Origin of the sequence: Allobosea psychrotolerans (assembly GCF_002917105.1) — a bacterium.
In the GTDB taxonomy this organism is placed as follows: Bacteria; Pseudomonadota; Alphaproteobacteria; order Rhizobiales; family Beijerinckiaceae; genus Allobosea; species Allobosea psychrotolerans.
Genome location: NZ_PQFZ01000014.1, coordinates 115344 through 164520 on the forward strand (window position 1 = coordinate 115344; position 49177 = coordinate 164520).

Consider the following 49177-nt stretch of genomic DNA (forward strand, 5'->3'; position numbering starts at 1 on the left):
CCGCCGGCCCGGGAGCTCGACCAGCGCCTGGTCGCCTGCCACTACGCCGAGCGCTTCCTCGCCCAAGCCGCCTGAACCGAGAGACCGAGCCCATACGAAAAAGGCGGCGCGGTTCATCCGCGCCGCCTTCTTGTTTCAGGCCCAAGCCTGCCAGCGGAAGAGTTACTTCCGCTTGGTGCCGACTTCCTCGTCCCAACGGCGGAAGGCCACGACCATCTTGTCCGGCGTCAATGGCGTCTCGATCGGATTGTTGGCGATGAGGTCGGCATATTCCGGCCGCCCGAATTCGGCGATCGCCTTCTGGCTCTCGGGCGGCGCCATGGAGAGCGGCACGTCCTTCACCGCCGGCCCCGGATAGAAATAGCCCTCGTCATAGGTATAGGCCTGCTGCTGGGGCGAGAGGACGTGGTTCATCAGATCGAGCACCACGGCGAGCTTCTCATTCGAGATGCCCTTGGGGACATACATGTACTGGGCGTCGGAGACCCAATGAAAACCCTTCAGCGCCTGGATCTTGGCTTCCTTCGGCACGATGCCGAGCGCGCGCGGGTTGATGTCCCAGCCGGTGGTGGAGACGATGATGTCGCGCGAGCCGTCGCCCAGCTCCTTCATCGTCGCCCCGGTGCCGGTCGGATAATATTCGATGTTCTGGCCGAGCTCCTTGAGATAGGCCCAGGTCTTGTCCCAGCCATTGACCGGATCCTTGGGATCTTTGTCGCCGAGCAGATAGGGCAGCCCCATCAGCCAGGTCCGGCCAGGGCCGGAATTGGCCGGGCGGGCATAGAGGAAGCGGTTGGGGTTCTGCTTGGTCCAGGTCAGCAATTCCTCGGCCGTGGTCGGCGGCGTCTTGACCTTGGCCGGCAGATATTCGAGCAGCGGGCCGGAGGGATAATAGACCATGCACATGCCCTGGCCCTGGCCGAGATTGTGCATGTCGAGCGCGGCCTTGAGATAGATCTTTGCTGGGTCGGGCAGGGAGGCGGAGTGCTGCGGAAGCAGCGGGACCCAGAGGTTCTGCTCGATGCCGGCGGCAAGCGCATCGAGCCCGCCGATGACGAGGTCGATATCGACCCGATTGGCCTCCTGCATCGCCTTGATCTTGCCCGGGAGCTCCGGCGCCGGCGCCTTGGTGAAGGTCATACGCGAGACCAGATTCTTCTTGGCGTCGCGATAATTCTCGAGCGGCTTCTGGACGAGGGCGAGCGCGCCGCCGACATCGATGATGCTGATCGCAACCGGCGACTTCGGCAGCGCCGGTGCCTGCGCGAAGGCGCCCGTCGCACCCAGCGCCGGCAGGGTCGCCAGCATGGCCGCACCGCCTTCGACGAATTGCCTGCGCGAAGCACCCGGCTTTCTTGTCCTCTGATCGTCTGTCATCATGTGTCTCCCTTGCTTGGTTGTTTCGTCAGGCCGGAACTCGATCGCGTCAGGCCTGACGTCCTTGGCCGCAGCGCCGAAGCGGATGCGGAAATGAAATGGCGCGTGGCCGGGACGCGCACTTGTCGAAGCTCGCGGCGTCCCGATACATCGCCTTCGAGATGCCCCGACGCCGGGGCCTGCAAAGGACGACGTCATGCCTGCCGACACCGCCGACACGCTTTCCGGCTGGCTGAGGGACACGCTGCTGCCGGGCTGGCTCGGGCGCGTCTACGACCCCGCACGACCCGGCTTCGTCGAGATGCTCGAGCCCGGCGGGGCGGCCTCCGACAGCGATATCCGCAGCACGCTGGTGACGGCGCGCCTGACATATGTCTTCAGCCACGCGCATCTGCTGGGCGTGCCCGGAGCACTCGACGCCGCGCGCCACGGCATGACCTTCCTCTGGGAAACCTGCCGGCGCCCCGATGGCCGCTTCTGCCATCGCTGCAGGACGAGCGGAGAGGCCGTCGATGCGCGCTCCGATTGCTACGACCTCGCCTTCGTGCTGTTTTCGCTCGGCTGGTTCGCCAGGGCGAGCGGCGATGGCCAGGCTGTCGCGCGGGCCGAAGAGGTGATGGGCTTCATCGAGACGCAGCTCGCCCATCCCGATGGCGGCTTCAGGGAGGATACGCTGGGCACCCTGCCGCGCCGGCAGAACCCGCATATGCACCTGCTCGAAGCCTGCCACGCTTTGGCCGAAGCGAGCGGCGACAGACGCTGGCGCGCGCGCGCAGATGCCATCGTCGCGCTGATGCGCGCACGCATGCTCGATAAGGCGACGGATTCGCTCGGGGAGTTCTTCAGCGAGGATTGGAGCGCCTGGCCGGAACCGCGCGGGCTCGTCCGCGAGCCCGGCCACCACTACGAATGGACCTGGCTGCTCTACCACCATGAGCGATTGACGCATTCCGCCAGCGCCCGCGTCGACGCACGCCGGCTCTACGGCTTCGCCGAGCGGCACCGGAGCGCCGGCACCACGCATCCCATTATCAACGAGATCGACCCCGGCGGAGCGGTTCTGAACGGCGCGGCGCTGCTCTGGCCCCAGACCGAGTATCTCAAGGCGCTTGTCGCGCGGATCGAGTTCGAAGGCGACGAGGTTGCCATCGATCGGCTCGACGGCCATCTGCGCCTGATGTTCGACCGCTTCGTCGATCGCAAGACCGGGCTTTGGGTCAACCAGATCGACAGCGCCGGGCAAGCGATCATCGAACCGGTTCCGGTGCGCGTGCTCTACCATCTGCTGCTCGCCTGCACCGAGATCGTGCGGCTGCGACCGGAGACCCGGCTGCCGTAGAACATGTGAGCAGCGACGCGAGCCCGGGCTCATGAGACCGCTCCCTCGCCAGCCTTCCAGCCGGCTGCCGCGAGGATATCGTCGACGAGCCGCTGCGATGCCAGCGCCTCCTCGCCGGTCACGACCGGATCGCGGCCCTGCATGATCGCATCGAGGAAATCCGCGATCACGGCGCGATGGGCGTCATGCGGGAAATCCATGATGTTGGCGCCGCTGCCGGTCGAGCCCTCGGCCTCGACGATCTCGGAGCGACCGTCGAGGAACGACAATTCCAGCCGGCCACCCACCAATGCGGCAAATCCCTTGCTGCCGATGATCTCGATGCGCTCGGGATAGCCGGGATAGGCGGCCGTGGTCGCGACCAATGTCGCGGGCGCACCACTGCCGGTTTCGAGCAGGGCCGAAACGTAGTCCTCCGTCTCCATTCTGTGCAACGCCGTCGTTCGGGCCTGCGCCGCCACGACCCTGGAGACGCCGACCAGCGAACGGAACAGGTCGAGCGAATGGATCGCCTGCGTCAGCAAGACGCCGCCGCCATCGCGCGCCAGCGAACCGCGCCCCGGCTCGTCGTAATAGGATTGCGGCCGCCACCACGGCACGCGCAGGAAAGCGGCCTCGACGCTGCCGAGTTCGCCGCCATCCAGCGCCGCCTTGAGGCGAAGGCTCGCCGGCCTGAAGCGGTGCTGCAGCACGACGCCGAAGACCTTGCCGGCCTTGCGCGCCGCCTTGACGAGGCGGGCGCCGCGCGCGCTGGTCAATTCCAGCGGCTTCTCGACCAGGACATGCTTGCCGGCCTCAAGGCAGCGCGCCGACGCATCGAGATGGCTGCTCGGCGGCGTCAGAACGATCGCCGCATCGACAGCGGGATCGGCGAGGACAGCGTCTAGGTCCGTCGTCACCGGAAAGGGAAACTGCCTGGCAAAGGCTTCCGTGCGCTCCTGGGAGCGGCTGACCGCCCAGCGCACCTTGCTGCGCTCCGCGAGATCGAGCAGGCTCTTGGAATGCGGCAGCGAAGCCGGCCCAAGCCCGATGATGGCGATGCCGATCTTGCCCGTCACGCGCGTGCACTCCCTGGCATGGCCCGGCCCGGTTCGCCTTGCAGGCGCACGGCCCGGGCCTGCGCCTCCAACGCCAAACGGCAGACCGTGAAGACATGCGCCTGCGCCATGGCCGTCTGCGTCCGCGCGCCGATATCGGCGACGAGGTCGCGGAAATAGGTCAACGGCTCCTGCGAGGCGTCGATATGGCGGGTGCCGACCTTGTCGACGAGGAAGACATGGTCGGTCCCCGGTCGGCCTGCGACATCGACATATTTGCGCAGCTCGATCGTGCCCTCGGTCCCCAGGATGGTGAGCCGCCCGTCGCCCCATGTCGGCAGGCCGTCGGCGGTGAACCAGTCGACGCGGATATAGCCGCCGGCCTGCGGGCTGCGCAGCAGGATCTCGCCGAAATCCTCGAAGTCGGGCAGATCATTCGCGCCGAAATGGCCGGTTGCGGAAGCCACGATCTCGGCCTCGCGCGAGCCGGTGAAGTGCAGGAACTGGTCGATCTGATGCGAGGCGATATCGGTCAGGATGCCGCCGAACCTGGCCTTGTCGAAGAACCAGCCGGGCCGGATCGCGCGATTGAGCCGATGCGGGCCGAGCCCGATCGTCTGCACGACACGCCCGATCGCTCCGTCCGCGATCAACTTGCCGGCGATGATGGTCGCGGGAACGATGAAGCGCTCGGAGAAGCAGACCGAGAAGATGCGCCCGGTCTCCGCCACGACCGCCTCGACCTCGGCCAGTTGCGCCGGCGTGGTGACGCCGGGCTTGTCGACCATGACATCCTTGCCGGCTCGCATCGCCCGGACCGCGAGCGCAGCGCGCTCATCGGGAATGCCGGCGCAAACGATCAGCTCGATCGAGGGGTCGTCGAGAAGCTCGTCCGTACCGCGCGGCGCGAGCGCGGGAAAGCGCTCGCGGAAGCCTGAAAGCACGCGCTCGTCGCCGGTCCGCAGATCGAAGCCGACGCAGTGCGCGCCGGCCTCGATGAGTCCGCCCACCATGTGGAAGATATGGCGGTGGTCCAGCCCTGTGGCGGCGAAGCGCATCCTATTTCGGTGCTCCGTGCCCGACGCCGATCTCCTGGTCCCAGCGCCGGAAGGCGGCAACGAGACGCTCCGGCGTCAAGGGCGGCCTGGTCGGCAGCTTGGCGATGAGATCGTCATATTCCGGGCGGCCATATTCAGTGAGAACGTCGCGGCTTTCCTGCGGCGCCATGGCGAGCGTCACGCCCTTCACTGCCGGCCCCGGGTAGAAATAGCCCTTGTCATAGGTCGCGGCCTGCGCCTCGGGCTTCAGCATATGCGACATCAGCGCCAGCAGCACGGCGATCTTGTCGGCGGGCACGCCCTTGGGGATGCACATGAACTGAGTGTCGGGAATCCAGTGCGTGTTGGCCAGCACGAAGACCTTGGCCTCCTTCGGCACGATGCCGAGCGCACGCGGATTGATGTCCCAGCCCAAGGTCGAGACGATGACGTCGCGCGTGCCTTCGCCGAGCTCCTTCATCGTCGGCGTGGTGCCGCCCGGATAGTAGTCGATGCCGGTGCCGAGCTCCTTGAGATAGGCCCAGCTCTTGTCCCAGCCCTTCATCGGGTCGGACGGATCGGCATCGCCGAGGATGTAGGGCAGGCCTTGCAGGAAGGTCCAGCCGGGGCCGGAATTGACCGGCCGGGCATAGGTGAAGCGCTTCGGGTTCTGCTTGACGTAAGCCAGGAACTCCTCGGCCGTCTTGGGCACGACCTTGAGGCGTTCGGGCGCATATTCGAAGAGCGGGCCCGACGGCGAATAGACGACGGCGACGCCTTCGTTCTGGCCGAAATTACGCTGCATCATCAGCGCCTGCTCGTGATAGACCTCCTCGGCCTTGGGCAGTTTCGCCGTATGCGATTTCCAGACATCGACCCACAGGCCCTGCTGGATGCCGTCCGACATCGCGCCCGGCCCGGTCAGGACGAGGTCGATATCGACGCGGTTGGCCTCCTGCTGCGCCTTGAGCTTCGCCGGCAGTTCCGGTGAGGGAGCCCGCGAAAAATTCAATCGCGAGATCAGCTTGGGATTGTCTTTGCCGAAGCGCTCGATCGCGGCCTGCGTCAATTGCAGATTGCCCGCGACATCGATGATGTTGAGCGCCACCGGCGCGGCCTGGGCATGGGCCCCCGTCGCTGCGAGCGCGGCAAGTCCCGCCGCGCCGGCCACGACGCGTCTGCGTGTCGGATATGTCGAATCTGTCATGGCTCTCTCCCTGAAGGTTCGACCCTCTATCCGCGTCCCGAGACTGGGCGCGCCGGGGCCTTGCATGCATCCCGTCGCAGCCGGCTTCGAGCCGGCTGCGCTAGTTCCCCCGTCAGCGCCGCCCTCCCCGCCCGACGATCTGCGTCGGGTTGACGAAGCGCAGTGCGATCACGAGCCAGATCAGCGTCGTGACCATGTAAACCACCGCCATCGCGTCGATCGATTGGACGGCGCGCACGCCGGCCGCGAAGACGGCGTAGTAGAGCGCCACCACCAGCGTCTGGCTGGTCGGGCCGGCGGTGAGGAAGGTCAGTTCGAACATCGCGATGGTGCGCACCAGCACGAGCAGTAGCGAGGCGAGAATGCCCGGCATCAGCAAGGGCAGGAGCACATGCACGAAAAGCTTGAAGGTGTTGGCGCCGAAGACGCGCGCCGCCGCCTCGATCTTGGTGTCGATCTGCTCGATGAAGGGGATCATCACCAGGATGACGAAGGGCACTGTCGGCACCAGATTGGCGAGCACGACGCCCGACATCGAACCCGCCAGGCCAGTGCGGTAGAGCACTGTCGCCAGCGGAATGCCGAAGGTGATCGGCGGCACCAGGAGCGGCAGCAGGAACAGCAGCATGACGAGCCGCTTGCCGGGGAACTCGCGCCGCGCCAACGCATAGGCCGCCGGCACGCCGATCAATCCCGACAGCAGGACCACCAGGAACACGATCTGGAAGGTGACGCTGAGCACCTCGTCGAGCTGGAACTCGGCCCAGGCGGCCGAGTACCAGCGCGTGGTCCAGCCGGCCGGGAACCAGGTGCCGAGCCAGCGCGTGGCGAAGGAGCTCGTCACCACGGTGGCGATCATCGCCAGCAGGTTGAGCAGGAAGAAGCCGATGACAGCCCAGTTGGCGGCGGCCCAGAGCTTCGTCGAGAGGCGGGTATCTGCAACCATGATCGTCAGCCCTTCCCGCCGCCGGCCGGGCCGCGATAAAGCAGGCCACGTGCGCTCAGGACCAGGACGACGATCCCGAGCTGAACGACGCCCATGATCATCGCCACCGCCGAGGCCATCGAATAATCATACTCCTCGAAGGCGGCCTGGTAGGCCGCGATCGAGATCACCCGCGTCGGCCCCGCCGGCGCGCCCAGCAGCACGGCCGAGGGAAACACCGAGAAGGCCTGCACGAAGCTGAGACAGAAGGTGATCGCCAGCCCCGGCAGCAGCAGCGGGAACATGATGGTCTTGAAGCGCTGCCAGGGGCCTGCCCCCAGCGTCGCAGCCGCCCGCTCCAGTGCCGGATCGATGCCCGAGAGATAGGACAGCGTCAGCAGGAAGGTGAAGGGGAAACCGGTGATCACCAGCGAGATCACGACGCCCCAATAATTGTGCAGGAGCTTGATCGGGGTCGAGATCAGGCCGAGCGTCAGCAGGGTCCGGTTGAACCAGCCCTGTGGGCCGAGATAGTTCAGCAGCCCCTGCGCGACCAGCACGGTGCCGAGCGTGATCGGGATCACCAATAGCGTCGTCAGCAGGCGCTGATGCTGCAGCAGCCTGACGCGGAAGGCGATCGGAACCGCAAAGAGCAAGGTCAGGAACGTCACCGGCAGCGCGAGCCAGAGCGTCGTCGCGATCGTGCCGTACAGGAACGAGTCGGAGAAGAACTTGATGTAGTTCGCCAGCGCGCCGCCGTTCTTGGGGTTGAAGGACAAGACCAGGCCGTACAGGAACGGGTAGACGAACAGCGCCAGCAGGAACAGCACCGCCGGCAGGACCAGCAGGGTCAAGCCGTCGACGCCGCGCGCCGCGAGCCGCTGCTTGAGCGGGATCGTGTCGGGAACAGCGCTCATGCCGCCCCCCCGCCGAAGACGAGCACGCGGTCGGGATCGGCTCCCAGCGTGACGCTCGTGCCGGGTTCCAGCTTGGTGTGAGCCAGGAAGGACAGGTCGGTGCCGTCCTGCATGCGCGCGAAGCCGACGAATTCGCGGCCGCGGAACTCGGTCGAGATGATCGTCGCCTTGAGCCCGCCTTCGCTGCTCGGATTCAGGTCTTCCGGCCGGATCGCGACATGGCAGGCCACACCCGCAGTGACCGCGCCGCGAACCCGCCCGGTCACGCTGGCAGAGCCGACCGCGACTTGCGCCACGCCGCCATCGACGGAGGTGACGCGCCCAGCCACGACGTTGCGGAAGCCCATGAACTCGGCGACGTCGAGATGATCGGGCCGCGAGAACAGATCCTCCGGCACCCCGACCTGGCGGACCTCGCCATCGCGCATCACCACGATGCGGTCGGCGAGCGACAGGGCCTCCTCCTGGTCATGCGTAACGTAGATCGTGGTCGCGCCGAGCGTGTTGTGGATGCGGCGGATTTCGGCGCGCATCTCGAGGCGCAGCTTGGCGTCGAGGTTGGACAAGGGCTCGTCCATCAGCACCAGCGGCGGCTCGACCACGATGGCGCGGGCGATCGCGACGCGCTGCTGCTGGCCGCCTGAAAGCTGGCCGGGAAGCTTGTCGACCTGGCTCTGCAGACGGACAAGCGCAGCCGCCTCGTCGACGCGCTTGTCGATCTCGGCCTTGGGCAGGCCGCGCATCTTGAGCCCGAAGCCGATATTGCGGCGGACATTCATATGCGGGAACAGCGCATAGTTCTGGAACACCATGCCGAAGCCGCGCTCTTCGGGCCGCAGCGGGTCGATGCGCTTGTCGTCGAGCCAGATGCCGCCGCCCGTGGCGGGCAGGAGACCGGCGATCAGGTTCAGCGTCGTCGATTTGCCGCAGCCCGATGGTCCGAGAAGCGCGATGAACTCGCCCTTCTTGATCGTCAGGGAGACGTCCTTCAGCGCGTTGTGCGTGCCGAAATCGCGACTGAGTCGATCGAGCCTGAGCTCGTGGAAATTCGCTGCGTGTATTGTCATGGAAGCCACAGGATTGAGGGCAGGCGCAGGCCGCCTGGAGCAGGCGGGAGCGAAGCGTCGAACAAGGGAATGGAGCCGAGCGAAAACACGGGCGGGATCATGCGCTGAGAGGCGAGACGGCAAGCGCTGCTGCTGGGAGATCGCGCTCGAAGCGAGATGCATCCGCGCTGGTTCTGTCCCGTGCCATGGCCTCTTCCCCGACAATGTCCGCCGCTGTTTTGTTTCATTCGGACATCGCGCGGGGGTCTCCCCCTTTGCAATCTCCGTGACGTCTTCCGCCCGACGACGGTTGACGCTCTGATCGCGGCATTGGTATGCTAGTATACTAGCGAGTGAGAATGCAATGACCTTCTCCACGGCGGGACAAAGCGCCGATCAGATTTACCGTGCGCTTCGGGCCAATATCCTCGACGCCGCGATCTTGCCGGGCGAGGCGATGTCGGAGGCGCGCATGGCGGCGCAGTTCGGGGTCAGCCGCACGCCGGTGCGAGAAGCTTTCAAACGATTGGTCGATGAGGGCTTCCTCCTGGTGCGGCCGCAAGCCGGCACCTTCGTCGCGCCGATCGACCTCGCGGCCGTCCACGACAGCCAGTTCGTGCGCGAGACGCTGGAATGCCGCACCGTCGTCCTGGCGGCCGAGCGCATCGACGCCGCCGGCAAGGCGCGGCTCGACGCCCTCGTCGCGCAGCAGGGCCAGGCCATGGCGGCAGGCGACCGCAAGAGCTTCTTTCGCCTGGATGAGAGCTTCCATGCCGAATTGTCGCGCCTTGCCGGCTACCCTTCGGTCTGGAGCATGATCGAGGCCGTCAAGGCGCAGCTCGACCGGGTGCGCTGCCTCTCGCTGGAGACGCCGTCCTGGTCGGACATGATCCTCAGGGAGCACCGCGAGATCGCGGCTTGTGTCGGCCGCGGCGATGCGAGCGGCGCGGAAGCTGCGATGCGCGCCCATCTGCGCACCGTTTTCGACGCGATCGAGGCGATCGCACAAGCGCATGTCGACGCCTTCGACAAAAGCAGGCTCGGCCCGCCACGGGACTGAGACAAGACACTGGCAGCGTAGCAAGCGCCCGCAGGGAGAGACGTTATGGAAGAGACTTGGCGCTGGTTCGGCCCGAAGGACGCGGTCGGGCTGTCGCAGATCAGGCAGACGGGCGCGCGCGGGATCGTCACCTCCCTGCATGATATCCCCTATGGCGAGGTCTGGAGCATTGCCGCAATCGAGGAGCGCAAGGCGCTGATCGCCGCCGACCCGTCGCTCGGCCTGCGCTGGAGCGTGGTCGAGAGCCTGCCGATCCATGAGCGGATCAAGCTGAACGAAGGCGACCTCACCCCGCTTTTCGACAATTATCGCGCCTCGATGCGCAATCTCGCCGCCTGCGGCGTCAAGACGATCTGCTACAACTTCATGCCGGTGCTGGACTGGACGCGCACCGAGCTCGCCCATCCCCTGCCCGGCGGCGGCCGCGCCTTGCGCTTCGGCATCGTCGAATTCGCGGCCTTCGACTGCTACATGCTGGAGCGGCCGGGCGCGGAAGCCGAATTCTCCCCCGCCACCTTGGACGCCGCGCGGCATTGGGCCAAGAGCGCCTCCGAAAGCACCAAGGCGCAATTGCTGGCGACGATCATGGCCGGGTTGCCCGGCGCCTTCGACCGCTACGACATCCCCGGCCTCCGGCGCATGCTGGACCGCTATAGCGGCATCACCCCGGCGATCCTGCGCGAGAATCTGGCGCGCTTCCTGCGCGAGATCATCCCGACCGCCGAGGAACTCGGCATGCGCTTCGCCATCCACCCCGACGATCCCCCACGCTCGCTGATGGGTCTGCCGCGCATCGTCTCGGGCGGTGACGACATCGCCTTCGTGCTCGGGGCGGTGGATAGCATCGCCAACGGCCTGACCCTGTGCTCGGGCTCGCTCGGCGCCGGCCCGCATAACGACGTGCCCGCCATCGCCAAGCGCTTCGCCAGCCGCATCCATTTCGCCCATCTGCGCAATGTCGCCAAGGAGCCAGACGGCTCCTTCATGGAAGCCGACCATCTCGACGGCGACACCGACATGGTCGCGCTGGTCTCGGTCCTGCTGGAGGAGCAGGAACGCCGCCGCCTCGCGGGCGACGAAAACTGGCGCATCCCGATGCGGCCCGACCATGGCCATGAGTTGCTCGACGACATCGGCAAGCCGACCCATCCCGGCTACCCGATCATCGGCCGGCTGAAAGGCCTGGCGGAACTGCGCGGCGTGATGCGGGCCGTGTCCTCGCCCAAGGGCTGGCCGCTGTCCTGAGGCTCTCTTATCCCGGCCCCTTCAGGAGGGCCTCGGTGGCGCGGCGGAGCAATGGCGCCGCCGCGCCCTGGATCTCGTGATCCTGGCTCGCGCGCACACTGGTCAGTTGCGGCACGGCGAGCCCTTCCATCGCACCCTCCGCCCGGAACAGCGCATCGAAATGCGCCCAGAGCCGGGCATTGGCGACCAGCGGGCCGCTGACGATGACGCGCTGGGGAAAGAGCAGGCGGCAGGCATTGGCCAGCGCCCGCGCCAGGATGCGCGCGGCCGCGTCGATCTCGGGCACGCTCATCAGGTCACGGCTGGAAAACCGCTCGGCGAGGTCGGCCTCATCCTCGTCGAGCTCGGGCCAGTGGCCGCGCAGGATCGGCAGCAGGGCCCACAGCGCCGCGCCGGTCTCCAGGCAAGCCGTGTTGCCGCAACCGCAGCGCCGCTCGCCGAGCACCGAGAAACGCCAATGGCCGATCTCCCCGAACGGGCCCCCCGCCGGCGCCAGGGGCTCGCCATCGACCGCATGGGCGAGGCCGATGCCCCAGCCCCAATGCAGCAGCAGCGTACCGCCCGAGAAGCGGCCGGGATCGCGCGCGACGCGGGCGCGCAATTCGGCATCGAGATTGCGGCAGATCTCGACCGGGCCGGCGACGGGATCGAGCAGCGCCTGGATGTCGAGATTGCGCATGCGCGGCCAGCGCGAGGCCATCAGCCAGCGCTTCTCCCTGAGATCGAGCAGGCCCGATAGCGAAACCACCGTACCGGCATGGGCCATGCCCAGCGGCGTCGCCGCCTTCAGCTCGGCCGCCAGGCCGCACATCGCGCGCGACATCGCCGCATTATCCACCTCAGCCGAGAGCGCGACCGCGCGCTCGGCGATGATCTGGCCGTTGAGGTCGACCAAGGCACCCATCAGCGACTGGCTGACGACATGGATCACACTGCCGCCGATGCGCCGCGCATTGGCGAGCAGCACGCCTGCCGGCCGGCCCCTCCCTGCCGTTTCCCCAATGCTTTCGACGACGAGGCGGCGCGCCACGAGATCGGCGACGACACGCGAGACGGTGGTGGAGCGCAAACCCGAGAGCCGCCCGGCCTCGGCGCGCGACTGGGCCAGCCCCGCAGCGACCAGCCCGTAGATCCGGGCGCGGTCGCGCTCATGGGCAGTGGAGAAGACGCTCTCGTCGAGGCTCGCAAGCGCCATCGCACTCCCTTTTAGAACCATATCGTTCAAAAATATTCATTGCCTTTATCGTGCGCCTTTCTAAACTCGAACGACAGGTTTTCAAACAAAATCAAGCGCAAACGGTTCAAAAATACCATGCTCGATATCCGCATCGTTCCCGACAAGGCGACCCTCGGCGCCCAGGCAGCCGCGCTTGGCGCGGATGCGATCCGTGAGGCGCTGGAGCGCCATGGCGAGGCGACGATCATCGTCGCCACCGGGGCGAGCCAGTTCGAGGTGCTGCAGCATCTCGTTGCGGCCGAGGGCATCGACTGGTCGAAGGTGACAGCCTTTCATCTCGACGAATATGTCGGCCTGAGCGAGGCCCATCCGGCAAGCTTCCGGCGCTATCTGCGTGAGCGTTTCGTTGCTCCGCTGGGCGGAGCGGTCACATTCATCCCCGTCGACGGCGAAAACGACCCGCAAGCCGAGACGCAACGGCTGAACACGCTCATCGCCGGCCGCCGCATCGATGTCTGCTTTGCCGGCATCGGCGAGAACTGCCACCTCGCCTTCAACGATCCGCCGGCCGATTTCGAGACGACCGAGCCTTATATCGTGGTGACGCTGGACGAAGCCTGCCGCCGCCAGCAATTCGGCGAGGGCTGGTTCGAGAGCTTTGAGGCCGTGCCGCAGCGCGCGATCTCGATGAGCGTGCGGCAGATCATGACGAGCAAGCTGATCGTCCTCTCCGTGCCCGACGAGCGTAAGGCCAGGGCGACCCGCGACGCCGTCGAAGGCCCGGTAAGCCCGCTGCACCCGGCCTCGATCCTGCAGACCCACCCCAACACGGTGCTGTTCCTCGACCCGCCGGCGGCGTCGCTGCTGGCCAAGGCCTGAGGCGGCGCGATGCGGATCTCGGCCGGTCTCGTCGATCTTCAGGTCAACGGCTTCGCCGGCGTCGATTTCAATTCCGGCGCGATCACCGCCGCCGAACTGGACCAGGCGCTCGAAGCGATGCTCGCAACCGGCGTCACCACCTGCCTGCCGACGATCATCACCGCCCATCCCGATGAATTGGAAGCGCGCTTCAAGGCGCTCGATGCCGCCGTCGCCGCCAGCAGGCTGGGGCCGGCGATGTGCCCCGGCTACCATCTCGAAGGCCCGTTCCTGAATCCCGCCGCCGGCTATGCCGGCTGCCACCCGCCCGATGCGATGACGGCAGCCGATTCCGGACTCGTCGAGCGCCTGCAGGAAGGGCTCAAGCGGCGGATCCTGATGGTGACGGTCGCGCCGGAAATCGCCGGTGCCGCAGCATTGATCGAAGCCACGGTCCGGCAAGGGCGCATCGTCGCGCTCGGCCATACCGCCGCCGATTTCGATCAGGTCGCGGCGGCGGCCGAAGCCGGCGCAACGCTCTCGACCCATCTCGGCAATGGCATGCCACAGACCGCCCACAAGCTCGCCAACCCGATCTTCGCCCAGCTCGCCGAGGACCGGATGTGGGCAAGCTTCATCGCCGACGGCATCCATATCCATCCCAAGGCCCTGCAATCGCTGATCCGGGCCAAGGGATTGGCGCGCTCGATCCTCGTCACCGACGCGGTGGTCGGCGCGGCAGCCCAGCCAGGCCGCTACGATTTCGCTGGCATGAGCGTCGAGCGCCTCGCCGACGGTTCGGTTCGGCAGACCGGCACCGCCCTGCTCGCGGGCTCGGCGCTGTGCCTCGATGCGGCAATCCGCAACGTCGTCGCCTGGGGGCTGGCAACCCCGGATGAAGCGATCGCGATGGCTTCGCGCCACCCGCTCGCCGTGCTCGCGCCGGCCTTGGCTGCGCGGGGTATCGCGCTCGCGGACAGCGAGGTCGAATGGTCCGACGATCTGAGGGTCCGGCGCGTGCGCGTCGACGGAACCGAACGCCGTTTCGGCATGGCAGAGACGGTGCACTAAAGCGTTTTCGAGCGAAGTGGATACCGGTTCGCGTGAAGAAAACGCGTTAAAACAACGATTTAGAGCAGTCACGACAACAGGGGAGAGACCGGATGAAACAGGATCTTACGAGCATCAACCGCCGCACGGTGCTGGGCGGTCTGGGCGCAATCGCAGCCGGTGCGCCCGGCGCTTTTGCGGCGTCGCCGGCGCTGCCGAGCGCGCCGGTCACGATCAGCATCATCGATGTCGGCGGCGCGCTCGCCCTGATGCAGAAAGCCTTCGAAGATTACCGCACGGCCAACCCCAAGCTGGTCTCGCGCATCGCCTTCGTGAAGGCGCCTGCTCCCGAGCTCGCCAGCAAGATCAAGGCGCAGCAGGAAGCCGGCCGCGCCGATCTCGACCTCGTCCTCACCGGCAGCGACGGCCTCGCGGCCGGGCTCGACCAGAAGCTCTGGCTGAAGATCCTGCCCGATTTCACCGACAAGTTTCCAAAGATCGAAGAGAACTACGAGCCGGCGGCGCTCAACCTGCACAAGGTCCAGGGCGACGGCTTCGGCGTCGTGGTCAACTACTACCCGTCAGGCCCGCTGCTCGAATACGCCCCCGAGCGGGTGAAGACCGTGCCGACGACGGCCGAAGAGCTGCTCGCCTGGGCCAAGGCCAATCCGGGCCGCTTCATGTATGCTCGCCCGACCAATTCGGGACCGGGCCGCACCTTCATGATGGGCCTGCCCTATATCCTCGGCGACAAGGACCCGCAGGACCCGGTCGGTGGCTGGGACAAGACCTGGGCCTATCTCCAGGAACTCGGCCAATACGTCGAATATTACCCGGCCGGCACCGGCGCGACGATGAAGGAGTTCGGCGACGGCTCGCGCGATATCATCATCTCGACCACCGGCTGGGACATCAATCCGCGCGCGCTCGGCATCGTCCCGAAAGAGGCCAAGATCCAGACGCTGAAAGGCTTCCACTGGGTCTCGGACGCCTTCTTCATGTGCGTGCCCAAGGGCGTCCCCAATGACCGCCTCGCCGTGGTGCTCGACATGATGGCCTATGTGCTGACGCCCAAGGCGCAGGCCTATGCCTATGACGAGGGCTATCTCTATCCGGGCCCGGCGGTGAAGAACGTGCCGCTCTCGCTCGCCCCGGAAAGCAGCCAGAAGGTCATCGCCGAATTCGGCCGCCCGGAATATGCCGACCTCATCGCCAAGAATCCGATCGAGCTGCCGCTGAAGCCCGAGAAGATGGTCGTGGCCTTCCGCAAATGGGACGAGCTGGTCGGCGCAAAGCGCGCACGGTAGGACGTAAAGTCTCCGCTCGTAACCCGACCGTCATCCTGGACAAGCGGCGAAGCCGCGCAGAGCCGGGATCCATCGTAGAGCGCAACACTCTACGATGGATCCTTGTGCCCCGCGGGGTTTGTTCTAGGGCCGATCGAAAATCGAACCCGAGGGCTAGAGCCCGGACTACGCGACGGTTCTGCGCATAGGTAACCGCCTCGTCAGAGCCTGTTGGCAACCTCTTGAGCCCTCATCCTGAGGAGTGCTCCGCAGGAGCGCGTCTCGAAGGATGCTCCAGGAGGCTCCGGAACCATCTGGAGCATCCTTCGAGACGCCGCTTCGCGGCTCCTCAGGATGAGGGCTAGAGTTTCCAAACAGGTTCTCAGGCCGCCGCCAGCGGCATGACATCGCTCTGGTCGAAGCCGACCGCCACGCTCTGGCCGGGCTTGAGCGCGGCGATCTCGTCGCTGCCCTCGGCCAGCGCCATGATCTCGCGCCCACCGGCGCTGAGCAGGATGCGGTAGCCCCGGCCGATGAAGATCACCGACAGTATCTCGGCCTGGATCATGCGGTCGCAGACCCTCGCCTGCTCGCCGAGGCGCGTCTTCTCCGGCCTGACGGCGACCTCGCCTGCCTCCATCGCGATGAAATTGCACTCGCCGAGGAAGCTTGCGACGAAACGGTTCGCCGGCTTCGCATAGAGCTCCTGCGGGCTCGCCGTCTGAACGATGCGGCCCTTGTCCATCAGCGCGATCCTGTCGGAGAGGAAGAGCGCCTCCTCCTGGTCATGCGTGACATAGACGACGGTCGCGCCGACGGCCGCATGCAGCCGCTTGAGTTCGAGCTGGATCGACTGGCGCAGATTCTTGTCGAGCGCGCCGAGCGGCTCGTCCATCAGCAGGATGTCGGGGCGGATGACGAGCGCGCGCGCCAGCGCCACACGTTGCTGCTGCCCGCCCGAAAGCTGGCGCGGCTGCCGCTCGGCCAGCGCCGCAAGGTCGACCAGCGCCAGCGCCTCCTCGACGCGGGCTTCGACTTCCCGTTTCGCCAGGCGCCGCATCTCCAGGCCGAAGGCGACGTTGCGGCGCACGCTCATATGCGGGAACAGCGCGTAATTCTGGAAGACCATGCCGATATTGCGCTTCGACACCGGGATGGGGCCGATATCCGCGCCGCCGACCAGGATCGCGCCGGCATCATAGCTCTCGAAGCCGGCGATGGTCTTGAGCAGCGTCGTCTTGCCCGAGCCGGAGGCACCGAGCAGCGTGCAGAACTCGCCGGCGGCGATCTCCAGCGAGACGCCGTCCAGCGCTTTGGTGCGGCCGTAATGCTTGTCGAGCGTGCGGATCGAGACGGCCTTGCCGAGAGCGGGAATGGTCATGTCATGTGCGCTTCGAGACGAGGAGGTTGGCGCCGAGCACCAGGATCGTCACCAGGATAATGAGGCAGGAGGCGGCGATGATGGTCGGGTCGATCTCATGCGCGACGCCCTCATACATCAGCTTCGGCAGGGTCCGGCTGCGGATATTGGTCAGGAACAGCGCGATGACGACGTCGTCGAAGGAGGTGATGAAGGCGAAGATGGCGCCGGCCGCGATGCCAGGCGCAATGCCCGGCAGCATGACCCGGCGAAACATCGTCGGCCATGACGCGCCCAGGCCCAGCGCGGCGAGTTCGAGATTGCCGTCGAAGGATTTCAGCGCGGCCCGCACGGTGATGAAGACATAGGGCGTCGCCAGCACGACATGGCCGAGCGTCACGCCCCAGATCGAACCGACGAGGCCCGTCGGCGCCAGCAGGTAGTAGAGCCCGACCGCCAGGATGATCACCGGCACGATCATCGGCAGGATGAACAGCGTCTCGACCAGGGCGCGCCAGCGCGGCCGCATCCGCGAGACCCCGAGCGCAGCCAGCGTGCCGAGCCCGACCGAGATCACCACCACCAGCGCCGCGATCTGCAGCGAGCGCGTCAGCGCCGCCATCCATTTGCTGGTCGAGAAGAAGTTCTCGTACCAGACCAGGCTGTAGCTGTCGGGCGGGAAGCTGAGGAAGGGCGAGGAGCCGAGGCTCATCGGGAAGACGATCACGATCGGCGCGATCAGGAAGGCTGCGACCAGCACAGCCGCGACGACCGTCGCCCAGCCGCCCCATGAGCGCCCGCGCGAGGTCACGGTGAAAGGCTCGCCCGCCTTGCCGCCGCCGCCCTCGATCAGGCGGTCGAGGCCGAAGCGGCGCTGGAACAGCGCCAGCAGCGAGACCGTCGCGACCAGCAGGACGCTCGCCAGCGCCGCGGCGAAAGGCCAGTCGAGCTCCTTGTTGATGTTGGTGGCGATCATCTGGGCGATCATCGTCTGCCCCGGCCCGCCCATCAGCGCCGGCGTCAGGTAGAAGCCGATCGCGTTCATGAAGACGATCATCGCGCCCGCGACCACGCCCGGCGCCGTCAGCGGCAGGATGATGCGGCTGAAGATGGTGAGCGGTCCGGCGCCCAGGCTCTCGGCCGCCTGGACCGTCGAGAGCTCGAGATTGCGGAAGGCGGCATAGAGCGGCAGCACGACGAAGGGCATCAGCACATGCGTCATGCCGATCAGCACGCCCGAGAGATTATAGACGAAGGCGATCGGCGACGCGGTCAGGCCGCCCGCCATCAGGAGCTGGTTCACCACGCCATTGCTCTGCAGCAGGATGATCCACGCCGTGGTGCGCACCAACGCGCTCGTCCAGAACGGCAGCAGGACGAGGATCAGGAGCAGGTTGCGCGTGCGCGGCCCGACCGTCGCCATGACATAGGCCAGCGGGTAGCTCACAAGCACCGAGAGCCCGGTGACAAGACCCGCGATGCCGAAGGTCGTGCCCAGCACCGAGCGATAGACCGGCACGTCGATCAGGCGCTGGAATTGCGCCAGCGTGAAGGCGCCCTCGCCGAAGGCGAGCCGCAGCAGGGACAGGACCGGCGCGGCAAACAGGACGGCGAGCACGAGCGCGAAGGGCGCGAGGCCGAGCCAGACCGGGAACCCCTGCCCGACCGCGCTGCGGCTGCGCCCTTCGCTGGTGGCGATCACGGTCACGCGGCCAGCCTCACGACACGAACAGCCGGCGCGGGAAGTTGGTCAATCGCTCGCAGCCATGATCCGTGACGGTAATGGTCTCGGACATGCCGAACCCCTTCGCCAGCACATAGGTGTGGAAGGTCATGCCGGGCACGAAGGACCAGCTCGCCTTGGGCTCGGCTTCCAGCGGCTCGCCGCCATTGGGCTGCAGCATCAGCCCGACCGAGTAGAAGGTCTTGTTGGTATAGGTCTCGCGCAGTCCCGCCGCGAGCACGCCCTCGCGATAGATCGCATCCGGCACGGTCGCCGCCACGCCCGGTTTCACCGCCGCGATCGCCGCGTCCTGGATGGCGATCAGCTTCTCCACGATGGCATGCTCGGCGTCGGTCGCCTGCGCCACCTTGATCGGCCGCATGAAGCGGGCGTGGTAGTGCCGGACATTGGGCGTCGTCTCCAACTGGACGATGTCGCCCCGCTCGAGCACGCGGTCGGAATAGCCGCCATGCAGGTGATAGGCGCGCTCGCCGGAGGAGAGCACGCCCGGCCCCGGCAGGTCGCTGCCGGCGCGGATCATCGCGGCGCAGATCTCGGCCGCCATCTCACGCTCGCTTGCCCCGGCCTTGGCCGAGGCGATGCCGGCCGCCATGCCCGCTTCCGCGGCCTTGCCGGCAGAGCGCTGATAGGCGATCTCGGAGCTGGATTTGATGAAGCGCATTTCGGTGGCGAAACGCGAGGCGTCGCTCCATTGCGCCTCCGGCAACGCCGCGCGCAAGGCATGATAGCGCGACACGCTCAGCGGCCAGGCCTGCATCTCGACGGCGAGCCGCGCCTTCGCGCCGACTGCTTCGCGGATGGCGCGGGCCGCAACCGCATGACGATCGTCGGAATCGGTCCACATCACCCGCTTCGGGAAGACGCAGGTCGCGTCGAGGTAATATTCCTCGACATCGCGACAGAACAGCACCGGCTCGCCATCGGCGGGGATGATCGCGAACTGGAAGCTCGTATAGCCGCGCGTGAAGAAGCCGGTGAGATAGGTCACCGTCTCCGGCAGGAAGGCGATGAACGCATCCTGCCCCGTCCGCACCAGCTCGGCCCGGATCTTGTCGACCCGCGCGAGATAATCCTCGCGCGGGAACCAGTAGCTGGGGGTCGCCATCGTCATTCCTTGAGCATCGCCTTGTAGGCTTCCGTCACCTTCGCGCCGTTCTCGGCCCACCATTCGATGTCGAGGAAGAGCGCGTTCTTGAGGCGTTCGGGCGTGGAAGGCAGGTTGGCGGCGCGGCTTGCGTCGATCGAGGCCCAGGCCTGTTCGGTCACCGGGCCATAGGCGACATATTCGCTCAGCCGGGCGTTGTTCTCGGGCTTGACCATGTAGTTCAGGAAGGCGACGGCCTCGGCCTTGTTGGGCGCGCCCTTGGGGATCATGAAGAAGCCGACCTGCGGGATCTGCTGGTCCCAGGCCATCGCGATCGGCAGCTTCGAGTCGATGCCGGCCTGGAAGCGGCCGTTCCAGCCGAGCGCCATGACGACGTCGCCCGAGCCCAGCGCCTGGACGGGCTGCGCCCCGCTCGACCACCAGACCGCGACCTGCGGCTTCAGGGCGCGGATCTTGTCGAGCGCGCGCTTGAGGCCAGCTTCGCTCGAAAGCGTCTTGTAGACATCGGCCATCGGCACGCCATCGGCGAGCAGCGCCGCCTCGACCACCGTCTCGGGCGCATCGGGCAGCGTGCGCTTGCCCGGGAATTTCGCGGTGTCCCAGAAATCGGCGAAGCTCTTGGGCTGCGCGCCCGTGGCCGGGAAGGCCTTGGTCGAATAGCCGATCAGGGTCGAGAAGATCTCGGAGGGAATGGCGTAGTCGTTGCGCGCACCGGGCAGGACATGGTCGGTCTTGACCATGTCGGGCGTGATCTTCTCGAACAGGCCGAGCTTGACGCCGCGCATGAGCCCGCCGCCACCGCCGGTGACCACGTCCCAGGTCACCGATTTGGTGTCGACCATCGCCTTGATCTTGGCGGTATCGGGGCCGGTATCCTCCTCGACCTTGATGCCGCTCTCCTTCGAGAACGGGGTGATCCAGGCCTTGCGGATCGCCTCCTGATAGGCCCCGCCCCATGAGGCGAAGGTCATCTCCTTGGCGGATGCCGCGACCGGAGCGAGCAGAGCCGCCACGGCCGCTGCGATGAGCAGCTTCTTCATCACGCTTCTCCTCATATTGGACGCGGGCTACGCGGCCGTGGCGCCGCACAGGGCGGCGAATTTGCTGAGCATGGTCTTGGCGGGCAGCGCCTCGTCGGCGGTCGCCTTGAGCTGTTCGATATCGGCGCCGTCGCGCTCCATCGTGGCGCGGCTTTGTTCGAACCAGACCCGCGCCTGCGCCTGCGTCACCTCGGGATGGCCCTGGATCCCCCAGATTTTCCGGTCGCGATAGCGCCAGATCTGGTTGGGGCAGAGATCGCTGGACGCCAGGATCGTCATGTCCGGATGGTCGGCGCGCACCTCGTCATTGTGCCAGACGAACATGTAGACGCGCTCGCCGATCGCGTCGGCGATCAGGTCGGTCCGCGCCGCCGGCGCGACATCGAGCCATTTGTTGCCGACCTCGCAGAAGGAGCGGCGAAACACCTGGTCGCGCCCGCACAGCGCCGAGCCCAGGATCTGGCTGCCGAAGCAGACGCCGAGCATCGGGATGTCGAGGCTCTCGGCCTCGCGGATCAGGTCGTGCTCGCGACGGATGAAGGGCACGTCCTCATAGGCGCCATGCGGGCTGCCCGAGAGAAAGATGCCGTCATAACCGTCGAGCCGTTCGGGGAAGTCGCCGTCATAGGCCCAGCGCGCATCGACATCGAGCCCCCAGGAGGCGAAGCGCTCGGGCAGCTGCGCGACCGAGTCCCGGCTCGGCCCGTTCTGCAGGAAGAGCAATCGTCCGCTCATCTCGTCGTCCTTTCCCGGCTTGCGCGCCATGAGCTGATGCTGAGCCGCTTCACCGCGCATCCCTCGCCAGCGTTCCCGCCAGCAGGTCGAGGATGCCCTGGCGGGCATTGTCGATATGGCTTTGCATGGCCCGCGTGGCAGCCTCCGCATCGCCGGCCTCGATCGCGGCCAGAATGGCGAGGTGCTCGCCCTTGCCCGGATCGAAGCGGCGCGGAATCCGGGCCAGGCCGAACATCCGGGTCCGCTCGCGCAGATCCTTGACCATGCGCGCCATCAGCCCGTTGCCGCCGGCCTCGGCGATGGAGAGATGCACCAGATCGTCCACCGACCAGTGCTTGTCATGCGAGACGGCCGCCGCGCTGACCATGCCCTCGACGGCGGCACGGATCTCGGCGATGCGCGCCGGCGCGAGCCGGCCGGTCGCCAGCCGCGCCGTCTCGCCTTCGAGGACGCGACGGGTCGCCAGGATTTCCATGACGTCCTCGATCGAGACCGAATGAACGGTGAGGATCCGCCGGTCGCGGCGCAGATAGCCCTCGCCCGCCAGCCGGCCCAGCGCTTCACGAACCGGCGTCCGCGACAGGCCGAGCTTCTCGGCCAGGCGGCGATCCTGGACGACCGCGCCGCCAGGCAATTCCCCGACGAGGATCATCTGCCGGATCTGCTGCTTGGCGCGCTCGGCGAGCGACTCGTCGTTGTCGTCGGCAAGGCTCGCGCCGGAAAGGCTTGATGACGTGGTCAAAGGCATTGGCTCCTTGTGGGATATTTTTGGTATACCAATGGGACACGTCAAGAGCCTATAGGCGCAAAAGCGCCCAATCAGCGAGCGGGATCAGCTAAAAATTAGGCAGAGGATGTCAGCACAGGCCTGCGTGACCAGCGCAGGGAATGAGCGGCGCTGAGATGACGGGGCCACGCCTGTCGAAAACGGAACAGGAAGCGCAATAATCTCAATATGATATAGTCAAAAATCAAGCACGCGATCATCCCGGGCGGAGCGAAGCGCAGACCCGGGAGCCATGCCGGAGCGCCGCCTGGTTAGGCTCTGGAATGGATCCCGGGTCTCCCTGCGGTCGCCCGGGATGACCGCGTGGTTATATGGAGAGCCCAATCACCCGAATTGAGCCCGATTGTTTCAGGCCAATCCCCTCAGGTGATGCGGCGCACGCTCTCGGCGATCTCCTCCGGCTCGAAGAGCCGCTTCCAATCCGGCTTGAGGATCGTGTCCTTGCCGAAGACGATCGCCTTGTTGCAGGCGTCGGAGAACACGCCCTGGACCTGCTCGAAGGTGACGGCGGCGAGGATGTTCATATGGCCGAGCAGGAAGTCGCGCGCCGCCTCGCGCGGCACGCCGCGTGCGATCGCCTCTTCCATCGCCTCGCGCATCGCATCCAGCAGCGTGGCGCAGACGGTTTCCGACAGGCCGGGTTCCAGGATCGCCATCTGCTCGACCGTGACCCGGTGCGAGCGCATCACCGGCGCCCAGATCGCACGCGCGACCTCCTCGCCGAGCGCGTAATGCGCGTCGGGCCCCTGCATCAATGCGTTGACGATATGCTGCTTGGCGGCGATGCCGCCGAAATGGTCCGCCTTTGCCGCCGGATCGGTCTCGTCGTTGAAGATCGGCGGATGGCAGGGATGGGTGACGAAATAGGTGATGTCGGCGCGCTCGGGCAGATGGCCGGCATGCGGGGCGGCGGCGTCGAGGATGACGACCATGGTGCCGGGGGTAAGCTTCGGCACGAGATCATGCGCGACCGCGCCCACCGCGGTATCCGGCACCGCCAACACGACGACATCGGCGCCCTGGATGGCCGCAGCCGCATCGACGCAATCCACGCCATAGGCCTGCTTCACGCGCTCGCGGCCGGCCGGGCTGACCTCGACATGGCGCGTCTGGAAGCGCGACCTGGCGAGGTTGCGCCCAAGCCGCATCCCCATCTTTCCACCAGCGCCGAACAATGCAACGACCGTCATGCTTCTCTCCCGATAGCCGCCTGCTTGAGCAGGCTGTTTGACATGCTGGCTGATTGATACGATTGAACCCGGCGCATCCCGCGAGACGCCCTCCCCGGATCAAAGCCGCTGCGCCCACCCCTGGCAAGCCATGGAAAGCCGGGACCAGCAGCTAGCGCTCGATCCGCGTCGACAGGATGATCGAGGACATCGTCCGCTCGACACCCTCCAAAGCGCCGATCCGATCGATGAGCTGGTCAAGCTCACCGATCGAGGGCGCCACCACGATCGCGATCATGTCGAAATGCCCGCTGACGGAATGCAGCGTGCGGACCTCCGGAATCCGGCGCAGTTCCGCCTCGACCTTGGGCGCGAGCTTCGGCATCGCCGTGATCAGCACATGCGCCTTGACCAGCCCCCTCTCGTGATCGTCGGAAAGGCGAGCAGTATAACCGGCAATGACGCCGCGCCGCTCCAGCCGCTCGATCCGGCTTTGCACGGTGGTGCGCGACAAGCCGAGCTTGCGGCCAAGCTCGGCGACCGGCGCGCGGGCGTTCTCGGTCAAGAGCACGAGCAGGAGGCGGTCGGTCTGGTCTATCGTCATCTTGCGCAATGCTTACGGCGATCTGCCGAAAAATACCATATGAATCGTCGTGTTCGCGGCTTCTATCCGATGAAGCTGCGGGCGACCATCGCTTTCAAGGACAGTAGCCGAGGGCGAAGACGATGCGCGACGTGGTGGTGGTTGGTGCGGGCAAGATCGGGGCGACGATCGCCGACCTGCTGGGTGGAAGCGGCGATTATCGCGTCATCGTGGCGGATCGCTCCGACGTCCAGCTCGCCGGCACCCGCAAGAGCGCGACCGTCTCGACCCAGACGATCGACATCGCAGATAGCACCGCCCTGAACCAACTGCTCGCCGGCCGCTTCGCCGTGCTCAGCGCCGCGCCCTATGATCTGACGACGCGGATCGCAGAAGCCGCCGCCCCGCTCGGCGTGCATTATCTCGACCTGACCGAGGATGTCGCGAGCACGAAGCGCGTCAAGGAGCTGGCTGTCGACGCCAAGGCGGCGCTGATCCCGCAATGCGGTCTCGCGCCCGGCTTCATCTCGATCGTCGCCGCCGACCTGGCGCGCGATTTCGACACGCTGGATTCGCTCAAGCTCAGGGTCGGCGCCCTGCCGCAATATCCCTCCAACGCGCTCGGCTACAACCTGACCTGGAGCACGGACGGGATCATCAACGAATATTGCGAGCCCTGCGAGGCGATCGCCAATGGCGAGCATGTGCTGGTCCCGGCGCTGGAGGAGCGCGAGGAGTTTTCGCTCGACGGCGTCACCTATGAGGCCTTCAACACCTCAGGCGGGCTCGGCACGCTCTGCGAGACGCTGGCCGGCAAGGTCCGCACGCTGAACTACCGCACCATCCGCTACCCCGGCCATTGCGCTCTCATGAAGATGCTGCTGCAGGATTTGCGCCTGGCCGATCGTCGCGACGTGCTGAAGGACATCTTCGAGAATGCGCTGCCAAGCACCTTGCAGGACGTCGTCATCGTCTTCGTCACGGTGAGCGGACGCAAAGGCGGCCGCCTCGTGCAGGAGACCTACGCCCACAAGATCTATAGCGGCCTGGTCGACGGCGTGATGCGCAGCGCCATCCAGATCACCACCGCGGCCGGCATCTGCACGGTGCTCGATCTGCTCGCCGACGGAGCCCTCCCGCAAAGCGGCTTCGTCCGGCAGGAGGACATCACGCTTCAGGCCTTCCTCGCCAACCGCTTCGGCCAGGTCTATGCCCGGGCGCAAGACCATGGCGACATGCCGGCAAGCCAGACCAGCCGCGCCGCCTGACAAGGCGGCGAGCATATCCGTCCGGGCTCGGCAAGCGCCCGGATGCAGGGAGCACATGCACGCAAGGGAATTGGCAGCACCCCGAACGACCGGCCACAAGAGTCGAAAAGGGTATTGGGACAGGAAACGACCAGAGCAGGATGCGAGAAGGCCGGCTTCGGCTTTCGCGTGAAACCTGCTCTTCATCCGGCTCTGGGAGGGCAACGAGGCGATGGGGCGACGCGTACTGATCGCGGAATTCATGCATGAGACGAACACCTTCAGTGTTCAGCTCACCGGCCAGGACGCCTTCGAGGCGCATGGCGTCTATCTCGGCAACGCTATCCCGCAAGCCTTTCGTGGCACGCGAACCGCGATGGGCGCAGCCTTCGAGGCCGCCGAGACCTTCGGCTGGAGCCTCGTTCACCCGCTCGTGACGGGCGCCAACCCCTCCGGCCGCGTCTTGGACGCGGCTTTCGAGCTCTTCGCCGGCCATATCCTCGACGCCAGCGCCGGCGTCGATGGCGTGCTGCTGCATCTCCACGGCGCGATGGCGACGGAAAGCTCCGATGATGGCGAAGGCGAGTTGCTCGCCCGGCTGCGAAAGCGGCTTGGCCCCGACATCCCGATTGTCGCCGTCCTCGACCTTCACGCCACCTTGACGCAGCTCATGGCCGACGGCGCCAATGCGCTGATCTCCTACCGCACCTATCCCCATATCGATCAGTACGAACGGAGCTGGCAGGGCGCGCGCTTGCTCGAAAGGGCGATGGCCGGCGAGATCAGGCCGAAGGTCGCGGTCGCCCGCCGCCCGATCCTCTACGCGCTCGATGGCGGCCGCACGACCTCGCCGCCCTTCAAGGAATTGCTGCGCCGGGGCGACGCGCTGGAGGCCTCGGGCGAGGCGCTGGTCGTCAGCGTGCAGGCCGGCTTCTCCTCCGCCGATGTCCACGATATCGGCCCCTCCGTCGCCGTCACCGCCAATGATCGCAGCCAGGCTCAGGCCATCGCCGAGGAACTGATGGACTACGCCTGGGAGCAGCGGCATTTCTCCTCGATCAGCTTCACGCCATTGGCGGAGGCCATGGCCCGCGCCAAGGCCGGCGAAGGGCGACATGACAAGCCGCTGCTGATCTCCGACTATTCCGACAATCCGGGCTCCGGCGCCTATGGCGACGCCACCAATCTGCTGCGCGCCGTGCTCGATGCCGGGCTCCGCAATGTCGGCTTCCACGCGATCCGCGATCCAGAAGCCGCGCTCGCCGCCCAGGCAGCCGGCGTCGGCAACCGGGTCAGGCTCAAGCTCGGTGGCAAGGTCGACCCATCGACGGGTGGAGCGCCGCTTGATCTCGACGCCCATGTCGTGGCGCTGACCGACGGCCACTTCATCGCCTATGGCCCGATGGGCGGTGGCGTCTGGCGCAATTACGGCCTCTCGGCCCTGCTGCGCGTCGACGATGTCGAGATCATCGTGATCACTCATAACGGCCAGGCGACCGATCTCGCCCAGTTCACCTCGCTCGGCGTCGATCCGGCCCGCAAATCGACCCTGATCGTCAAATCGATGCAGCATTTCCGCGCCGCCTTCGAGCCCGTCGCATGCGAGGTGCTGGAGGTCGACACCGGCGCGCTCTCGACCCGCAACTTCAAGACCCGGCCCTATCGCAAGGTGCGTCGGCCGATCTTCCCTCTCGACGACATCTGACGACGACCGGCCCTGAAGCGCCGGCAACCACAAGGCAACCGGAGGACAGCGATGACCAAGGCGAGCAAGGTGGCAATGAGGTCCGCCCCATGAGCGTGCAGGCCGATATCGTATTGCGCAACGGCCCGATCTGGTGCGGCCGCGAGGATGGGGTCAAGCAGGCGCTGGCGCTCTGGCAAGGCAAGGTGCTCGCTGCCGGCCAGGACAGCGAGATCGCGCCGCTGATCGGCCCCGGGACACGGGTCATCGATCTGAAAGGGCGGCTGGCCACGCCGGGCCTGAACGATTCCCATCTCCATCTGGTCTCGCTCGGGCTGACCATGGACTGGGTCGATTCAAAGCCCGCCGCCGCCCCGACGCTGGAGGCCTTGCTCGGCGCCATCGCGGCCCGCGCCGCCAAGGCCAAACCCGGCGAATGGATCCTCTCGCGCGGCTACGACCAGACCAAGCTCGACACCGGCCGTCATCCCTTCCGCGAGGAACTCGACCGCGCAGCCCCAGACAATCCGGTCATGCTGGTGCGCACCTGCGGCCATATCGCGATCTGCAATTCGGCGGCGCTCGCGCTGGGCGGCATCGATGAATCCTCGCCTGCGCCGCAAGGCGGGCTGATCGAACAGCAGAACGGCCGGCTCACCGGCCTGCTCGCCGAGAACGCCCGCGCCCCGGTCCAGGCCGCGATCCCGCTGCCGAGCGAGGCCGAGATCGTCGCCGCGATCGAGCGCGCCGGGCATTACCTGCTCTCGCTCGGCATCACCAGCTGCATGGACGCTGCCGTCGGCCAGAAGGCGGGCTTTGCCGAGATCGCCGCCTATCACCGCGCCAAGCGCGACGGCCGCCTGCCGGTGCGCAGCTGGCTGACGCTGCTCGGCGACGAGGGCCGTTCGATCGTGCCGCAATGCCACGCCGCCGGGCTGATCTCGGGCACCGGCGACGACATGCTGATGATCGGCGCGGTCAAGCTTTTCCTCGACGGCTCGGCCGGCGGCCGCACCGCCTGGATGAGCCAGCCCTATCTTGGCGACGACAAGACCACCGGCGTCTGGATGCTGGACGATGCTGAACTCGAGCGCATGGTCATGGATATCCATGCCAAGGGCTATCAGCTCGCCTGCCACGCTATCGGCGACGCCGCGATCGAGCAATTGATCACGGCTTATGAGAAGGCGTTAAAGGCCCATCCCGACCCGGACCGGCGCCATCGCGTCGAACATTGCGGTTTCTCCACGCCCAGGCAGCATGAGCGCATGGTCGCGGCCGGGATCTATCCCTGCCCACAGCAGGTCTTCATCCATGATTTCGGCGATGCCTATGTCAAGGTGCTCGGACCGGAACGCGCTCTGCCGAGCTATCCGTTCAGGACCTGGTTCGATCTCGGCCTGAAGCCTGCGACCGGCAGCGACGCGCCGGTCTGCGACCCCGATCCCTTCCCGAACTTCCACGCCATGCTGACCCGCCAGACCTGGCGCGGCACGGTGATGGACGAGGCCCAGCGCGTCTCGATCGAAGAGGCTTTGCAAGCCTACACCGAGTTCGGCGCCTTCTCGCAGAAGCAGGAGGCCGTGAAGGGCAGGCTCGCCCCCGGTTTCCTGGCCGATGTCGCGGTGTTCTCGCGCGACCTGCTGACGGCAGCGCCCGACGAGATCTTGAAGGACACGCGCTGCGATCTGACGATCCGCGGCGGCGTCGTCGTATTCGAGCGCGAGTCGGCCGCAAGCTGACTGCGCCAAGCCAGCCAGGCGCGGAAGGCCGGAGAGATCCGGCCCCAACCGCGCCGGCAACACGGAAAAGCCGCAGCCAGGCCGATGAGCGGTCAGGTTAGACGGCGCATATGGGAGGATATTCGATGCTCAAGACACTGGCACTCACGACCGCGCTGACGCTCGCGGCCTTCACAGTGCAAGCGCAGGAACCGCGTCGGGGCGGCACCATTCGCTTCACCGCGCCGTATGCGGCCTCCTTCGTCAGCAATGACAGCCACGTCTCCAACCAGATCCAGGACGACATCTACGGCAAGGCGCTGCACCGCTCGCTCTACAATTGGGATTCGGCCAACAACAAGCCGGTGCTCGAGCTCGCCAAGAGCGTCGAGGTTTCGGCCGACGGCCTCGTCCATACCTTCAAGCTCAGGGATGACGCGCTCTTCCATAACGGCCGCAAGATGGTCGCCGACGACATCATCTGGACCTTCACGCGCCTGATGGACGGCTCGAAGAGCTATCCTGCCGCACGCTATGTCCGTCTGCTCAAGGGCGCGATCGATGTCGAAAAGGGCCAGGCCAAGGAGATCGCGGGCCTCCGGAAGATCGACGATTTCACCCTCGAGATGACCTTCACCGAGCGCACCGAGCCCGGCTTCCTCTTCAACGCCGCGACGACCTCGATCTACCCCGCGAAGGAAGCCCAGGCGCCGGACTTCTTCAACAAGCCGATCGGGCTCGGCCCGTTCAAATTCGTCGAGCATGTTCCCGGCTCGCGCATGGTCTTCGAGCGCTGGGAGAAGTTCTATCAGCCCGGCAAGCCCTATGCCGACAAGCTGGTGATCTCGCCGATGGGAGAGGCTGCCGCCCGCGACGTCGCCTTCCGCAACAAGGAGATCGACGTCTCGATCCTGGGGCCGACGCAATATGTCGCCTACAAGGCCGATCCCAACCTGTCGAAGGGCATCCTCGAGGTCGCCGAGGTCTTCACCCGCAATATGGGCATGAATCCAGGCTTCAAGCCTTTTGCCGACAAGCGTGTGCGCCAGGCGATCAACCACGCCATCGACAGCGAATTGATCATCAAGCGCCTCGTCCGCGACAAGGCCTATCGCGCCACCGGCTGGCTGCCGCTCTCCTCGCCGGCCTATGACAAGGCGATGCAGCCCTATGACTTCAATCCTGAAAAGGCCAAGAAGCTCTTGACCGAGGCCGGCTATCCCGACGGCTTCGAGTTCGAATGGACGGCGACGCCCAATGAGAGCTGGGGCATGCCGATCGTCGAGGCGACGATCCCGATGCTGGCCAAGGTCGGCATCAAGGTGAAGGTCAAGCCGGTCGAGGGCTCGGCCCTGGGCGGCATCGTCGCGAAGGGCGATTTCCAGGCCTATATCTGGTCGAACACTTCGGGGCCCGATCCGCTGACGGCGATGAAGTGCTTCCATTCCGCGACGCCGCAGAGCGCCTGCAACTACACCACCTACAAGAACCCCGCGGTCGACAAGCTGCTGGACGAGGCCGGCGCCACCGCCGACACCGCCAAGCGCCTCGACCTCGTCAAACAGGCCAATGCGATCGTCTATGCCGACGCGCCGGTCTGGTTCTTCAACTACAACAAGGCGGTACTGGCCTATCAGCCCTGGCTGCACGGCCTGCAGCCGAACGCGACGGAGCTTGCCCTGCAATATTTCGAGGATCTCTGGGTCGACGCCTCCTCGCCGGCGGCGAAGTAACCCTCCCGCGCCAAGTCCCTACGCCCGGCGGCTCGTTCCGCCGGGCGTTCATGGCCAGGAGCTGCCCATGCTGCCCTATGTCTTCAAGCGATTGCTGCAGGCCGTGCCGATCCTGCTCGCCGTCGCGGCGCTGGTCTTCGTGATGTTCAGCGTGATCCCCGGCGACTTCGCATCCACACAGTCGTCCGATGGCCGCTCGGCCATCGATGCAGAGGCGGTGGCGCGGATGAACACGCAGTTCGGTCTCGACGAACCCGTGCATGTGCGCTTTGGCAAATATGCCGGCAAACTGCTGACATTGGACCTCGGGACATCCTTCAGAACGCGTCAGCCCGTGATCAATTCACTGTCGGAGCGGATCTGGCCCAGCTTGCAGCTTTCCATGGCCGCGATGCTGTTTGCGATCGCGTTCGGCGTCCCGCTTGGCTTTCTTGCCGCTCTCAAGCCGGGCGGGTGGGTCGACATGCAGTCGATGATCGTCGCCGTCTCCGGCCTGTCCCTGCCGCAGTTCTGGCTCGGCCTGATGCTGATGTACACCTTCGCCCTGTTGCTCGGCTGGTTCCCCAGTTTCGGCTATGGCGACGGCAATCCGCGCTATCTCGTGCTGCCGGCCGTCGCGCTCGGCGTGGCGCCGCTGGCCCTGCTGGCACGAACCACGCGGGCTGCCGTGCTGGAGGTGATGAACGCAGACTTCGTCCGCACCGCGCGCGCCAAGGGCAACAGCGAAGTCCGGGTGATGCGCTGGCATGTGGCGCGCAACGCAGCCGTCATCGTGCTGACGACGCTCGGCCTGCAGTTCGGCTCGATCATGGGCGGCGCCGTCGTGATCGAGAAGCTGTTCGCCTGGCCGGGAATCGGGTCGCTGCTGGTCGATAGCGTCTCGTTGCGCGACATACCCGTCGTCCAGGCCTGCATCCTGCTGCTCGTGCTGTTCTTCCTCATCGTCAACATCGTCGTGGACGTGCTCTGCGCGTTGATCGATCCACGCATCAAATACAGCTAGGATCGAGCAAGCCTATGAAATTTAGAGCTAATCTCTGGATCGGCGGTACGCTGTTCGCAGCAGTGATCGTTGGCGGCACGCTGGCGCCCTGGCTTGCCCATACAGATCCGGTCATGGACGCCAACCTGATGAATGCCGAGATGCCTCCCGGCAGCGAGTTCTGGTTCGGCACCGACGCGCAGGGCCGCGGCATCTACAGCCGCGTGCTCTACGGCGCGCGCATCTCGTTGACCGTCGGCATCGTCTCGCAGTTGATCAACACCCTGATCGGGGTCGCACTGGGACTATCCGCGGGCTATTGGGGCGGCTGGTGGGATGATTTCGTCAACGGCCTGACCAATCTGATGCTCTCGATCCCTTCGCTGATCTTCGCGCTCGCCATCATGGCGATCCTGCAGCCCGGCCTGACCAGCCTCCTGATCGCGCTCGGGCTGACCAACTGGTCCTATACCTGTCGTCTCTCGCGCGCGGCGACGCTTTCGATCAAGCAGCAGGGCTATGTCGAGGCTGCGCGCTCCTTCGGCAGCGGCAATACCCGGATCATGCTCAAACAAATCCTGCCCAATATCGCCGGCCCGATCATCGTCATCGGCACGCTGGGCATGGGCGGGGCGGTGCTGGCGGAGGCCGCCCTGTCCTTCCTGGGCCTGGGCATCCGCCCGCCCTTCCCGAGCTGGGGCTCGATGCTCTCGGATGCGCGCGACCAGATCACCACCGCGCCCTGGATCTCGGTCTTTCCCGGGCTTGCCATCTTCATGACCGTGCTCGGCCTCAACCTGCTGGGCGACGGCCTGCGCGACATCCTCGACCCCCAATCGCAATCGCGCCGCGCCTGAGCGGCCATTCACTCCCGGAACCGAGACCGCCGATGACGACGAAACCCAGCCCGGATGCCGCAGTCGATCTCGCGCCGCTGGAAAGCGTGCGCTTCCACGGCCTCAAGGGCGGTCCGAGATTGATCGTGCTCGGCGCCGTCCATGGCAACGAGACCTGTGGACCCAACGCCATCGCCCGCGCCATTGCCGACTGCCGGGAAGGCCGGCTGACGATCCTGCGCGGCGAGGTCACCTTCCTGCCCGTCGCCAATCCCAAGGCCTATCGGCAGAACACCCGCGAGGGCGACCGCAACCTCAACCGCGACCTGCGCGAGAAGCCGCTGCCCGCCGATAATGAGGACCGGATCGGCAACCGCCTCTGCGCCCTGCTGCGCCAGCACGATGTCCTGCTCGACATCCACTCCTTCAAGGGCGAAGGCGAGCCCTTCGTCTTCTTCGGCCCTGAGAACAATACCGGCGAGCTCGAAGCTTTCCGTCATGCCGCGGAGGAGGCGGCCTTTGCCGCCTGCCTCGGCCCCGACATCCTGGCTCATGGCTGGCTCCCCATCTATGCCCGCCAGATCGCGGCGCGCGAACGGTTGAACCTGCCGCCGCTCTCGGTCACGGAGGGTTTCGGCACCACGGAGTATATGCGCTTCGCCGGGGGCTACGGCGTCACGCTGGAATGCGGCCAGCATGACGACCCCAACTCGGCGAATATCGGCCACGCCGCGATCCGCAATGCGCTGATCCATCTCGGGCTGGTCGATGCGCCGCCACCCGCGCCCTTGCAGCGCACGGTGATCGACATGGTCGATCAGGTGCTCTGCGAAGCGGAGGGCGACCGTCTCGAAGGAATCTGGAAGACCGGCGACCGCATCGCGGCCGGCCAGGTGATCGCGCGGCGCGCCAATGGCGACCCAGTCACCGCAGCCCGCGACGGCTTCACCATCTTCCCCAACGCCACAGCAAAGCTCGGCGAAGGCATCTGCTGTCTCGGCGTGGCGAGCGCGCGGCTCCCCTAGCCGGCAGGCAGCTGGTCCTAGACGATCTCGGAAACCAGCTTCGCGATCAGGCTGTTGGACAGGATGACCGGCAGCCCGGAAGCCTCCGCCGCCTCGCGGCGATGGCTCTCGACGAAGCCCATGCAATCCATCAGCAGGATCTGAGCGCCGCGCTCGGCGAGATCGCGCGCGGCCTGCGCCAGCGCCGGGCCGGGCTCCGCATAGGGAGAAGCCGCGCCATAGAGCGGCTCCTGGCCGAGCGCCACCCATTTGCCGGCTTCGCTGGCGATCTGCTCAGGGATCGGCACGATGATGCCGAGCCGCGCCCCCTGCGTCAGGGCCGCGACCGTCGGCGGCAGGATGCGGTCGGGCTCGATCAGGCGCGCCCGCTCGCAGGAGAGCGTCTCGAAATGGCCGGTGCAGAGCATCAGGATCGTGCTGCAGCCCTCGGCCTCCAGCATGGCGAGCTTGGCCTGCGCCGCCGCTTCCGTCTTGCTCCTGTCCATGATCACCGAGGAGCCGTCGAGCAGTTTGGTGATCAGCATCGCCTCGCCCGGACGGGCCGCGAAATCGCGCTCGATCTCGGCCTTGCTCAAGCCGTCGAGCACGCCGGCATGCCGGCGCGGCGTGCCCGCAGCGATGACGGCGTCGAGAATGGGCGTGATGTCGGCGCGCGGCGCCTGGCCGATGGTGAGCGTGCCGAGTTTGCGGGCCGTCATCGTCATGATGGGATCTCGTCGTTTTGAATGTCGCCTGCGTGCCGGGAGGAGCCCCGGCACGCAGGCTCGCTCAGCGCTTGAAGCCCTTCAGCACGGAGTCGAAGAAGCTGAAGATCGCATCGCCCGCGATGACGCCGGCGGCAAAGACCTCCATGTCGCCTTCGCCGCTCGCGCCGCGCAGCTTCTCCCAGATCAGCCGGCAGACGATGCCGAACAGCACGGCCCAGCCCGCCATCGGGAAGTTGATCAGCAGGCCGGTCGCGAAGAGCACGCCGATCTGGCGCTTCGGTCCGCCGATGAACTGCAGGATCGCACCCGGAATCGCCCACATGAACAGCGACCAGGCAACGCCCGGTGCGACGCCCGCCTTGATCGTCGCGGCATAGACCTTGTCGACGGGGGCGACGAGGTTCTGGGCGAAATAGCTCTGATAGGAGACCAGGACCACGATGCCGGCGATGACGAAGGCGAACATCGCCGCAAAGAGCTGCTGGCGGCGGCCATCGAGCTCGAAGGCCGGATCGACGCCATTGCCGCGCAGGATGTAGCCGGCCTTGAGGTCATAGCCCATATCGGCGAAGGCTGGCCCCGTCGCGGCGGAGAAGCCGACGAGCAAGGCCAGCGCCGGCACCGGGAAGCCGATCAGCATGCCGATGATCAGCGTGATCAGCGCCACCGCGAAGGCCGGGAACCAGCCGGAATGCATCGCCGCCAGGCCGACGATCAATTCATGCACATAGGCCGCAAAGGCCGCATAGAGCACGAACAGGATCAGCATGCCGATCGACATGTCGCTCATCAGCCCGCCGGCTACAGCGATGAAAACGGCAATCACGAGATAGCCGATGGTGCCCAGTCCCAGCGCGCGGCGCACCGCAGCGTCAGAGGTGCCCGCGGCAGCCTCGGCCTTCCGGGCGGCCTCGTTGCGCTGCATCAGCAGCTGCACCACCTGGAACAGCGCCACGATGCCCGCGCCGATCATGAAGCCGTGCGGGATATAGGCCGCCATCAGATCGCCCTTGGGGATCAGCGTGGCGAAGGTCTCGTTGTTGAAGAGCTGGCCGGAATAGCCGCGCAGCAGCAGGCCGACGCCGAACATCGTCAGCGCCCAGATATTGCCGATGAAGGCGACGCCGAAAGCCGACATCGGAATGCCCGAGACGGCAGTCGAGCCGACGAAGCCGATCGCGGCCAGCGGGATCTTGATGAAGGACACGGCGATACCGGTGACGAAACCGACGCCCATCAAAACCGCCTTGCGGCCGCCTTCGTCGCCGGCCTTGATCGCCTCGGCGGCGGCGACGCCCGGAGGCCAGGCCCCGGTCGCCGGGAAGACGCGCGAGTCGAACATCCGATAGAGCAAGTAAGCGTCGAGCAGCATCGCCATGAAGGCGCCGGCGAACATCGGCAGGACCAGATCGGGGCGCCCGAGCAGGAAGGGAATGCCGATCGGCAGGAGCAGGCTGTTGGCGGCGCCGAAGGTCGCCGACGAGATCGCGCTTTGCGCCAGGTTCTGTACATGGATCGAGCGGTAGCGCAGGAACAGCCCGAGCGGCAGTCGCGCCAGCGCCATCGCCGCCATCGCGCCGATCAGCGAGGTGTTGGCGGTGACGCCGAGCGACACCAGGAGCTGCATGCCGATGATGGCGCCGAAGACGCTGAGGATGCCGATCAGCACCAGCGTCGCCGGCTCGAACAGGCTGGGATGCTTCTGCCGCCCCGCCCCGGTAGGTTCAGTCATAGGTAGTCCCCCTCTTTGCCCCTTTCGGGCTTGAACGCCGATTGGCGATGATCTCAGCCGGCGGCGAACGCGCCGGACTTGGTCTCCTGCTCCTGCAGCACCTCTCCGCTCGCGACGCCGTAGTCGCGCCTGGCGGCCTCCGGCGAGACGAAGCCCAGGGCGATGTCGCGGGCGATGGCATCGGGTGAGCGTTCGGAAGCCGCGCCATAGCCAGCGCCGCCGGCCAGGACGAGCTCGACAATCTCATCGGGATGCATGACCTGGACCAGCTGGCCGGTGCCGACATCCTTGAGCACGTCGCCAGCCTCATTGAGTACGCGGCCCGAGGCGCCACCGCCGGGCTTGCCGCCGAACAGGCCGGGGATCGGGTTGTTGACTCCCTCCGGATAGAGCGAGACCAAGGTCGGGAGGCCGTCGGCTGCGAGCTTGCGCAGCTTGACGCGCTGGCCGAGGCCACCGCGCTGCTGACCGGCGCCGCCGGAATCCTGGAGATAGGTCTTCTCGACGACAAGGACGGGAACGCGCGCCTCGAAGGTCTCGATCGAGGTGTTGGCGGCCGAGGTCGGGTAGAGCAGGCCCGATTTGCCGTCGCCATGGGCGGAGCCGCCCTGCCCCCCGCCGACGAAGAGCATGTCGGAATAAGTGCTGCCGGCTTCGTCCCGGCCGTAGACATTGGCCGCCACGGGCAGGCCGGTGAAGGCCTGGACCTGTTTCGGCGCGGCCTGCGACAGCGCCCGGAAGATGTTGGGCGCGATGTACCAGCCGGTGCGGGTGCGCAGATTGACCGCCAGCGGCTTGTCGCAGTTCAGGATCGAGCCCTTGGGCACATCGAGCGTGAAGGCGCGGTAGCAGCCGGCATTGCCGCGCACATTCGGCGTCAGCATGCATTTCAGCGGATAGGTCGCATGCGCGCTGGTGTAGTTCAGCGTGCAGTTCAGCCCGCCCTGCGCCAGTTGCGGCGGTGCACCGGCGAAGTCGAGATGGATCGTGTCGCCCTTCACCGTCAGCGCCAGCGGATAGGTCATCGGCGTGCCCAGCGGGTTGTTCGAGACGGTGCCGTGATAAGTTCCGTCCGGCAGCGCCGAGATCGCCTCGCGCATCGCCTTCTCCGAACGGTTCTGCACCACGAAGGCGAGCGCGCGCAGATCCTGCATGCCGTAATCGGCCATGAAGGATTGCAGCCGCTCGGCGCCGATGGCGTTGGCCGCCACGAAGGAGTGCAGGTCGCCGAGCACCTGCTCGGAATTGCGGACGTTCTCGCCGAGCAGCCTGATCAGCGTCTCGTTGATCCGGCCGGCCTCATAGAGCTTCATCGGCGGGATCTGGAAGCCTTCCTCATAGATCTCGCGGGCTCGCAGCGAATCCTTGGTGCCGCCGATATCAGAGACATGGCCGACCGTGCCCATCAGCCCGACGACGCGCTCGCCCAGAAAGACCGGCGTGACGATCGCGATGTCGAAGAGATGGCCGGCGCAGAGCCAGGGATCATTGGTGATCAGCACATCGCCGGGCTTCAGCGTCTCGGCCGGGTAGCGCTCCAGCAGCGCCTTGACCGCGCGCGGCAGCGTCAGGTTGAACACCGGCATGGCGCGCGGGCTGTGCGCCAGCGTCTCCCCCTCCGGATCGAGCAATTCGCAGGCGAAGTCCTGCGATTCCGAGATCACCAGCGAGAAGGCGGTGCGGCAGACGGTCAGCCACATCTCCTCGACGACGTTGACGAGGCGGCTCCACATGATCTCGAGCGAGATCGGATCGGCCTCGATGCGGCGCGCCGCTTCGGCCATCGGCATGTCGGCGGTGATGGTGACCTCGGCCGCGCTGGTGCTGGCGACGCTGATCAGCAGGTTCAACACTTCGTCGATCGCCACCGTGTCGCCCGGCGGCACGATCGTCGTCGCCTCGCGCTCCTCGATGATGGCCGGCCCGCTGATATGGTCGCCGGGACGCAGCGCATAGCGGTCATAGACCGTGGCCTCGCTCCAGCCGGTCTCGAACCAGGCCTGGCGGCTGCCCTTGACCTTGTTGCTGGCCTCGGCCCCGCCGGCGGCCCCGGAGAGTGAGAGCGTCGGCGCGGGGCCGACGCAGCGGACGCGGAAATTGATCGCCTCCAGCCGCGCGCCCTCATAGACCGAGGTGTAGCGGGCCGAATAAACCCTGGCGAAGGCGGCGCGGATGGCCTCCAGGCTCGACGCGTCGATCGTCCCGGCGGGAAGATCGACCGCGATATCGTGCATCTGGCCGACCAGACGCATATCGGCCGAGCGCTCGACCGCGATGTCGGCCGGCTTCACGCCGGCGTCGAGCAGATGCTTGCGCCCTTCCGCCTCCAGCTCGGCCAGCATGGCGTTGACCGAAGCCGCGTCGAAGCCCTCGGCGAATTCGACCGGCAGCGAGCGGACGAGATCGAAGGACAGCGGCGCGGCCAGGAAGCCGAGCGCGGAAGCCGCGCCCGAGGCCGGCGGAATGATGACCTGGCTGACGCCGAGCACGCGCGCGACATCGACGGCATGCGCCGGACCGGCGCCGCCGAAGCCGACCATGGCGTAGCGCCGGGGGTCCTTGCCCTTCTCGACGAGATGGACGCGAGCGGCAGCGCCCATGCTCTCGACCACGACCTTATGGATGCCCCAGGCGGCCTCCTCGATGGAGAGGCCGAGCGGGGTCGCGATCGAGGCCACGGCCTTGCGCGCGGCCTCGAGATCGAGCGCCATGCGCCCGCCGAGGAAGAAGCCGGGATCGTAATAGCCGAGCACGAGATTGGCGTCGGTCACGGTCGGCTTGGTGCCGCCCATGCCGTAGCAGGCCGGGCCCGGATCGGAACCGGCCGAATGCGGGCCGACCTTGAGCAGGCCGACCTCGTCGATCGCCGCGATCGAGCCGCCGCCGGCGCCGATCTCGATCATGTCGATGACGGGCGCCTTGATCGGCAGGCCGGAGCCCTTGGCGAAGCGGTTGACGCGCCCGGCCTCGAGCATCGGCGCGATCTCGGCGCGGCCGTCCTCGATCATGCAGGCCTTGGCTGTGGTGCCGCCCATGTCGAAGGAGATCACGTCCTTGTGGCCGGCAAGCTCGCCGAACAGGGCCGTCGCCAGCCCGCCACCCGCCGGGCCGCTTTCCAGCAGGCGGATCGGGAAGGCGCGCGCTGTCTCCGGCGAGACCAGGCCGCCGGCCGAATGCATCAGACGCAGCGCGCCGGCAAAGGAACGGGCTGCGAGTTCGCGCTGCAGCCGCTCGAGATAGCGCCCCATCAAGGGCTGGACATAGGCGTTGGCCGCCGTGGTGACGAAGCGCTGATACTCCCAGATCTCGGCGACGACCTCGCTGGAGATCGAGACGGTCAATTCCGGAAAGGCCTCGCGCACGATGCGCCCGGCCTCGCGCTCATGGGCGGTGTTGCGATAGCTGTTCAGGAAGCAGATCGCGACCGCTTCGCAACCGGCGGCAGTGAGTTCGCCGGCTGCCTTGCGCACGGCCTCCGCGTCGAGGGCCGTGACGACCTTGCCGTCGCGGTCGATGCGCTCAGTGACTTCGAGCCGATGCTCGCGCGAGACCAGCGGCTCCGGGAAGGTCAGGAACAGATCGTAGATGTCGTAGCGCTGCTCGGTCCCCATTTCGAGAATATCGCGGAAGCCCTGGGTGGTGATCAGGCCGAGCTTGGCGCCCTTGCGCTCGATCACCGCATTGGTCACCAGCGTCGTGCCGTGGACGATATCGCCGATCTCGGCCAGCGTGATGCCGGCCATGGCGACGAGTTCCTCAAGGCCGATCAGAGCCGCCTCGGACGGGTCGTGCGGCGTGGTCAGGCGCTTGTGCAGCCGGACCGAACGCTCCTGCGCGTCATAGAGGATGAAATCGGTGAAGGTGCCGCCGATGTCGAAGCCGATGCGCCAACGCGTGCTCATGGAGCTCACTCCGCGATAGAGGATGAGAGGGGGATGAAGCGGGGATCCTTGGTGATGGCAGCGATCTCGGCCGCCCCCTGACCAAGGGAGGTAATGATGGCGGCCCGCTCGGCCGCACTGGCCATCGCCGCCGGAAAGGAAATGCAGAGCGCGACCTCGTCGCCGCTCACGGGATCGCCGACAGCGACCGAAATCGCGCCGACGCCACGGACGGCCTCGTCCTCGGATTCGGCATAGCCGCGAGCACGCTCGACCGCGAGGCGGGCGAACAATTCGTCGAAACTCTGCGGCGCCGTGGCCGATGGCGGCGCGAAGCCGCCGGCATAGAGGCGGCGGATCTCGTCATCGGGCAGCCGCGCCAGCAAGGCCCGGCCGGTGCTGGAGGCGAAAGCCGCGATCCTGTCGCCGATCGCAGTGACCACCCGCAGCGCATGGCGGCCGGGATGAGCGGTCACGCCGATTATGTCGGTGCCCTGGCGCACGCTGATATAGCCGGTATGGCCGATCTCGGCCGAGACGCGCGCAACGACCGCATCGGCGCGATCGATCAGGGAAGCGGAGAAGCGATAGACCTGCCCGGCCTGATGCAGGAGCACGCTGGGCCGGTAGCGCTTGCTGTCGCCGACCGTTTCCAGGAGCCCGGCATCCCGCATCGTCCGCAGCAGGCGCGACGCGTTGCTTTTCGGCATGTCGAGCAAAGCAACCAGATCCGTCACCGTCACATCGTGACGCGTGCTGGAGAAGCAACGAAGCACATCAGCGGCTGCGAGCAGGATGGACAATCGAGCGCATCTCAAAAAGTTCCACTAAATGGAACTTAAGTTGCAATAACAGGAACATACACGGCGCCGCGATCGGGAGTCAATCGAGCCATGACGGTCCGACATGTCCCGCTCGCCCGCAGCGATGCTTCGCACAGGCGGTCCCATGCAAAAGCCGCGCGAGGAAGCGCGCGGCTCTGCGGGGTTCTGCCGCGAGGTTCGGGTGCGTAGCGGCGAAGGGCGCGGGGAACCCTTCTCCCGGATGGGAGAAGGGCAGGGATGAGGGCCTGCCGCTGATTATTAGAGCGCGACTGTGCCGCTGCGCTTTCTATTGAAAGGGCACACCCTCATCCGGCGCTCACGCGCCACCTTCTCCCATCCGGGAGAAGGAAGATGGCGTCGCGGCTCTCGCGGCTGACGTCAGGCCTATCGCTTCAGACCGACACCTGCGCGAAAGCCTGCGCCGTGGCGCGGATCTGTTCGCGCGTCATGCCGGGCTTGTAGAGCGCCGAGCCGAGGCCGAAGCCGCCCGCGCCGGCCTTGCGATAGGCCTCGACCTTGTCGGGGCTGATCCCGCCGACCGGGACGAGCAGCGTCCCCGGCGGCAGCACGGCGCGCCAGGCGCCGACCACGGCAGGCGGCATCTGCTCGGCCGGGAACATCTTCAGCGCATCGGCCCCGTTGGCGAGCGCCGCAAACGCCTCCGTCGGCGTCGCGACGCCGGGCACGCAGGTCAGGGCATGGTCCTTGGCGGCGCGCACGACCGCCCCGTTGCTATGGGGCATCAGGATCAGGCGCCCGCCCGCCCGCTGGACGGACGCCACGGCCTCAGCGCTCATCACCGTGCCCGCACCGATCAGGATGTCGGGAAAGGCGCGCGCCAGCGCCTCGATGCTGCGCAGCGGCTCGGGCGAGTTCAACGGCACCTCGACGATGCGGAAGCCCGCCTCGACCAGTTCCGCGGCGAGGCCGACGACCTCGTCGGGCTTCACGCCGCGCAGGATGGCGATGAACGGAAAGGCGCGGAGCGCATCGTGAAAGCTCATGCTGGAACCTCAGGCGATCAAAGCGTTGCGGCGGGCGATGTCGAACAGGCCGAGAAAAGCCGCATCGTCGATCCAGGCGCTGTCGATCCCGGCGGCCTCGAGGCAGAGCCGATAGGAGCGCGCCAGATCCTCGCGGCAGATCAATTGAATGGGGCCGGGCGTATGATCGCCGATAAGCGCCTTCGCCTCGCGCACCTCCTCCCCGATCAGCAGGCCGGAGAGATAGCTCGGCAACTCCTCGCTGGTGAAGCGGTGGAACAGCCCGGTCGTCCTGACCGAGAACAGGCGGTGCAGCAGCGCCCCGGTTTCGTCGGAGAGCGCGAGCCTGCAGCCGGCTTCGAAGGCGGCGGGAGCGAAAGGCGGCTCGCTGTCCTCCGGCATCAGCTTGCCCAGGATCGAATGCCGCTTGAGCAAACCGTAGAGCTCGCCGGTCATGAAGGTGTGGAAGCGCGCGATCTTCCCCTCCTCGACCACGACCCATTTGCTGTGCGTGCCCGGCAGCACGAAGATGCCGCTGGCTTGCCCGTTGAGGCGCATGCCGCCGAAAACCTGGACCTCCTCGCCCCGGATGACGTCCGGCGCTGGCCCGGCCTGATCGCTGACGAGGCCCGGCACGAGACCGATCCGACCGCGCCCTTCCACCTCGATATAAGCGATGCCGCGCACCAGATCCTCGAAGCTGGCGGGGCAGGCGACATAGGGAGCCTCGCGCCAGCCCTGGCGGCTGCCGACCATGCCCGAGGCCAGGACGACCGCGGTGGGGTGGCGGTCGAGCCAGGGGCCGAACAGGCTCTCGAAGCGCTCGGCATAATCGCGCCCCAGCATCGCCATGACGCCGTCGCCCGATTGCAGCCGGTCGAGGATCGTGCCGTCGCGGTCCATCAGCGCAGCCCGCAGCGACGAGGTGCCCCAGTCGATGGCGATCAGATGCGAGGCTGGGCTCATGGGCGTAAAGGTCCGGCGCAAAATCAGGCGGCCGGAGTTATGCAGCCTGCGAGCGAAGCCGCAAGCGCGGATCGTCAGGGCCGGCCATCGATCCAGGTCGCGAGCACGCTTGTCGCGTCGAAGGCAACGAGGTCAGCCCGGTAGCCGGGCACGATCCGCCCAAGCGCCTTGTCCAGCCCGAGAAAGCAGGCCGGCGTCCGCGAGGCCATGATGAGCGCATCCTCGATCGTCACGCCCATCAGCCTGACCGCATTGCGCACCGCCTCGATCATGCCGAGATGCGCGCCTGCGAGCGTGCCTTGCGCATCGGTCAAACGCCCATCCTCCAGCTTGATGGCGCGGCCATGCAGCAGGAACGAGGTCTCATCGGAGCCGACAAGCGACATCGCATCGGTGACCAGCATCAGCCTGTCGCGCCCCATCGCACGGAAGGCGGCGCGCAGATTGACCGGGTCGACATGCAGGCCATCGCAGATGATCCCGGCGAAGAGGCGCTCATCCGCCAGCGTCGCGCCGACCACGCCCGGCGCGCGCGGCGCCATCTGCGACATCGCATTGAAGAGATGCGTCACGCCCGTCACGCCATCATCCGCAGCAGCCGCGACCTCGGCCGCGGTCGCATCGCTATGGCCGATCGCGATGCGCAGGCCAGCAGCAGCGAGCCGCTTCAGGACGGTCCCTTCGACCTGCTCCGGCGCGAGCGTCAAGAACGAACGGCCCGCCATGCCGAACCGCGTCAACAGCGCGATCTCCGCCTCGCCCGGCAAACGGATATGCTGTGGCGGATGGATGCCCTTGCGCGCCGGGTTGAGAAAGGGCCCTTCGAGATGAAAGCCCAGCACGCCCGGAACCGCCAGCGCCGCGCCGGCAATCGCGGCGAGCGCGATCAAGCGGTCCGGTGCGTCGGTGATCAATGTCGGCAGCAGCCCGGTCGTGCCGAAACGGCGATGCGCGGCAGCCATCGTACGGATCGTCTCCACGGACGGATCGTCATTGAGCAGGAGGCCCCCGCCACCATTGACCTGGATGTCGATAAAGCCCGGCGCGAGCAGGCTGTCGGCGGGGAGTTGCCTCGTCGGCAGCCCCGCCGGCGCCTCGTTCGGCTCATGTAGCGCGACGATGACGCCGTCAGTGATCTCAACCGAGCGCGGTCCCAGCATCCGCTCGCCGTCGAAGAGCTGCGACGCCGCGATCAGATGGGGGCCTTGCCAAGAGGGAGAGGGATCGCGATGCAAGGGCTGAGGACCGTTCGCGCGGCGCGACGCCGCCTTGTTGTGGTCTTGTCTTGACAAGACCAGTATAACACCATTCAGCTCGTCACAAGAGGAAGCTCATGGATCGGCTCAGGATCATCGGCGGCAAGCGGTTGGAAGGCGCGGTGACCATCGCCGGCGCCAAGAATGCGAGCCTGCCTCAGATTGCGGCTGCCCTTTTGAGCGACCAGCCGCTGACGCTCAGCAACCTCCCGGCCGTGAGCGATATCGACAACATGCTGGCGGTCGTCACCGCCCATGGCGCAACGGTCACACGCCATGATCTCCATTCCGCCACGATCGACGCCGGTGCTGCCAATGGCGGCGAGACGCCCTACGACACCGTCCGGCGCATGCGCGCCACCGTACTCGTGCTCGGCCCCCTGCTCGCCCGCTTCGGGGCGACGCGGGTCTCGCTGCCCGGCGGCTGCGCCATCGGTGCCCGCCCGGTCGACCTCCACGTCAAGGCCTTGATGGCGCTGGGCGCCAGGATCGAGATCGAAGGTGGCACGATCGTCGCCGAGGCGAAGGCGGGGCTGAAGGGCGCACGCATCGTGCTCGGCTCGCCCTCGGTCGGCGCGACCGAGACCGCGATGATGGCCGCGACCCGCGCCAAGGGCGAGACCGAAATCGTCAACGCGGCGCGCGAGCCGGAGGTCGCCGACCTCGCCGATTGCCTGATCGCCATGGGCGCGCGCATCGAAGGCGTCGGCACGCACCGCATCCTGATTGCCGGCGATACCGACTTCCGCGCAACGCAACACCAGATCATCCCCGACCGCATAGAGACTGGCACCTATGCCATCGCCGCCGCCATCACCGGCGGCCAGCTCGAACTGACCCATGCCAGGCTCGAACAGATGGCCTCGGTCGCGCAGGTGCTGGAGGCAGCCGGCGTCAGGATCTGGCCGGGCGATCGCGGCCTGATCGTCTCCGGCGACGGCGCCCTCACCGGCGTCGACATCAGCACCGAGCCCTATCCGGGCTTCCCGACGGATCTGCAGGCGCAGTTCATGGCCCTGATGACGCAGGCCACTGGTGCGGCGATGATCCGCGAAACCGTGTTCGAGAACCGGTTCATGCATGTGCCGGAATTGCAGCGGCTCGGCGCCAATATCGCGCTGCAGGGCACGACCGCGCTGGTGCGCGGCGGCTCGCCCCTCAGGGGCGCGCAGGTGATGGCGACCGATTTGCGTGCCTCGGTCTGCCTCGTTCTGGCAGCGCTGGTCGCCGAGGGCGAGACCATCATCAACCGCGTCTACCATCTCGATCGCGGCTATGAGCAGCTCGACGTCAAGCTGCGCCGCTGCGGCGCCGACATCACCCGGTTGAAGGATTGAACGCGGTGTCGGGGCAAGCGCGTCATTATCTGGGCGTCGATGGCGGCGGCACGGGCTGCCGCGCGCGGCTCGAGACGGACATGGGCGAGGTGCTCGGCCAGGGTCTGTCGGGACCGGCGGCGACGCGGTTCGGCATCGACAAGGCCTGGACCTCGATCATGACGGCGGTCGAGGCCGCCCTGCAGGAGGCCGGCATTGCCGGTGAGGCGCGTGGCGCCATCCGCGCCGGCATCGGGCTTGCGGGGCTCGGCCGCAAGGGCGCGCTGGAGGCTCTGCAGGCCCTGCCCCACCCCTTCGCCGGCATCGCTTTCACCAGCGACGGCTTCGCCGCCTGCCTCGGCGCGCATTCCGGTCAGGACGGCGCGATCGTGATTGCCGGCACGGGCTCGATGGGGATCGGCCGCGTCGACGGGCGCGAGCTGCGCGTCGGCGGCTATGGCTTCCCGATCTCGGACGAAGGCAGCGGCGCCGATCTCGGCCTGCAAGCCGTCAGGCTCGCCTTGCGCGCCCATGACGGCCGCCACGAACGCACCGCTTTGCTCGGCGAGGTGATGCAGCGCTTCCAGAACGAGCCGGCAGAGGCCGTCGCCTGGATGGACCGCGCCACGGCGACGGATTACGCGACCTTCGCTCCCCTGGTGCTGCGCCATGCCAATCAGGGCGACGCGGCCGGCCGGCGCATCGTCCAGAGCGCGGCCGAGCAGATCGACGGGCTCGTGCGCGCCTTGTTCGACCAGGGCGCGCCGCGCGTCACCCTCCTCGGCGGCCTGTCGAGCTCGATCGAGCCCTGGCTCTCGCCCGATGTCCGCCATCGCCTCAAGCCCGCCGACGGCGATGCCGTCTCGGGCGCGATCATCCTGGCGCGGACGATGGAAGCCTAGAGGGTGTCACAGGCTCTGACGACAGCCAGGCAACCGGTAATGATCAGGCCGGTGCCCAGGCAAGCGGCGACGAAGGGAAACCGCGCGATCAGGCTGCCCATGGCGAGGCGCCACACGCGGCCGGAACGGATTGCGATTGCGGTAGCTTGGACTAATTGGTATCTCTGATCTCGCAAAAGGCATTTAACTGGTATTCTGAGAGCTTGCCGCAAAATGGCGACCGAAGACGTCGATCCCCGATTCACCGATCTCGACGCCTGGCCCTTCGCCAGCGCCATGGAAGCGATGTGGGACGGCCAGATGGCCGCTGTCGCCGCCGTCCGCAGCGCCCTGCCCGCGCTGACCGCGGCAGCCGCTGCGGCAGCCGAAGTCCTCGGCGAGAGCGGGCGGCTGGTCTATGTCGGGGCAGGCACCTCGGGCCGCGTCGCTGTGCAGGACGGCGCCGAATTGCCGCCGACCTTCGACTGGCCGCTGGAGCGCATCGTCTTTGCCATGGCCGGCGGCCAGGACGCCTTGATCTCGAGCGTCGAAGGCGCCGAGGACGACACTGCCGACGGCATCCGGCGCATGGAAGAAGCGCGGATCGGCCCTGCCGATGTGGTGATCGGCGTCGCAGCCAGCGGCACCACGCCCTTCACCGTCGCGGCGGTCCAGCGTGCGACGGAGCGCGGCGCGGTGACGATCGGCATCGCCAATAATGCCGGCGCGCCATTGCTGGCGGCGGCGCGGTTTCCGGTGCTGGTCGAGACCGGCAGCGAATTGATCGCGGGCTCGACCCGGATGAAGGCAGGCACCGCCCAGAAGGTCGTGCTCAACCTGATCTCGTCCGGCATCATGCTCCGGCTCGGCCGCGTCTATCGCGGCATGATGGTCAATATGCGCACCGCCAATGCCAAGCTGAAGCTGCGGGCGCAGCAGATGGTCGCGCGCATCGCCGGCTGCGATGTCGAGGAGGCGGCCGCGGCGCTGCAGATCACGCATGGCGACATCAAGCTCGCGACGCTGGTCGTGCTCGGCTATGCACCGGAGACGGCAGCCGGCATTCTCGCGCGCAGCGGCGGCAATCTGCGCGTCGCGCTCTCCGATATCGCCGACGGGACGGTCTGATGCTGCGCATCACCAAGGGCCAACTCATCGAGGCGAGCCCGACGCCGCTCTATCTGCAATTGGCCGAGTTGATCCGCGCCCAGGTCCGCGATGGCGCGATCAAGACCGGCGACGCGCTGCCCTCGGAGCGCGAGCTGTCGGACGCAATCGGGATTTCGCGCGTCACCGTGCGCAAATCGCTGGAGGTGCTGCTGCGGGAGGGCCTGCTCTCGCGCAAGCATGGTTCGGGCACCTATATCGCGCCGCGCATCGAACAGCCGGCGGCGCTGCTGGCCGGGTTCTCGGCCGACATGGCAATCCGCGGCCATGCTGCGGGCTCGATCTGGGTCGAAAAGGCGACCGGCCTGCCCACGCCCGACGAGGCCATGGCGCTGGCGCTCTCGCTCGACCAACCCGTGCATCGTTTGACGCGCGTGCGCACCGCCGATGACGAGCCCCTCGCGATCGAGCGCGCCGTCATCCCCGCGCGTCATCTGCCCTCTCTGGACGAGGTCGGCATCTCGCTCTACGCCGCGCTGGAGGCGCGAGGCGCCAAGCCCGTGCGCGGCCTGCAGCGCCTGCAAGCCTCGCTCGCGACCGCCCCCGAAGCGAAACTGCTATCCGTGCCGGTGGGCGCCGCCATCCTGCGCATCGAGCGCCGCGGCTTCCTGCCCAATGGCACGCCGGTCGAATTCACCCGCTCGGCCTATCGCGGCGACCGCTATGATTTCGTCGTCGAGGTCCGTGAATTGCGCAGCGAGGGCGGTAAGGTCGACAGCGGCAAAGCCGAAAGCGGCAAGGTCGAGAACGGGACCTGACAGCGGTCAGGACCGCTCGTAGCGCAGGAAATCGCATTCCGCCCCGGCAAAAGACCGGGAATAGCGCGCCGCGATGCGCCAGCCGGAGCGCTCATAGAAACGCCGCGCAGCCTGGTTGACCGCGAAGGTTTCGAGCGAGCATGCGCCGCGATCCTGCGCGTCGCCGAGCAAGCTCGCCCCGACGCCCCTGCCCTGCGCGCTGCGATCGACGAAGAACATGTCGATATGCCCATCCGTGACCAGCGCGAAGCCAAGCGGAACCGCATCCGCAACGATCCTGACGCGTGGCCAGGCCTCGCTGAAGCGCGCCCGGAAATGCGCCTCGTCGAAAGGCGCCCAGTCGCAATCCGGCAAAAGCGGCGTGAAGACCCTGCGGTAATTGTCGAGCGCCACTGCGGTGAGCCATGCGACGTCGCGGGCTGTCGCGTTTCGGCAGATCACTGCTCGCCCCTGAGGCGTGGATCGAGGGTGTCGCGCAGGACGTCGCCGAGCAGGTTGAGCGCGAAGGCCAGGATCAGGATCGCCAGCCCTGAGAACACCGCGCTCCAGGGCGAGAGCAGCAGCACATTGCGCCCCTCCGACAGCATCGTGCCCAGCGATGGCGCCGGTGGTTGCGTGCCGAGCCCGAGGAAGGAGAGCGAGGCTTCGACCAGGATCGCAGCCGAGAGCAGCAGGCTCGTCTGCACCAGGAGCACGCTCGCCAGATTGGGCAGCATATGCACGAAGATGATGCGTGCGTCGGAGGCCCCGATCGCGCGCGCATTCATCACGAAATCGCTCTCGGCCACGACCAGCGCCGGCCCGCGCAGCAGGCGCGCGAAGATCGGCGTGTAGACCACCGCGATCGCGATCGCGGTCGGGCCGGAGCCTGGACCCAGCATCGCGATGACGCCGATGGCGAGCAGGATCACCGGGAAGGCGAAGAGCACATCCATGCAGCGCATGACGATGCGCTCGGTCCAGCCGCGATAATAGGCGGCGACCAGGCCAAGCGTGCCGCCGATCAGGAGCGCGACGATCACCGCCGCAGCCGAGATAGCGAGCGAAGCGCGCAGGCCATGGATCAATCGCGACAGCAGATCGCGGCCGAACTGGTCGGCGCCGAGCCAATGCGCCGCGCTCGGCCCCTTCAAACGGGCCAGGATGTCCTGCGCCAGCGGATCGTAAGGTGAGATCCAGGGCGCCAGCACCGCGACGAGGACGAGCAGGATCACGGCGCTCGCTGCGACGACCAGCAGCTTCGGCGTCTTGCCTGTCTTGGGCGTCTTGCCTGTCTTTGGGGTCTCGCCGGCCATGGCAGCGCTCACAGCCGCACGCGCGGATCGATCAGCACATACAGCAGATCGACCACGAAATTGACCAGCACGAAGGCGAAGGTGATGACGAGGATGGTC

The 49177-nt window shown here is 66.9% G+C and carries 43 protein-coding genes (1 of these 43 running past the window's edge); 18 read left to right on the top strand and 25 right to left on the bottom strand.

Features of this window, described 5'->3' with window-relative positions; translation table 11 throughout:
* Positions 1 to 75 carry the final stretch of a peptide ABC transporter ATP-binding protein gene (locus tag CYD53_RS21095; protein ID WP_103720051.1) on the top strand. Its footprint begins 906 nt before the window's first position, so only the last 75 of its 981 coding nucleotides appear in the window; its start codon lies off the left edge, out of view; its stop codon occupies positions 73 to 75.
* An 87-nt stretch (positions 76 to 162) separates the two neighbouring features.
* Here CYD53_RS21095 and CYD53_RS21100 read toward each other — a convergent pair whose 3' ends face one another.
* A complete protein-coding gene (locus CYD53_RS21100) occupies positions 163 to 1377 on the bottom strand; it encodes an extracellular solute-binding protein (protein WP_103720098.1) in 1215 nt (404 codons plus the stop codon).
* A 196-nt stretch (positions 1378 to 1573) separates the two neighbouring features.
* Between CYD53_RS21100 and CYD53_RS21105 the strand changes: the two genes are divergently transcribed.
* Positions 1574 to 2716: an AGE family epimerase/isomerase gene (locus CYD53_RS21105; protein ID WP_103720052.1), complete on the top strand. Its 1143-nt coding sequence runs from the start codon at positions 1574 to 1576 to the stop codon at positions 2714 to 2716.
* Positions 2717 to 2745: 29 nt separating this feature from the next.
* Here the strand turns inward: CYD53_RS21105 and CYD53_RS21110 are convergent, their stop codons facing one another.
* From CYD53_RS21110 to CYD53_RS21135, 6 genes are all read right to left on the bottom strand, one after another.
* Entirely contained in the window at positions 2746 to 3774 is a 1029-nt protein-coding gene (locus CYD53_RS21110; protein ID WP_103720053.1) for a Gfo/Idh/MocA family protein, read from the bottom strand.
* Entirely contained in the window at positions 3771 to 4811 is a 1041-nt protein-coding gene (locus CYD53_RS21115) for a Gfo/Idh/MocA family protein (RefSeq protein ID WP_103720054.1), read from the bottom strand. The genes CYD53_RS21110 and CYD53_RS21115 overlap by 4 nt, the downstream gene beginning before the upstream one ends.
* Before the next feature lies 1 nt (position 4812).
* Complete coding sequence (locus tag CYD53_RS21120) at positions 4813 to 5997, bottom strand: extracellular solute-binding protein (RefSeq protein WP_103720055.1); 1185 nt, start codon at positions 5995 to 5997, stop codon at positions 4813 to 4815.
* A 112-nt stretch (positions 5998 to 6109) separates the two neighbouring features.
* A complete protein-coding gene (locus CYD53_RS21125) occupies positions 6110 to 6943 on the bottom strand; it encodes an ABC transporter permease (RefSeq protein WP_103720056.1) in 834 nt (277 codons plus the stop codon).
* Between the two features lie 5 nt (positions 6944 to 6948).
* Positions 6949 to 7839, bottom strand: a complete 891-nt coding sequence (locus tag CYD53_RS21130; protein WP_103720057.1) for an ABC transporter permease — start codon at positions 7837 to 7839, stop codon at positions 6949 to 6951.
* A complete protein-coding gene (locus tag CYD53_RS21135) occupies positions 7836 to 8906 on the bottom strand; it encodes an ABC transporter ATP-binding protein (RefSeq protein WP_103720058.1) in 1071 nt (356 codons plus the stop codon). The genes CYD53_RS21130 and CYD53_RS21135 overlap by 4 nt, the downstream gene beginning before the upstream one ends.
* 343 nt (positions 8907 to 9249) lie before the next feature.
* On the opposite strand from CYD53_RS21135, the gene CYD53_RS21140 reads away from it, so the two are divergent.
* Both CYD53_RS21140 and uxuA read left to right on the top strand, forming a co-directional pair.
* Positions 9250 to 9945: a GntR family transcriptional regulator gene (locus CYD53_RS21140; RefSeq protein WP_103720059.1), complete on the top strand. Its 696-nt coding sequence runs from the start codon at positions 9250 to 9252 to the stop codon at positions 9943 to 9945.
* 45 nt (positions 9946 to 9990) lie between these two features.
* On the top strand, positions 9991 to 11190 hold the full coding sequence (uxuA, locus tag CYD53_RS21145) for a mannonate dehydratase (RefSeq protein ID WP_103720060.1): 1200 nt from the start codon (positions 9991 to 9993) through the stop codon (positions 11188 to 11190).
* A gap of 7 nt (positions 11191 to 11197) precedes the next feature.
* Here the strand turns inward: uxuA and CYD53_RS21150 are convergent, their stop codons facing one another.
* Positions 11198 to 12385: an ROK family protein gene (locus tag CYD53_RS21150; protein WP_181011960.1), complete on the bottom strand. Its 1188-nt coding sequence runs from the start codon at positions 12383 to 12385 to the stop codon at positions 11198 to 11200.
* 117 nt (positions 12386 to 12502) lie between these two features.
* Between CYD53_RS21150 and CYD53_RS21155 the strand changes: the two genes are divergently transcribed.
* The 3 genes from CYD53_RS21155 to CYD53_RS21165 all read left to right on the top strand — a co-directional run bounded on the left by CYD53_RS21155 (position 12503) and on the right by CYD53_RS21165 (position 15582).
* Complete coding sequence (locus tag CYD53_RS21155; RefSeq protein ID WP_103720062.1) at positions 12503 to 13246, top strand: glucosamine-6-phosphate deaminase; 744 nt, start codon at positions 12503 to 12505, stop codon at positions 13244 to 13246.
* Between the two features lie 9 nt (positions 13247 to 13255).
* Complete coding sequence (locus CYD53_RS21160) at positions 13256 to 14296, top strand: N-acetylglucosamine-6-phosphate deacetylase (protein ID WP_103720063.1); 1041 nt, start codon at positions 13256 to 13258, stop codon at positions 14294 to 14296.
* Between the two features lie 92 nt (positions 14297 to 14388).
* Positions 14389 to 15582: an ABC transporter substrate-binding protein gene (locus CYD53_RS21165; protein ID WP_103720064.1), complete on the top strand. Its 1194-nt coding sequence runs from the start codon at positions 14389 to 14391 to the stop codon at positions 15580 to 15582.
* A 361-nt stretch (positions 15583 to 15943) separates the two neighbouring features.
* On the opposite strand, the gene CYD53_RS21170 is transcribed toward CYD53_RS21165, so the two are convergent.
* The 8 genes from CYD53_RS21170 to CYD53_RS21205 form a co-directional block, all read right to left on the bottom strand.
* Entirely contained in the window at positions 15944 to 16942 is a 999-nt protein-coding gene (locus CYD53_RS21170; RefSeq protein WP_103720065.1) for an ABC transporter ATP-binding protein, read from the bottom strand.
* Between the two features lies 1 nt (position 16943).
* Positions 16944 to 18629, bottom strand: coding sequence for an ABC transporter permease subunit (locus tag CYD53_RS21175; protein WP_210202396.1), 1686 nt, complete (start codon positions 18627 to 18629; stop codon positions 16944 to 16946).
* 10 nt (positions 18630 to 18639) lie between these two features.
* Positions 18640 to 19770, bottom strand: a complete 1131-nt coding sequence (locus CYD53_RS21180; protein WP_103720100.1) for a M24 family metallopeptidase — start codon at positions 19768 to 19770, stop codon at positions 18640 to 18642.
* Between the two features lie 2 nt (positions 19771 to 19772).
* The gene (locus tag CYD53_RS21185; RefSeq protein WP_210202397.1) at positions 19773 to 20810 is read right to left on the bottom strand and encodes an ABC transporter substrate-binding protein; all 1038 of its coding nucleotides are present in this window, start codon (positions 20808 to 20810) and stop codon (positions 19773 to 19775) included.
* Between the two features lie 27 nt (positions 20811 to 20837).
* Positions 20838 to 21545 carry a type 1 glutamine amidotransferase gene (locus CYD53_RS21190; protein ID WP_103720101.1) on the bottom strand — a complete coding sequence of 236 codons (708 nt, stop codon included), beginning with the start codon at positions 21543 to 21545 and terminating at the stop codon, positions 20838 to 20840.
* A gap of 49 nt (positions 21546 to 21594) precedes the next feature.
* Positions 21595 to 22287 carry a GntR family transcriptional regulator gene (locus CYD53_RS21195; protein ID WP_210202398.1) on the bottom strand — a complete coding sequence of 231 codons (693 nt, stop codon included), beginning with the start codon at positions 22285 to 22287 and terminating at the stop codon, positions 21595 to 21597.
* Between the two features lie 407 nt (positions 22288 to 22694).
* The gene (locus tag CYD53_RS21200) at positions 22695 to 23522 is read right to left on the bottom strand and encodes a phosphogluconate dehydrogenase C-terminal domain-containing protein (RefSeq protein ID WP_103720068.1); all 828 of its coding nucleotides are present in this window, start codon (positions 23520 to 23522) and stop codon (positions 22695 to 22697) included.
* Positions 23523 to 23673: 151 nt separating this feature from the next.
* Positions 23674 to 24105, bottom strand: a complete 432-nt coding sequence (locus CYD53_RS21205) for an Lrp/AsnC family transcriptional regulator (protein WP_103720102.1) — start codon at positions 24103 to 24105, stop codon at positions 23674 to 23676.
* A 122-nt stretch (positions 24106 to 24227) separates the two neighbouring features.
* Here CYD53_RS21205 and CYD53_RS21210 point away from each other — a divergent pair, with 122 nt between their 5' ends.
* The 7 genes from CYD53_RS21210 to CYD53_RS21240 all read left to right on the top strand — a co-directional run bounded on the left by CYD53_RS21210 (position 24228) and on the right by CYD53_RS21240 (position 33312).
* Positions 24228 to 25352 carry a saccharopine dehydrogenase family protein gene (locus tag CYD53_RS21210; RefSeq protein WP_103720069.1) on the top strand — a complete coding sequence of 375 codons (1125 nt, stop codon included), beginning with the start codon at positions 24228 to 24230 and terminating at the stop codon, positions 25350 to 25352.
* A gap of 211 nt (positions 25353 to 25563) precedes the next feature.
* The gene (locus CYD53_RS21215) at positions 25564 to 27036 is read left to right on the top strand and encodes a M81 family metallopeptidase (RefSeq protein ID WP_103720070.1); all 1473 of its coding nucleotides are present in this window, start codon (positions 25564 to 25566) and stop codon (positions 27034 to 27036) included.
* A gap of 89 nt (positions 27037 to 27125) precedes the next feature.
* Positions 27126 to 28757 (top strand): amidohydrolase, encoded by a 1632-nt coding sequence (locus CYD53_RS21220; RefSeq protein WP_103720071.1) that lies wholly within the window; start codon positions 27126 to 27128, stop codon positions 28755 to 28757.
* A gap of 125 nt (positions 28758 to 28882) precedes the next feature.
* Complete coding sequence (locus CYD53_RS21225) at positions 28883 to 30469, top strand: ABC transporter substrate-binding protein (protein ID WP_103720103.1); 1587 nt, start codon at positions 28883 to 28885, stop codon at positions 30467 to 30469.
* A 67-nt stretch (positions 30470 to 30536) separates the two neighbouring features.
* Positions 30537 to 31472 (top strand): ABC transporter permease, encoded by a 936-nt coding sequence (locus CYD53_RS21230; RefSeq protein ID WP_103720072.1) that lies wholly within the window; start codon positions 30537 to 30539, stop codon positions 31470 to 31472.
* A gap of 14 nt (positions 31473 to 31486) precedes the next feature.
* Positions 31487 to 32308 (top strand): ABC transporter permease, encoded by an 822-nt coding sequence (locus tag CYD53_RS21235; protein ID WP_103720073.1) that lies wholly within the window; start codon positions 31487 to 31489, stop codon positions 32306 to 32308.
* Positions 32309 to 32340: 32 nt separating this feature from the next.
* Positions 32341 to 33312 carry a succinylglutamate desuccinylase/aspartoacylase family protein gene (locus CYD53_RS21240; protein WP_103720074.1) on the top strand — a complete coding sequence of 324 codons (972 nt, stop codon included), beginning with the start codon at positions 32341 to 32343 and terminating at the stop codon, positions 33310 to 33312.
* A gap of 17 nt (positions 33313 to 33329) precedes the next feature.
* On the opposite strand, the gene CYD53_RS21245 is transcribed toward CYD53_RS21240, so the two are convergent.
* From CYD53_RS21245 to nagA, 7 genes are all read right to left on the bottom strand, one after another.
* Positions 33330 to 34016 carry an AroM family protein gene (locus tag CYD53_RS21245; RefSeq protein ID WP_103720075.1) on the bottom strand — a complete coding sequence of 229 codons (687 nt, stop codon included), beginning with the start codon at positions 34014 to 34016 and terminating at the stop codon, positions 33330 to 33332.
* A 64-nt stretch (positions 34017 to 34080) separates the two neighbouring features.
* Positions 34081 to 35751, bottom strand: coding sequence for an OPT/YSL family transporter (locus tag CYD53_RS21250; RefSeq protein ID WP_103720076.1), 1671 nt, complete (start codon positions 35749 to 35751; stop codon positions 34081 to 34083).
* Positions 35752 to 35804: 53 nt separating this feature from the next.
* Positions 35805 to 39653 carry a hydantoinase B/oxoprolinase family protein gene (locus CYD53_RS21255; RefSeq protein WP_103720077.1) on the bottom strand — a complete coding sequence of 1283 codons (3849 nt, stop codon included), beginning with the start codon at positions 39651 to 39653 and terminating at the stop codon, positions 35805 to 35807.
* A 5-nt stretch (positions 39654 to 39658) separates the two neighbouring features.
* Entirely contained in the window at positions 39659 to 40408 is a 750-nt protein-coding gene (locus CYD53_RS21260; protein ID WP_281261272.1) for an IclR family transcriptional regulator, read from the bottom strand.
* Positions 40409 to 40848: 440 nt separating this feature from the next.
* Complete coding sequence (locus tag CYD53_RS21265; protein WP_103720079.1) at positions 40849 to 41460, bottom strand: 2-dehydro-3-deoxy-6-phosphogalactonate aldolase; 612 nt, start codon at positions 41458 to 41460, stop codon at positions 40849 to 40851.
* Between the two features lie 9 nt (positions 41461 to 41469).
* Positions 41470 to 42405, bottom strand: a complete 936-nt coding sequence (locus CYD53_RS21270) for a 2-dehydro-3-deoxygalactonokinase (RefSeq protein ID WP_103720080.1) — start codon at positions 42403 to 42405, stop codon at positions 41470 to 41472.
* 74 nt (positions 42406 to 42479) lie between these two features.
* Entirely contained in the window at positions 42480 to 43601 is a 1122-nt protein-coding gene (nagA, locus tag CYD53_RS21275; protein WP_425428331.1) for an N-acetylglucosamine-6-phosphate deacetylase, read from the bottom strand.
* Positions 43602 to 43738: 137 nt separating this feature from the next.
* Between nagA and murA the strand changes: the two genes are divergently transcribed.
* The 4 genes from murA to CYD53_RS21295 all read left to right on the top strand — a co-directional run bounded on the left by murA (position 43739) and on the right by CYD53_RS21295 (position 47783).
* Entirely contained in the window at positions 43739 to 44998 is a 1260-nt protein-coding gene (gene murA, locus CYD53_RS21280) for a UDP-N-acetylglucosamine 1-carboxyvinyltransferase (RefSeq protein WP_103720081.1), read from the top strand.
* A 5-nt stretch (positions 44999 to 45003) separates the two neighbouring features.
* Positions 45004 to 45879, top strand: coding sequence for a glucosamine kinase nucleotide-binding domain-containing protein (locus CYD53_RS21285; protein ID WP_103720105.1), 876 nt, complete (start codon positions 45004 to 45006; stop codon positions 45877 to 45879).
* 213 nt (positions 45880 to 46092) lie between these two features.
* Positions 46093 to 46986: an N-acetylmuramic acid 6-phosphate etherase gene (locus CYD53_RS21290; protein ID WP_103720082.1), complete on the top strand. Its 894-nt coding sequence runs from the start codon at positions 46093 to 46095 to the stop codon at positions 46984 to 46986.
* On the top strand, positions 46986 to 47783 hold the full coding sequence (locus CYD53_RS21295; RefSeq protein ID WP_103720083.1) for a GntR family transcriptional regulator: 798 nt from the start codon (positions 46986 to 46988) through the stop codon (positions 47781 to 47783). The genes CYD53_RS21290 and CYD53_RS21295 overlap by 1 nt, the downstream gene beginning before the upstream one ends.
* 6 nt (positions 47784 to 47789) lie before the next feature.
* Here CYD53_RS21295 and CYD53_RS21300 read toward each other — a convergent pair whose 3' ends face one another.
* Positions 47790 to 48224 carry a GNAT family N-acetyltransferase gene (locus CYD53_RS21300; protein WP_181011962.1) on the bottom strand — a complete coding sequence of 145 codons (435 nt, stop codon included), beginning with the start codon at positions 48222 to 48224 and terminating at the stop codon, positions 47790 to 47792.
* Positions 48221 to 49078, bottom strand: a complete 858-nt coding sequence (locus CYD53_RS21305; protein WP_103720084.1) for an ABC transporter permease — start codon at positions 49076 to 49078, stop codon at positions 48221 to 48223. Before CYD53_RS21305 ends, CYD53_RS21300 begins: the two co-directional genes overlap by 4 nt.
* Between the last annotated feature and the right edge of the window lie 99 nt (positions 49079 to 49177).

Excerpts from the sequence above, each read along its gene's own strand:
- CYD53_RS21200 (WP_103720068.1), bottom strand. The coding sequence starts at position 23,522 with ATGACGGTCGTTGCATTGTTCGGCGCTGGTGGAAAGATGGGGATGCGG.
- CYD53_RS21185 (WP_210202397.1), bottom strand. The coding sequence starts at position 20,810 with ATGAAGAAGCTGCTCATCGCAGCGGCCGTGGCGGCTCTGCTCGCTCCG.
- CYD53_RS21190 (WP_103720101.1), bottom strand. The coding sequence starts at position 21,545 with ATGAGCGGACGATTGCTCTTCCTGCAGAACGGGCCGAGCCGGGACTCG.
- CYD53_RS21115 (WP_103720054.1), bottom strand. The coding sequence starts at position 4,811 with ATGCGCTTCGCCGCCACAGGGCTGGACCACCGCCATATCTTCCACATG.
- CYD53_RS21210 (WP_103720069.1), top strand. The coding sequence starts at position 24,228 with ATGCGCGACGTGGTGGTGGTTGGTGCGGGCAAGATCGGGGCGACGATC.
- CYD53_RS21220 (WP_103720071.1), top strand. The coding sequence starts at position 27,126 with ATGAGCGTGCAGGCCGATATCGTATTGCGCAACGGCCCGATCTGGTGC.
- CYD53_RS21290 (WP_103720082.1), top strand. The coding sequence starts at position 46,093 with ATGGCGACCGAAGACGTCGATCCCCGATTCACCGATCTCGACGCCTGG.
- CYD53_RS21205 (WP_103720102.1), bottom strand. The coding sequence starts at position 24,105 with ATGACGATAGACCAGACCGACCGCCTCCTGCTCGTGCTCTTGACCGAG.
- CYD53_RS21180 (WP_103720100.1), bottom strand. The coding sequence starts at position 19,770 with ATGGCGACCCCCAGCTACTGGTTCCCGCGCGAGGATTATCTCGCGCGG.
- CYD53_RS21100 (WP_103720098.1), bottom strand. The coding sequence starts at position 1,377 with ATGACAGACGATCAGAGGACAAGAAAGCCGGGTGCTTCGCGCAGGCAA.
- CYD53_RS21165 (WP_103720064.1), top strand. The coding sequence starts at position 14,389 with ATGAAACAGGATCTTACGAGCATCAACCGCCGCACGGTGCTGGGCGGT.
- CYD53_RS21140 (WP_103720059.1), top strand. The coding sequence starts at position 9,250 with ATGACCTTCTCCACGGCGGGACAAAGCGCCGATCAGATTTACCGTGCG.
- CYD53_RS21130 (WP_103720057.1), bottom strand. The coding sequence starts at position 7,839 with ATGAGCGCTGTTCCCGACACGATCCCGCTCAAGCAGCGGCTCGCGGCG.
- CYD53_RS21305 (WP_103720084.1), bottom strand. The coding sequence starts at position 49,078 with ATGGCCGGCGAGACCCCAAAGACAGGCAAGACGCCCAAGACAGGCAAG.
- CYD53_RS21105 (WP_103720052.1), top strand. The coding sequence starts at position 1,574 with ATGCCTGCCGACACCGCCGACACGCTTTCCGGCTGGCTGAGGGACACG.
- CYD53_RS21150 (WP_181011960.1), bottom strand. The coding sequence starts at position 12,385 with ATGGCGCTTGCGAGCCTCGACGAGAGCGTCTTCTCCACTGCCCATGAG.
- CYD53_RS21135 (WP_103720058.1), bottom strand. The coding sequence starts at position 8,906 with ATGACAATACACGCAGCGAATTTCCACGAGCTCAGGCTCGATCGACTC.
- CYD53_RS21240 (WP_103720074.1), top strand. The coding sequence starts at position 32,341 with ATGACGACGAAACCCAGCCCGGATGCCGCAGTCGATCTCGCGCCGCTG.
- CYD53_RS21265 (WP_103720079.1), bottom strand. The coding sequence starts at position 41,460 with ATGAGCTTTCACGATGCGCTCCGCGCCTTTCCGTTCATCGCCATCCTG.
- murA (WP_103720081.1), top strand. The coding sequence starts at position 43,739 with ATGGATCGGCTCAGGATCATCGGCGGCAAGCGGTTGGAAGGCGCGGTG.
- CYD53_RS21225 (WP_103720103.1), top strand. The coding sequence starts at position 28,883 with ATGCTCAAGACACTGGCACTCACGACCGCGCTGACGCTCGCGGCCTTC.
- CYD53_RS21170 (WP_103720065.1), bottom strand. The coding sequence starts at position 16,942 with ATGACCATTCCCGCTCTCGGCAAGGCCGTCTCGATCCGCACGCTCGAC.
- CYD53_RS21255 (WP_103720077.1), bottom strand. The coding sequence starts at position 39,653 with ATGAGCACGCGTTGGCGCATCGGCTTCGACATCGGCGGCACCTTCACC.
- CYD53_RS21250 (WP_103720076.1), bottom strand. The coding sequence starts at position 35,751 with ATGACTGAACCTACCGGGGCGGGGCGGCAGAAGCATCCCAGCCTGTTC.
- CYD53_RS21120 (WP_103720055.1), bottom strand. The coding sequence starts at position 5,997 with ATGACAGATTCGACATATCCGACACGCAGACGCGTCGTGGCCGGCGCG.
- CYD53_RS21160 (WP_103720063.1), top strand. The coding sequence starts at position 13,256 with ATGCGGATCTCGGCCGGTCTCGTCGATCTTCAGGTCAACGGCTTCGCC.
- uxuA (WP_103720060.1), top strand. The coding sequence starts at position 9,991 with ATGGAAGAGACTTGGCGCTGGTTCGGCCCGAAGGACGCGGTCGGGCTG.
- CYD53_RS21230 (WP_103720072.1), top strand. The coding sequence starts at position 30,537 with ATGCTGCCCTATGTCTTCAAGCGATTGCTGCAGGCCGTGCCGATCCTG.
- CYD53_RS21235 (WP_103720073.1), top strand. The coding sequence starts at position 31,487 with ATGAAATTTAGAGCTAATCTCTGGATCGGCGGTACGCTGTTCGCAGCA.
- CYD53_RS21155 (WP_103720062.1), top strand. The coding sequence starts at position 12,503 with ATGCTCGATATCCGCATCGTTCCCGACAAGGCGACCCTCGGCGCCCAG.
- CYD53_RS21295 (WP_103720083.1), top strand. The coding sequence starts at position 46,986 with ATGCTGCGCATCACCAAGGGCCAACTCATCGAGGCGAGCCCGACGCCG.
- CYD53_RS21125 (WP_103720056.1), bottom strand. The coding sequence starts at position 6,943 with ATGGTTGCAGATACCCGCCTCTCGACGAAGCTCTGGGCCGCCGCCAAC.
- CYD53_RS21270 (WP_103720080.1), bottom strand. The coding sequence starts at position 42,405 with ATGAGCCCAGCCTCGCATCTGATCGCCATCGACTGGGGCACCTCGTCG.
- CYD53_RS21215 (WP_103720070.1), top strand. The coding sequence starts at position 25,564 with ATGGGGCGACGCGTACTGATCGCGGAATTCATGCATGAGACGAACACC.
- CYD53_RS21245 (WP_103720075.1), bottom strand. The coding sequence starts at position 34,016 with ATGACGATGACGGCCCGCAAACTCGGCACGCTCACCATCGGCCAGGCG.